This is a genomic window from Haemophilus parainfluenzae (assembly GCF_003252725.1).
Taxonomy (GTDB): Bacteria; Pseudomonadota; Gammaproteobacteria; order Enterobacterales; family Pasteurellaceae; genus Haemophilus_D; species Haemophilus_D parainfluenzae_L.
In genome coordinates, this window is sequence record NZ_QEPO01000007.1 from 57,672 (window position 1) to 101,208 (window position 43,537).

General features: G+C 39.7%; 38 protein-coding genes and 2 pseudogenes (1 of these 40 running past the window's edge). 21 read left to right on the forward strand and 19 right to left on the reverse strand.

The features are described 5' to 3' along the window. From DPV85_RS08280 to tsaD, 6 genes are all read right to left on the reverse strand, one after another. Nucleotides 1-79: the beginning of a hypothetical protein gene (locus tag DPV85_RS08280; RefSeq protein ID WP_054420346.1), read on the reverse strand. 485 nt of this gene lie to the left of the window's left edge; only the first 79 of its 564 coding nucleotides appear in the window; it begins with the start codon at nt 77-79; its stop codon lies beyond the left edge, outside the window. 57 nt (nt 80-136) lie between these two features. Then, nucleotides 137-523, reverse strand: a complete 387-nt coding sequence (locus DPV85_RS08285) for a YgiW/YdeI family stress tolerance OB fold protein (protein WP_111327697.1) — start codon at nt 521-523, stop codon at nt 137-139. A gap of 276 nt (nt 524-799) precedes the next feature. Next, nucleotides 800-2,020, reverse strand: coding sequence for an aromatic amino acid transporter (locus DPV85_RS08290; RefSeq protein ID WP_070582944.1), 1,221 nt, complete (start codon nt 2,018-2,020; stop codon nt 800-802). 36 nt (nt 2,021-2,056) lie between these two features. Beyond that, nucleotides 2,057-2,638: a thymidine kinase gene (locus DPV85_RS08295; RefSeq protein ID WP_111327698.1), complete on the reverse strand. Its 582-nt coding sequence runs from the start codon at nt 2,636-2,638 to the stop codon at nt 2,057-2,059. Continuing rightward, entirely contained in the window at nt 2,638-2,874 is a 237-nt protein-coding gene (locus tag DPV85_RS08300; protein WP_049357145.1) for a hypothetical protein, read from the reverse strand. Before DPV85_RS08300 ends, DPV85_RS08295 begins: the two co-directional genes overlap by 1 nt. Nucleotides 2,875-2,882: 8 nt before the next feature. Beyond that, nucleotides 2,883-3,911: a tRNA (adenosine(37)-N6)-threonylcarbamoyltransferase complex transferase subunit TsaD gene (gene tsaD / locus DPV85_RS08305; protein ID WP_111327699.1), complete on the reverse strand. Its 1,029-nt coding sequence runs from the start codon at nt 3,909-3,911 to the stop codon at nt 2,883-2,885. A 218-nt stretch (nt 3,912-4,129) separates the two neighbouring features. Between tsaD and rpsU the strand changes: the two genes are divergently transcribed. The 4 genes from rpsU (at nt 4,130) to psiE (ending at nt 8,779) form a co-directional block, all read left to right on the forward strand. Next, nucleotides 4,130-4,345, forward strand: coding sequence for a 30S ribosomal protein S21 (gene rpsU / locus DPV85_RS08310; RefSeq protein ID WP_005694732.1), 216 nt, complete (start codon nt 4,130-4,132; stop codon nt 4,343-4,345). A 135-nt stretch (nt 4,346-4,480) separates the two neighbouring features. Next, complete coding sequence (gene dnaG / locus DPV85_RS08315; protein WP_111327700.1) at nt 4,481-6,265, forward strand: DNA primase; 1,785 nt, start codon at nt 4,481-4,483, stop codon at nt 6,263-6,265. Nucleotides 6,266-6,334: 69 nt separating this feature from the next. Continuing rightward, nucleotides 6,335-8,221, forward strand: a complete 1,887-nt coding sequence (rpoD, locus tag DPV85_RS08320; protein ID WP_111327701.1) for an RNA polymerase sigma factor RpoD — start codon at nt 6,335-6,337, stop codon at nt 8,219-8,221. A gap of 141 nt (nt 8,222-8,362) precedes the next feature. Beyond that, entirely contained in the window at nt 8,363-8,779 is a 417-nt protein-coding gene (gene psiE, locus DPV85_RS08325; RefSeq protein WP_049365746.1) for a phosphate-starvation-inducible protein PsiE, read from the forward strand. A 35-nt stretch (nt 8,780-8,814) separates the two neighbouring features. On the opposite strand, the gene DPV85_RS08330 is transcribed toward psiE, so the two are convergent. From DPV85_RS08330 to DPV85_RS08335, 3 genes and pseudogenes are all read right to left on the reverse strand, one after another. After that, nucleotides 8,815-9,660 (reverse strand): 23S rRNA (adenine(2030)-N(6))-methyltransferase RlmJ, encoded by an 846-nt coding sequence (locus DPV85_RS08330; protein ID WP_049373837.1) that lies wholly within the window; start codon nt 9,658-9,660, stop codon nt 8,815-8,817. 66 nt (nt 9,661-9,726) lie between these two features. Continuing rightward, a pseudogene (locus DPV85_RS10040) lies at nt 9,727-10,419 on the reverse strand (penicillin-binding protein 1A); the annotation flags it as partial. A gap of 75 nt (nt 10,420-10,494) precedes the next feature. Further along, nucleotides 10,495-12,345: pseudogene (locus DPV85_RS08335) on the reverse strand (penicillin-binding protein 1A); the annotation flags it as partial. A gap of 99 nt (nt 12,346-12,444) precedes the next feature. Between DPV85_RS08335 and DPV85_RS08340 the strand changes: the two are divergent. The 7 genes from DPV85_RS08340 (at nt 12,445) to nfuA (ending at nt 17,506) form a co-directional block, all read left to right on the forward strand. Continuing rightward, nucleotides 12,445-13,293 (forward strand): pilus assembly protein PilM, encoded by an 849-nt coding sequence (locus DPV85_RS08340; protein WP_111327703.1) that lies wholly within the window; start codon nt 12,445-12,447, stop codon nt 13,291-13,293. Then, nucleotides 13,277-13,792 (forward strand): PilN domain-containing protein, encoded by a 516-nt coding sequence (locus DPV85_RS08345; protein ID WP_243584679.1) that lies wholly within the window; start codon nt 13,277-13,279, stop codon nt 13,790-13,792. The genes DPV85_RS08340 and DPV85_RS08345 overlap by 17 nt, the downstream gene beginning before the upstream one ends. After that, nucleotides 13,789-14,331: a competence protein ComC gene (locus DPV85_RS08350; RefSeq protein ID WP_111327705.1), complete on the forward strand. Its 543-nt coding sequence runs from the start codon at nt 13,789-13,791 to the stop codon at nt 14,329-14,331. The genes DPV85_RS08345 and DPV85_RS08350 overlap by 4 nt, the downstream gene beginning before the upstream one ends. Continuing rightward, on the forward strand, nt 14,331-14,714 hold the full coding sequence (locus DPV85_RS08355; RefSeq protein WP_111327706.1) for a pilus assembly protein PilP: 384 nt from the start codon (nt 14,331-14,333) through the stop codon (nt 14,712-14,714). Before DPV85_RS08350 ends, DPV85_RS08355 begins: the two co-directional genes overlap by 1 nt. A 1-nt stretch (nt 14,715) precedes the next feature. Next, nucleotides 14,716-16,098 (forward strand): type IV pilus secretin PilQ, encoded by a 1,383-nt coding sequence (locus DPV85_RS08360; protein ID WP_111327707.1) that lies wholly within the window; start codon nt 14,716-14,718, stop codon nt 16,096-16,098. Between the two features lie 18 nt (nt 16,099-16,116). Further along, complete coding sequence (locus DPV85_RS08365; protein WP_049371351.1) at nt 16,117-16,806, forward strand: type I phosphoribosyltransferase; 690 nt, start codon at nt 16,117-16,119, stop codon at nt 16,804-16,806. 115 nt (nt 16,807-16,921) lie between these two features. Continuing rightward, entirely contained in the window at nt 16,922-17,506 is a 585-nt protein-coding gene (gene nfuA, locus DPV85_RS08370) for a Fe-S biogenesis protein NfuA (RefSeq protein ID WP_005694707.1), read from the forward strand. A 43-nt stretch (nt 17,507-17,549) separates the two neighbouring features. Here the strand turns inward: nfuA and DPV85_RS08375 are convergent, their stop codons facing one another. Both DPV85_RS08375 and yihA read right to left on the reverse strand, forming a co-directional pair. Further along, nucleotides 17,550-19,079 carry a YifB family Mg chelatase-like AAA ATPase gene (locus DPV85_RS08375; protein ID WP_111327708.1) on the reverse strand — a complete coding sequence of 510 codons (1,530 nt, stop codon included), beginning with the start codon at nt 19,077-19,079 and terminating at the stop codon, nt 17,550-17,552. 129 nt (nt 19,080-19,208) lie between these two features. Next, nucleotides 19,209-19,823 (reverse strand): ribosome biogenesis GTP-binding protein YihA/YsxC, encoded by a 615-nt coding sequence (gene yihA, locus DPV85_RS08380; protein WP_049365765.1) that lies wholly within the window; start codon nt 19,821-19,823, stop codon nt 19,209-19,211. 113 nt (nt 19,824-19,936) lie between these two features. Between yihA and DPV85_RS08385 the strand changes: the two genes are divergently transcribed. Continuing rightward, nucleotides 19,937-20,806, forward strand: coding sequence for a VirK/YbjX family protein (locus DPV85_RS08385; protein WP_111327709.1), 870 nt, complete (start codon nt 19,937-19,939; stop codon nt 20,804-20,806). Between the two features lie 39 nt (nt 20,807-20,845). Here DPV85_RS08385 and oppF read toward each other — a convergent pair whose 3' ends face one another. The 5 genes from oppF to DPV85_RS08410 all read right to left on the reverse strand — a co-directional run bounded on the left by oppF (nt 20,846) and on the right by DPV85_RS08410 (nt 26,392). Next, entirely contained in the window at nt 20,846-21,844 is a 999-nt protein-coding gene (gene oppF / locus DPV85_RS08390; RefSeq protein WP_111327710.1) for a murein tripeptide/oligopeptide ABC transporter ATP binding protein OppF, read from the reverse strand. Continuing rightward, nucleotides 21,841-22,812, reverse strand: a complete 972-nt coding sequence (locus DPV85_RS08395) for an ABC transporter ATP-binding protein (protein ID WP_111327711.1) — start codon at nt 22,810-22,812, stop codon at nt 21,841-21,843. Before DPV85_RS08395 ends, oppF begins: the two co-directional genes overlap by 4 nt. Before the next feature lie 9 nt (nt 22,813-22,821). Further along, a complete protein-coding gene (oppC, locus tag DPV85_RS08400; protein ID WP_111327712.1) occupies nt 22,822-23,757 on the reverse strand; it encodes an oligopeptide ABC transporter permease OppC in 936 nt (311 codons plus the stop codon). Between the two features lie 9 nt (nt 23,758-23,766). Next, the gene (gene oppB / locus DPV85_RS08405; RefSeq protein WP_005700169.1) at nt 23,767-24,687 is read right to left on the reverse strand and encodes an oligopeptide ABC transporter permease OppB; all 921 of its coding nucleotides are present in this window, start codon (nt 24,685-24,687) and stop codon (nt 23,767-23,769) included. A gap of 79 nt (nt 24,688-24,766) precedes the next feature. Further along, nucleotides 24,767-26,392: an ABC transporter substrate-binding protein gene (locus DPV85_RS08410; RefSeq protein ID WP_111327713.1), complete on the reverse strand. Its 1,626-nt coding sequence runs from the start codon at nt 26,390-26,392 to the stop codon at nt 24,767-24,769. A gap of 292 nt (nt 26,393-26,684) precedes the next feature. Between DPV85_RS08410 and tal the strand changes: the two genes are divergently transcribed. The 8 genes from tal to rpoC all read left to right on the forward strand — a co-directional run bounded on the left by tal (nt 26,685) and on the right by rpoC (nt 39,806). Continuing rightward, nucleotides 26,685-27,638, forward strand: coding sequence for a transaldolase (gene tal / locus DPV85_RS08415; RefSeq protein ID WP_005697398.1), 954 nt, complete (start codon nt 26,685-26,687; stop codon nt 27,636-27,638). A gap of 198 nt (nt 27,639-27,836) precedes the next feature. Continuing rightward, nucleotides 27,837-28,460 (forward strand): YagU family protein, encoded by a 624-nt coding sequence (locus DPV85_RS08420; RefSeq protein ID WP_005700166.1) that lies wholly within the window; start codon nt 27,837-27,839, stop codon nt 28,458-28,460. A gap of 200 nt (nt 28,461-28,660) precedes the next feature. Beyond that, nucleotides 28,661-29,407: an MlaA family lipoprotein gene (locus DPV85_RS08425; protein WP_049365772.1), complete on the forward strand. Its 747-nt coding sequence runs from the start codon at nt 28,661-28,663 to the stop codon at nt 29,405-29,407. Nucleotides 29,408-29,487: 80 nt separating this feature from the next. Further along, entirely contained in the window at nt 29,488-29,877 is a 390-nt protein-coding gene (locus tag DPV85_RS08430; RefSeq protein ID WP_005694694.1) for a RidA family protein, read from the forward strand. Nucleotides 29,878-30,189: 312 nt separating this feature from the next. Next, a complete protein-coding gene (gene rplJ, locus DPV85_RS08435) occupies nt 30,190-30,681 on the forward strand; it encodes a 50S ribosomal protein L10 (RefSeq protein WP_005694693.1) in 492 nt (163 codons plus the stop codon). 54 nt (nt 30,682-30,735) lie between these two features. Continuing rightward, nucleotides 30,736-31,107: a 50S ribosomal protein L7/L12 gene (gene rplL, locus DPV85_RS08440; RefSeq protein ID WP_005697375.1), complete on the forward strand. Its 372-nt coding sequence runs from the start codon at nt 30,736-30,738 to the stop codon at nt 31,105-31,107. A 296-nt stretch (nt 31,108-31,403) separates the two neighbouring features. Continuing rightward, nucleotides 31,404-35,432 carry a DNA-directed RNA polymerase subunit beta gene (gene rpoB / locus DPV85_RS08445; protein WP_111327714.1) on the forward strand — a complete coding sequence of 1,343 codons (4,029 nt, stop codon included), beginning with the start codon at nt 31,404-31,406 and terminating at the stop codon, nt 35,430-35,432. 123 nt (nt 35,433-35,555) lie between these two features. Next, nucleotides 35,556-39,806 (forward strand): DNA-directed RNA polymerase subunit beta', encoded by a 4,251-nt coding sequence (rpoC, locus tag DPV85_RS08450; protein WP_111327715.1) that lies wholly within the window; start codon nt 35,556-35,558, stop codon nt 39,804-39,806. A 185-nt stretch (nt 39,807-39,991) separates the two neighbouring features. Here rpoC and DPV85_RS08455 read toward each other — a convergent pair whose 3' ends face one another. Genes DPV85_RS08455 through metN form a run of 3 tightly spaced genes read right to left on the reverse strand, consistent with a single transcriptional unit; the run spans nt 39,992 to nt 42,581 of the window. Beyond that, entirely contained in the window at nt 39,992-40,822 is an 831-nt protein-coding gene (locus tag DPV85_RS08455; protein ID WP_111327716.1) for a MetQ/NlpA family lipoprotein, read from the reverse strand. A gap of 39 nt (nt 40,823-40,861) precedes the next feature. Next, nucleotides 40,862-41,554, reverse strand: coding sequence for a methionine ABC transporter permease (locus DPV85_RS08460; protein WP_005694683.1), 693 nt, complete (start codon nt 41,552-41,554; stop codon nt 40,862-40,864). Beyond that, a complete protein-coding gene (gene metN, locus DPV85_RS08465) occupies nt 41,544-42,581 on the reverse strand; it encodes a methionine ABC transporter ATP-binding protein MetN (protein WP_111327717.1) in 1,038 nt (345 codons plus the stop codon). The genes DPV85_RS08460 and metN overlap by 11 nt, the downstream gene beginning before the upstream one ends. 174 nt (nt 42,582-42,755) lie before the next feature. Between metN and gmhB the strand changes: the two genes are divergently transcribed. After that, on the forward strand, nt 42,756-43,310 hold the full coding sequence (gene gmhB / locus DPV85_RS08470) for a D-glycero-beta-D-manno-heptose 1,7-bisphosphate 7-phosphatase (protein WP_111315780.1): 555 nt from the start codon (nt 42,756-42,758) through the stop codon (nt 43,308-43,310). Nucleotides 43,311-43,537 lie beyond the last annotated feature (227 nt).

Below are 43,537 nucleotides of genomic sequence, written 5' to 3' on the forward strand. Positions count from 1 at the left end.
GCATAGCAGAGGCTTTTAGTGAATCAATTCGTTGTTGAATTTGCTGCATAAGATCTGACATTGTTTGTACGTTTTCCATTCTCTTCTCCTTTGGGATTTTTAACCGCACTTAAGAAAAGTGCGGTCATTTTGTTAGTTATTTTTTGATGATTTGTTTTACATCAACTTCTGTTTTATTCCATTCTTTATCGACTTTACCGATAATTTGAATGTTATCTTGAGGTGCTATCGTTTGACCATTCCATGCTTTTTTGCTGACTTCAATTTGGATTTCTTTTCCACTTGCGTCTTTAAATAAGAAATCCTTTTTACCAATTTGTTTTACAATTTGTCCGTCTAAACGAACTGGAGTGTTATCATTGGCACTTAATGCATCAGCAACGGTTTTTACAATGACGCTTTCATCTACAAAACCTTGTTGAGTGACTTGATTATTGCCATCATTAAATCCTTGCGCTATTGCGGTGTTATATACGGCAACAGAAGATAATGCGATAGCTGCAACAGTAAGTAATTTTTTCATAGTTTGTTCTCCTAAATAAGATAATCATAAAGTAAGTTGAAAGTTTTGCTTTCAGATGTATTAAATCATTCAAATCTTAATCTTTTCTTAAGTGATTAACATTTTTCAGATTTATTTATCGATTGGGTTGTTTGCCTTTCGATGAGTATATTTAAACAAGAGAATCTTAAGGAAAGATTAAGAGAGGTAAAAAAAATGAAAATTTTTTGAAAATAAAAAAATAGGGCGTTTAAGCCCTACTTTTATGAGAAAAATGCCTTGAAAATCTACCGCACTTTAGCCTGCTACTGCAGGTAAATAACCCGATTGAATTAAGAATGGCACGATCATAATGATTACGCCAATTACTAAGGCTATCACTAAGGTTACGTTTCCACCGATTACACGATAAGGCAGATTTGGATTTGCTTGACGTGTTTTCCATGCTAGTCCGATAGGTAAAATTAAGCAATAGAACGCACAGAGTAAGCCCGCATAGCTTAATGCAGCGATAAAGCCTTCAGGATAATACAAGGCAAATGCAAGTGGTGGTGTGAAGGCAGCAACAGTAAGTGTCAAACGGTTGTGTGGCAATTTGTAACGTTTAAATAAATCGCCTAAACCTTCAAATACCCCAAGCATGACACCTAGGAAAGAGGTGATTAATGCAAGTGCAGAGAACACACGCACGATTTCACCCATGATGTGGGAGTTCGTGATTTGACGTGTTGCATTGACTAAGCCGTTAAGGGTTGGATCCGCTTGTAACACTTGCACAAATTCATTCTGGCTTAATACACCGTGAGTCGCTAATTGCCACACTAAATAAGCTACAAGTGGAATCGCTGTACCAATTAAAATCGCTTTACGGAATTGAGTAACACTACCATCTAAATAGCTGTTTACGCTGCCCATGATGATATGGAACCCAAATGAGGTAAAGAAAATTGGCGCTGCAGAGATCACGAAAGCATAATTTAAAGGTAAGGCCATCAGGTTATCGACAGACACTTTTGGTAACATCATGAATAACACAAAAGCAAAGGCAATTAATTTACCGATGAACAGAATGCGAGTGGCACCATCAACACCTCTTGTACCTACAACCACAAAGGCACCGAGTACGACGGTAAATAAAATGATAGAAAGTTCGGAGGAAAGGCTTTCAAAACCAAAAGCGGTTGGTAAACCTGATAATAATGAACCACCACCGGTGATATAGGCTGCAGAAAGGGCATAAAGTAAAATGAGCAAACTAAAGGTGGCTAAGACACGTCCAGTGATGCCAAAGTATTTTTCCGCGAGAGTTGCCACGCCATCATTCAAGCGATCTGCAGTTTGATACACTTCAACAAAAAGCAAACCGCTGTAAACCAAAAGTGCCCATAAGCCGACTAATAAGAAAACGGTGTAACCAAAACCAATACCGGCAGAGGTTAATGGCATCGCGAGCATCCCCGCCCCGATGGTTGTGCCGGCAATGATTAAGGCACTGCCGAATGTTTTGTTTTTTAGCATAAAATTGTCCTCCGAGTATAAAATTGAAAAACGAGGTTAAAGCTGACCGCACTTTTCTTTGTAATGATAGCGGCAAACCGAAAGATAAGAGTCGTTTCCACCAATTTGGATTTGTTCCCCTTCCTTAATGACTTCACCTTGTTCATTTAAACGTAAAACGAAATTGGCTTTACGTCCACAATAACAGATTGTTTTTAATTCTTCTAGTTGATCTGCCCAAGCAAGTAAATACTTACTACCTTCAAATAGCTCTGCTTGGAAATCTGTTCGTAAACCATAGCAAAGCACAGGAATCTTCAGTTTATCCACGACATCACTTAATTGATACACTTGTTGTTTCGTTAAAAACTGGGCTTCATCAACTAAAACACAATGAATTTTTTCTTGTTGTAAACGTTGACTCACTTCAGCAAAAAGGTCACTCGTTGATGTAAATAGATTAGCATCTTCATGAATACCAATACGCGATGTGACTTTGCCTAATCCAAAGCGGTCATCAATGGCTGCCGTATAAACTATGGTGTTCATATTGCGTTCACGATAGTTATAGGAAGACTGCAGCAACGTGGTTGATTTGCCCGCATTCATCGTAGAGTAGTAAAAATAGAGTTTTGCCATTATTTAATCACCCATTTCCAGAAATAATAGGCAATAAATCCTGCAACAGGTGGACAGGCTGCTAGCATAAAGGTGCCGTAAGTTGCACCACCGCCAACCATTTTCCCGGCAGCTGAAAGCGCGCTAACGATATCACCACTTGGTGTGGTAAAAATCCATGCGCCAATAATCGCGAGCACTAAGAAACAAGCGATACCGGCTGCACGCATAGCTCTTACTTTAATCATATTTTCCATATTTTTCCTTAAATTGCAGGGAGTTCAGTCATTGCCCAACGAGGTTTAACATCAATGGCGAGATCGCTATGCTGACCTTGTTTTAAGCGTAAGAAACCCGTATAGGCAATCATGGCACCATTATCGGTACAAAATTGAGGTTGCGGATAAAATACTTCACCACCAAGATTTTTCATCATAGTGCCAAGGGTTTCACGTAATTTTTTGTTTGCACTCACCCCGCCAGCAATCACTAAACGCTTATAACCGGTTTCTTTTAAGGCGCGTTTACATTTGATTGCGAGCGTATCCACAACGGAATCTTGGAAGGCAAAGGCAATATCGGCTTTGGTTTGGTCGGTTAATTCCCCTTCTTGTTTGATCACCTGATTAATGGTGTTAGCCGCTGAGGTTTTTAAACCTGAAAAGCTAAAATCAAGGCCAGGGCGATCCGTCATTGGGCGTGGAAATACAAAACGATCTGGTGATCCTTTTTCGGCTAAACGTGAAAGTGCCGCACCGCCAGGATAATCTAACCCTAATAATTTAGCGGTTTTATCAAAGGCTTCACCTGCAGCATCATCAATAGATTCACCAATAACTTCATATTTACCTACACCATCAACGCGTACTAACTGTGTGTGTCCACCTGACACTAGGAGAGCAATGAATGGAAAGTGCGGTCGATTTTCATCAAGCATTGGCGCAAGTAGATGACCTTCCATGTGGTGTACGCCAATAGCGGGCACATTCCAGGCATAAGCCAGTGAACGCGCGATCGTTGCGCCCACTAATAACGCGCCTACTAAACCCGGGCCACTTGTATAGGCGATACCATCAATTTGATCAGCGGTTAAATTGGCTTCTTCTAATGCGGCCTTAATTAATGGTGCCGTTTTGCGAATGTGATCGCGGGAAGCCAGTTCTGGCACTACACCGCCGTAATCCGCATGCAAGGCAATTTGCGTGTAGAGTTGATTAGCAATTAAACCTTTATCTTCATCATAAATCGCGACACCTGTTTCATCACAGGAGGTTTCGATCCCTAAAATACGCATTTTCTTCTCATTTTATTAAAAAAATTGGCAAAGATTTTACCTTGTTTAGCCCACTTAAACCAGTTCAAACGCCAAATTTTCAGCAAATAGGCGATCTTTCCTTTGCTTTTGCAGGGAAGATCGATTAGAATTGCGTCCTTTATTGAATTTGCCGTTCATTCGGCAGTAATAAAAATTTAAAATTGCAATTAAATTAAACTCATTGAGGTGATTGGCTTATGCCTGTAATTAAAGTACGTGAAAACGAATCATTTGACGTAGCTTTACGTCGTTTCAAACGCTCTTGCGAAAAAGCTGGTATTTTAGCAGAAGTTCGCGCTCGTGAATTCTATGAAAAACCAACTACAATCCGTAAACGTGAAAAAGCAACGCTTGCTAAACGTCACGCTAAACGTAACGCTCGCGAAAACGCGCGCAATACCCGTTTATACTAATTTGTAGTATTTTCTAACTCGAGTTAAGACAAACCGTGAAACCTTTTGGGTATCACGGTTTTGTTGCTTTAAACTCATCGAAAAAAGTCACGCAAAATCAACCGCACTTTCGCACGTATTCAAGGAGGCAAGGCAATGAAAGGCTCAATTCCACGCCAATTTATTGATGATCTGCTCACAAAATCGAATATTGTCGATGTGATTAATGCGCGCGTGAAACTCAAAAAAGCGGGACGAGATTATCAAGCTTGTTGTCCGTTTCATCACGAAAAAACACCCTCCTTCACGGTAAGTGAAAAAAAACAATTCTATTATTGTTTCGGCTGTGGCGCGAAAGGTAATGCCATTTCATTTTTAATGGATTACGACAAGTTAGAATTTGTTGAAGCCGTTGAAGAACTTGCTGCTTCGGCAGGGCTTGAAGTGCCTTATGAAAAACGCCCAAATCAATTCGGCAATAAACCTGATGTGAGCTATCAAACAAAACGTAATTTATACGATTTAATGCAAGAGATTGCGTCGTTTTATCAAGCTCAACTCCCGCTAAATATTCCTGCTCAAAGCTATCTTCAGCAACGTGGTTTATCGCCAGAAATTATTGCTCGTTTTCAAATTGGTTATGTACCCAATGCGATGGATACGGTGTTGCGTCAATTTGGCAAAAATCGAGAAGAACAGAAAAAGCTGTTTGATTTAGGTATGCTTTCTCGTAACGATCGTGGCAATGTGTACGATAAATTCCGTAATCGTATTATGTTTCCGATTCGGGATAAACGTGGTCGTACGGTCGCTTTTGGTGGACGTGTTTTAACGGATGAAAAACCCAAATATTTGAACTCACCCGAAACCATTACATACCATAAAGGTAATGAACTTTATGGTTTGTATGAAGCCTTGCAAATCAATGATGAGCCAGAAAAATTGCTGGTGGTTGAAGGCTACATGGATGTGGTGGCATTAGCACAATTTGGTGTCAATTATGCCGTGGCATCCCTTGGAACATCGACGACCTCGGAACAAATTCAATTATTGTTCCGTTCAACAGAGCAGGTCATTTGCTGCTACGATGGTGATAGAGCGGGGCGTGATGCCGCTTGGCGCGCACTTGAAAACGCCTTACCTTATCTGGAAGACGGGCGACAAATTAAGTTTATTTTCCTGCCTGATGGAGAAGATCCAGATACTTATATTCGTCAATACGGTAAAGAAAAGTTTGAAGAATATATTGAGCAAGCCCAGTCTCTCACAGAATTCTTATTCGCGCATTTAAGTCCGCAGGTAGATTTCTCGACACAAGAAGGGAGAGGAAAATTAGTCGCACTCGCGGCGCCTTTAATTCGTCAAATTCCTGGTGATATGTTGCGCTTGTCATTACGCAATATGTTGGCGCAAAAGCTTGGGATCTTTGATCAATCACAGCTTGAAAGCTTAGTTCCAAATCAAATAGATAAGGCTGAACCAAAACCTAAAACGCCACAAAAAACCATTAAGAAAACGCCAATGCGTGTGGTGATTTCGCTGTTATTACAGAATTCACAATTAGTGAATCGTATTTCGGATGTGGGGTTGCAAGCCTTAAAGCATGAAGCAGGTTACGAATTACTAGCAAAATTGACCGCGCTTTGCCGTGAACGAGAAGGCATTACAACAGGGCAAATCTTAGAATATTTTCGTGATACAGAATTCAGTAAGCCCCTTGAAATATTGGCGTCTTGGGATCATCTATTAGACGACTTAGAAATCATTAATGCATTCTCTCAAAACTACCGTCGATTGAATATTCAAGCAATTGAACGTGATATTGAGATGCTTATCGCCAAAGAAAGGGCGGAAGGCTTAACTGATCAAGAACGAGCAATTTTAGTGAATTTGCTCAAGGGAAAAGAAGAGCAGAAAAAACAGTTAGTTAATCCGTCATAACAATGGTAAAATCTCCTGTTCAAAACAAGGGCTTTTATCTTCCAAAAATAACGCAAAACGGGAATAAAAATGGAACAAAATCAACAATCTACCGCCGAGCAATATTCAGAACAAATTGAACAGCTTATGGAATTAGGTCGTACGCAAGGTTATTTAACTTATGCTGAGATCAATGACTTGCTTCCTGAAGATTTGATCGATCCAGAATATTACGATAAGTTGTTGCAAACTTTACAGCATGATGCTGGTATTCCGGTTCTGGATGAAGCACCGGAAAGTGACGAAATGATGTTGAATGACACGATTCCAGATGAAGATGCTGTGGAAGAAGCAACGCAAATTTTATCAAATGTGGAATCTGAAATCGGTCGTACAACCGACCCTGTGCGTATGTATATGCGTGAAATGGGTACCGTTGATCTCCTTACCCGTGAAGATGAAATCAGCATTGCAAAACGTATTGAAGAAGGGATCGATGAAGTCCAAACTGCGATTGCAGCTTACCCAGAAGCGTTAACTGAATTATTAGATAATTATGACCAAGTTGAAGCGGGCAATTATCGTTTAGCTGATTTAATCACAGGCTTTGTGGATCCAAATGTTCCAGAAGAGGAAACCGCAAACATTGATGAAAATTTTGCTGATGAAGATGAAAGTGCCGAATCTGCTGCGGACGTTGATGAGAGCGATGAGGAAGATGAAAGCGATAACAGCTCAAGTTCTGATGACAGCGATTCAGATAATAGCATCGATCCTGAAGTGGCGCGTGAAAGATTTGCCGCATTAAGAGAGCAACATACTAAAACATTAGCAACTATTGCAAAACACGGTCGCAGTGGTAAACGTGCAAAAGATCAAATTGCTCAACTCGCAGATATTTTTAAACAATTCCGTTTAGTGCCAAAACAATTTGATGTACTTGTTTTATCAATGAAGAATATGATGAAACGTGTACGTTCAGAAGAGCGTCAACTACAAAAAGTATTAGTTGATATCGCGGGTATGCCAAAAGATGAATTTGAGGCGCTTATTGTTGCGAATGGTAGCAGTGATGCATGGGTAGCAAAAGCGTTAAAATCAACAAAAGCTTGGGCAAAACGCTTACCAAAATATGAAGAGCGTATCCGTTTATCTCTAGATAACTTAGCGAATATTGAGCAGCATACGAATCTCACCATTCAACAAATGCGTGAGATTTGCGATGCGGTATCTCGTGGTGAACAAAAAGCTCGACGTGCGAAAAAAGAAATGGTTGAAGCTAACTTGCGTTTGGTGATTTCTATTGCGAAAAAATATACCAACCGAGGTTTACAATTCTTGGATTTAATTCAAGAAGGGAATATTGGTTTGATGAAAGCGGTAGATAAATTTGAATACCGTCGTGGTTATAAATTCTCAACCTATGCAACCTGGTGGATTCGTCAGGCTATTACTCGTTCCATTGCTGACCAAGCGCGTACAATCCGTATTCCTGTTCATATGATTGAAACGATTAACAAATTAAACCGTATTTCTCGTCAAATGTTACAAGAAATGGGACGTGAAGCGACGCCAGAAGAACTTGCTGAGCGCATGGGTATGCCAGAAGATAAAATTCGTAAAGTGCTTAAAATTGCGAAAGAACCTATTTCTATGGAAACCCCAATCGGTGATGACGATGATTCACATTTAGGTGACTTCATCGAGGACTCAACCCTTGAATTGCCATTAGATTCTGCAACCGCACAAAGCTTGAAAGTGGCGACTCATGAAGTGTTAGAAGGTTTAACACCTCGTGAAGCAAAAGTATTACGTATGCGTTTTGGTATTGATATGAATACTGACCATACACTCGAAGAAGTGGGTAAACAATTTGACGTAACTCGTGAGCGTATTCGTCAGATTGAAGCAAAAGCATTACGTAAATTACGTCATCCAAGTCGTTCAGAAACCTTAAGAAGTTTCTTAGATGAGTAATTATTCATTTCATTAATATAAAAAAGAAAAGGCAGAGAGCTCTGCCTTTTTTATTTGATTAAATTTGGCTATTTACCACTAAATCACATTCCTTTAAAATACGCATCTTTCGTCATTTTAAAAAACAAAAAAAGGAACTTTATGGAAGAATCTCAAGAACTAGAAAAGCTACCTAGAGTAGTGACTAGTGTATTAAAAGTGATATTAAGTTTTTCACTTATTGCTTTGGCTTTAGTGTTGATTATTGCTTTAGCTAAAATCACCTATACCTTAGCAATTATGGTGTTCAATACATCAAGCGTAGTGCCTTATGATGTTGCTGAACAAGCCGTGATGTTTTTCTTATATTTCGGTTTTATTGGCCTAATCGTGCAATATTTTAAAAGCGGCTATCACTTTCCTTTGCGTTATTTTATTTACGCGGGGATTACCGCTATGTTGCGCCTGATTATTGTGAATCATGAGAGCTCAGTTGATACTATCTTATTCGCAGGCGCGATTTTAATTATGGTTATTGCACTTTGCTTAGTGTTGTATTCTAATAAAATTAAAATTTAAAAGTGCGGTCATTTTGACCGAGATTTTGGAATGGATTATTCCGGTACAATCCATTCCACTGTCCAACTTCCCGTACCTTCAGGGACGAGCGTTTGGGTCAAATAAGGCAAAATAGATTTCATTTGCTGTTCTAATTGCCAAGGTGGGTTAATCACCACCATTCCACTTGCGGTCATACCACGTTGATCGCTATCAGGGCGAACAGCCAATTCAATTTTCAAAATTTTACGAATTCCCGTTGCTTCTAATCCTTTAAAAATGCGTTTTGTTTGTTGGCGAAGTACCACTGGATACCAAATCGCATAAGTGCCTGTCGCAAAACGTTTATAACCCTCTTCAATCGCTTTCACTACGAGATCATAATCTTCTTTTAATTCATAAGGCGGATCAATAAGCACTAAGCCACGGCGTTCTTTTGGTGGAAGCGTCGCTTTGAGTTGTTGGAAACCATTTTCTGATTTTGTGGTGATATTTTTAAATTCTTTGAAATTATTGCGTAATAATGGAAAATCACTTGGATGTAATTCTGTTAGTAATGCACGATCTTGAGGACGTAATAATTGCGCGGCAATCATTGGTGAGCCAGCATAATAGCGTAATTCTTTACCGCCATAATTGAGCTTTTTAATGAGATCTACGTAGCGAGCTACTTCTTCGGGTAAATCTGTTCTTTCCCAAAGTCTCCCAATTCCCTCTTTGTATTCGCCGGTTTTTTCTGATTCGTTAGAACTTAAACGATAGCGTCCGACCCCAGAATGGGTATCGAGATAGTAAAAACCTTTTTCTTTTAGCGAAAGATTTTCCAATATCAGCATTAATACAATATGCTTTAATACATCAGCATGATTGCCTGCATGGAAACTGTGACGATAACTTAACATGATTTGTCCTTTTGATGTAAAAAAGTGCGGTCAAAATTAACCGCACTTTTAGTATTTAAATCAGGGTTAGAATAATTCTTCTGGTTGCGTTGCAGGAATCGCGTCTTTGGTTTTACCTGTTCCGCCATTCAAGCGTTGTTGCAACTCTGGTGGAACATAATAACCACGCTCTTTCATTTCCGCAATGTAAGTACGTTTAGGCTCGGTACCAACGATAAAGTATTCTTTACGGCCACCACCTTCAGAAAGTAAACCAGAGTTACTATCAATGGTTTTTTCCATGATATTTGGTGGAAGTGTGAGTTGACGTTCTGGTACATCAGAAAGTGCAGCTTTCATATAAGCAACCCAGGCAGGCATTGCTGTTTTCGCACCCGCTTCACCTTTACCTAATACGCGTTTGTTATCATCGAAACCGACATAGGTCGTTGTCACTAAGTTAGCACCAAAACCTGCATACCAAGCAACTTTCGCACTATTGGTGGTACCGGTTTTACCACCTATATCACTACGCTTAATACTTTGAGCAATACGCCAGCTGGTACCTTTCCAACTGAGTCCTTGTTCACCATAAATCGCCGTATTTAATGCGCTACGAATTAAGAAGGCTAACTCACCGCTAATCACGCGAGGTGCATACTCTTGTTTTGCCGCACCGTCTTTCGCATCCGCCATTAAATCAACAGAACCATCATTTAATGCTGATGTTTGAAGCTCTGGCAAGTCTGGTACATTCTCAGGTTGCTGATCACCCTCACCTTCATCTGTATCGGTGTTGCTATTACCTTTAGCAGATTTTAGATTGTCAGGGTTAGCCACTTCTGCGACATCTTTAAAACCATCAATTTTATCTTTGGTTTCACCATAAATCACCGGAATGTCGTTACAGGTAATACAAGCAATTTTCGGGTTCGCAATAAATAAATCTTTACCGGTATTATCTTGAATTTTTTCGATAAGATAAGGATCAATTAAGAAACCACCGTTATCAAATACTGCATAAGCACGAGCCATTTCCAATGGAGTGAAGGATGCCGCCCCTAATGCAAGCGCTTCACTGGCAAAATATTGGTCACGTTTGAACCCAAATCGTTGTAAGAAGTCAGCCGTAAAGCCAACACCTGCAGTTTGTAGTGCTCGGATGGCAATCATATTTTTAGATTGACCTAAACCTACACGTAAACGCATAGGACCGTCATAACGATCAGGTGAGTTTTTAGGTTGCCACAAAGGTTGTCCTGGTTTTTGAATAGAGATAGGACTGTCTTGCAATACGCTTGAAAGCGTTAAACCTTTTTCTAATGCAGCCGCATAGATAAATGGTTTAATCGAAGAACCGACTTGCACTAAAGATTGAGTTGCACGGTTGAATTTACTTTGTTCATAACTAAAACCACCCACCATGGCTTCAATTGCACCATTATCTGAGTTTAATGAAACTAATGCAGAGTTAGCGGCTGGGATTTGACCTAAAATCCATTCACCGTTATCACGTTTACGAATCCAAATTTGTTCGCCCACTTTAACCGGTGATCTACCTGCCCAACGCATTGCATTAGAAGAGAGCGTCATCGTTTCATTATTGGCTAAAAGTAATTCTGCCCCATTCTTACCTAATGCGGTTACTGCTGCTGGAATGAATGGTTCTGAATCAGGTAATTTTTTCAAGAAAGCGACAATGCGTTCATTATCCCATGGGGTTTCACCTTTTTTCCAAAGTGGTGCACCGCCACGCCAGCCATGACGCATGTCATAATCGATTAAGTTATTACGGACGGCTTTTTGAGCTTCTGCTTGATCTTTTGAAAGTACTGTCGTGAAAACTTTATAACCTTTAGTGTAAGCATCTTCTTCACCAAAGCGTTTTACCATTTCTTGACGAACCATTTCAGTTACATAGTCTGCACGGAACTCAAATTTAGCACCGTGATAGCTTGCGACGATTGGCTCTTTAATCGCTGCATCATATTCTGCTTTGGTGATTTTATTCTCATCAAGCATTCGACTTAAAACCACATTTCGACGTTCTTCCGCACGTTTTGGCGAATAGAGTGGATTCATGGTAGAAGGCGCTTTTGGTAAGCCTGCAATGACGGCCATTTCAGAAAGTGTTAATTCATCTAAGTTTTTACCAAAGTAGGTTTGCGCGGCAGCTGCAACGCCATAAGAACGATACCCTAAGAAAATTTTATTTAAGTAGAGTTCTAAAATTTCTTGTTTGCTTAAGGCATTTTCAATTTCAATGGCCAATACTGCTTCGCGAGCTTTACGAATAATGGTTTTTTCTGGCGTTAAGAAGAAGTTACGCGCAAGCTGTTGCGTAATGGTACTAGCCCCTTGAGATGCACCACCATTGTTGACCGCAACAAAAATCGCACGAGCAATACCGACAGGATCTAAGCCGTGATGTTCATAAAAACGGCTATCTTCTGTCGCTAAGAAAGCATCTTGCAGACGCTGAGGCACATTTTCTAATTTCACAGGAATACGGCGTTGTTCACCGACTTCACCGATTAATTTGCCATCAGCCGTATAAATTTGCATCGGTTGTTGCAATTCAACAGTTTTTAGGTTCTCAACCGATGGTAAGGAGGACTTTAAGTGAAAATACAGTACACCACCGGCGACTAACCCCAGTATACATATCGTAAATAGGGTACTTAATATTAATTTTGCGATCCGCATCGTAAAATTCTCTCTGGTTTAATGAATATTCAAAAAATCAAAATTATGATTTTGGCTGCTAAGTATAAAAGATTAATCCCTTAAAGAATAGGAAAGAATATGGGAATTGTTCCTAGAAAGCAGCGAAAACAACAAATTGGTGTGAGTAAACAACAAGATAACCTCTATTTTGTTTGGCTAGATGAATTCCACAAAGTTCAATCTATTTGCTTGAATGGACAACAAAAGGACATTTTTTCCCAATTATTACCTCATTTACCGCAAAAAACGAACCAATGTTGTTTTATTGGCGCCATTTCACCCCATTTGACTTGGTCTAAAACGCTTATTTTACCGCAAACACTCAATGCTCAGGAGTGTGAACAGCAATGTCGTTTTATTTTGCAAAAAGAATTACCGATTCCGTTGGATGAATTATGGTTTGATTATCTGACCACGCCATTAAAACAAGGTTTTCGTTTGGATATCACGGCAATTCGAAAAGAAAGTGCCAATGCAGAATTAGCAAAATATTTGCCGCTAAAATTGACCGCACTTGATTTACTGAATCACAGCATTTTGCGTGCATTTTATGCCATTTTAGGGCAAGAGCCGACTAACACCTTATTTTTATATCAGGATCAACAAGGTTGTCTTGCCGTTTGTGAACGCTTACAACAACGACAAGTCTTGCAATCTCAAAGTGATTTATCTGAGCTTTATCAACAATTTATCCAGCGTTTTCCTGAAACAATAGAACAGATTTATGTGTATCAAACGACCGATATATTAAATTCACGCACAATCGAATTACTGCCTCAGGATTGGCTGCGAATTGAAACAGATTTACCTTTCATCGCTTTAGGCAATGCACTCTGGCAAACCGATTTAAAGCTAGTGGATTTATCCTCAAAAACACCCGCACTTTTACCTCTAATTAATCGGGAGAGTGATGATGTTAAGCCTTAATTTATTGCCTTGGCGTTTAGAACAACATCAAAAGGCTTTTTGGCGCTTTATGTGGCAAGGATTAATTTGGTTAGCTTGCTCTATTTTGATTGTTGTTGGTTTGAGTCACCTTAATGAACAACAAGCACAAACCCTAAATCAGACAAAAGAAAAACTTGTGCAAGTCACCAATCAAGTCCATCAGAAACGCATTCAAGTTCAACAACTACAAAGTAACTTAAAAGAAATGAATGAGTTGACTGAAATGGAGACGGAATATGTGTATCGAATGCTTAATTTATTAACTGAGTTGCCCTTACAACAAGGTGAGTTAGATGAATTTACGCTCAATGCTAAGCAACTTGTCCTTTCCGGCATGACAGAAAGCCAACAAGAGTTTGAAGCAATACATCAATTTCTTAAACATCATTTTACAGAGGTTAACTTAACTAAGTTTCAGCCAGTGCAACAGCAGTTATTCTTTCAATTTGATATTCAGTTATCGGAGCCTGTGCAATGAGGAACCTTATCAATGAGATTGTTCAAAAAACTGCACAAGGTTGGTTGGGTAAATGGCTTCGATTACCTCAAATAGTCCATGCTGCCTTTTGGTTGTGTGCATTAAGTGCGGTTATTTTCTTACCTATTTTTCGTTACGTTGAAAATAGCAGTGAACGACATCGACTTGATGCAGAATTGAGTTTGCAACAACAAGAGTGGGATAAACAGGAAAAGATTTTACAAACGTTAAGACAAAAGTCAGACAGCCGACAACTTTCTCCAGAATTAGCTAATTCTGTGTTGCCGATCAATCAGCATGTTCAGGCATTGTTAAATGGGCGACTTCGAGCGTTGGATTTGCGTTGGGATTTTTCTCAACATACGTTGTTGCATTTGTCATTACAAGGCTATTTTGTCGATTTACAACAATTTTTGACCGCACTTTTAAACGATGTTCCTAAACTTTCCTTAACGCAATTAAACATTGAAAAATTAGATGAAGAGGAAAATGCTTCTATTGCATGTGAGTTAATTTTTCAACTAGATAAGGACAAATAATGAAAAAGCTCTTCTTAATCTTGATAGCGTTTTTTTCTGTATCAGCATTTTCACAAGATCCTTTTGATCGTAAACAAAGAGAACAAACCGAATATCCAAAAGAGGGGCTCACCCTACCGCCAGTGTCGACTTGCGTGTATTCGGAGCCGAGACTGGCAGAGGAACGCCCATTGGCTCAGCTACATATTGTGGGTGTCGTGCAAGCCGGTAAACAGGAAGAAGTGTTATTTAATGATGATGGACATATTCTTTCCGCTCAAGTCGGGCAGAGAATTGGAAAGGAGGGCTATTTAATTGAAAAAGTGAGTAAAAACAGCGTGACGTTTCAAGGTTATAAAGCCGGACAATGTGAACAAACAACCTCAATCATCATGAGATTTTAAAATGATAAAGCAGAAAATAAAAACAAAGTGCGGTCAGTTTTTAATGTGTTTTTTGATCCTATGGACTAGCTATTCATCGGCAGAGAATCACGTATTTTCACTTCGCTTAAAACAGGCGCCAATGGTGGCGATACTCCAACAACTTGCCCTTGAGCAAAATGCTAATTTAATGATTGATGATGAGTTAGAAGGAACGCTTTCATTGCAATTAGATAATGTGGATTTTGATCGTTTATTGCGTTCTGTAGCAAAAATCAAAGGGCTCTCTTTTTATCAAGAAAATGATATTTATTATTTGGGTAAGCCTTCTCAACATGAACAATATGCAGAGAAAATGACAGAACCGATGGCGATTAGCGGAGAAAGTTTGCCTAGTGAAATACCTCTTGTGAGTACAACGATTAAACTGCATTTTGCCAAGGCCTCTGATGTGATGAAGTCCTTAACCACAGGTAGCGGTTCTTTGCTTTCACCTAGTGGCACCATTACCTTTGATGACCGAAGCAATGTATTACTGATTCAGGATGATGCACGTTCACTCAAAAATATTAAAAAATTGATTGCAGAGCTGGATAAACCGATTGAACAAATTGTCATTGAAGCACGTATTGTGACGATTACTGATGAAAGCCTAAAAGAATTAGGTGTGCGTTGGGGTATTTTTAACCCTACTGAGGCAGCACATCGAGTGAGTGGCAGCCTAGATGCGAATGGGTTTAGTCATATCAGTGATAATTTAAATGTAAATTTTGCGACAACGGTCACGCCAGCTGGCTCATTGGCTCTTCAAGTCGCTAAAATTAATGGCCGATTATTAGACTTAGAATTGACCGCACTTGAGCGTGAAAATAACGTAGAAATTATAGCGAGCCCTCGCTTACTCACGACCAATAAGAAAAGTGCAAGCATCAAACAAGGGACAGAAATTCCTTATGTGGTGACAAATGGGAAAAATGACACTCAATCAGTGGAATTTCGAGAAGCGGTGTTGGGATTAGAAGTCACGCCGCATATTTCGAAGGATAATAATATTTTATTGGATTTATTAGTGAGTCAAAATTCTCCAGGGAATCGTGTGGCTTATGGGCAAAATGAAGTCGTATCCATTGATAAACAAGAAATTAATACGCAAGTGTTTGCTAAAGATGGCGAAACGATTGTATTGGGTGGTGTATTTCACGATACGATCACAAAAGGTGTCGATAAAGTACCATTATTAGGTGATATTCCCGGTATTAAGCGCTTATTTAGTAAGGAAAGTGAACGTCATCAAAAACGAGAACTCGTCATTTTTGTGACCCCTCATATTTTGAAACAAGGTGAAAGAATGGAGATGGCTAAAAAAGAAAAGCATTTTAAGCAAGTTGAAAAAGTGAAAAAATAAAGGCGGTCAATTTCTCTTATGTTTTCCCATTTTTTTCAGTTTAGTTGTGTGCATTGCAAGCGATCTATTCATCTAGGTCGAAATGGATTGTGTAGTCGATGTCAGAATCAGATTAAAACTTTCCCTTATTGTGGGCGGTGTGGTTCACCCTTGCAGTATTATGCAATGGGCTGTGGACATTGTTTGAGAAATGAACCCGCTTGGGATCGTATTGTGATTATTGGGCATTATCTCGAACCGCTTTCTTCACTTATTCATCGTTTTAAATTCCAAAAACAGTTTTGGTTAGATCGCAGTTTATCACGTTTGCTTTATCTTGCGGTACGAGAGGCGAGACGAACACATGGGCTCTTGCTGCCACAGGCGATTATTCCCGTACCGTTATATCATTTTCGACAATGGCAACGGGGCTACAACCAAGCTGATTTATTAGCGAACTGGTTAAGTCGCTGGTGTGATGTGCCTAACTGTCATCATGTGGTGAAACGGATTAAACATACCCATACTCAGCGAGGTTTAACCGCGAAAGATCGACGACACAATCTTAAAAATGCTTTTGCAGTGAATACCAAAAAGCCTTTTCCTTATGAACGCGTTGCTTTGGTAGATGATGTGATTACAACTGGTTCAACGTTGGCAGAAATAGCCAAACAACTTCGAAAATTAGGTGTAAAAGAAATTCAAGTATGGGGCTTAGCTCGAGCCTAAAATCTGTTAAGGATAGGATTTACCTATATCTATAAAAATAGGAATAAATGTAGAAAAAATTGCCGTATAGGAGTATCATTCCCGATATATTGCATCAAGTATTAGGACTTTATTTATGGAACAAATTTTTATTTCAGATGCTGCTCAAGCACATTTTCGGAAACTTTTAGATACACAAGAAGAAGGTACAAATATTCGTATTTTTGTCGTGAATCCTGGTACTCCTGGAGCAGAATGTGGCGTGTCCTATTGCCCGCCAAATTCAGTTGAGGCAACTGATACCGAAATGAAATACGATACTTTTTCAGCATTTGTAGATGAAATTAGTTTACCGTTTTTAGAAGATGCTGAAATTGATTATGTAACCGAAGAGCTTGGCGCTCAACTGACTTTAAAAGCACCTAACGCTAAAATGCGTAAAGTTGCAGATGATGCGCCTTTAATTGAGCGCGTAGAGTACGTGATCCAAACGCAAATTAATCCACAATTAGCCAGCCATGGCGGTAAAATCACATTAATTGAAATTACTGATGATGGTTATGCCGTTCTACAATTCGGCGGTGGCTGTAACGGTTGTTCAATGGTTGATGTTACCTTAAAAGACGGGGTAGAGAAACAGCTAGTTTCGCTTTTCCCAAATGAATTAAAAGGTGCAAGAGACGTCACAGAACACCAACGTGGTGAACATTCTTATTATTAAGAATCGAAGACGAAAAAGGGCGAATCATTCGCCCTTTTATTTTTTAAGCAGCAGATAATTTCTGTAACAACCGATCCATCGCTCGATATCCTAGTGCTTCTGCTAAATGAGGTTGTTGTATTTCTTTTTCGCCATTTAAATCGGCAATTGTGCGTGAGACTTTTAAAATCCGATGATAGGCTCTCACTGAAAGTCCTAGCTTATTCAGCGCCTTCTCAAGAAACAGGGCATCTTTATCTTGTAATTTACAATCCCGTTCAATTTCTTTGCTTGAAAGATACGCATTGATTTTACCGGCTCGAGCAAGTTGAATTTCTCTCACTTTTAACACTTTTTCTCGTACTTGTTGGCTTGTCTCACCTCTATCTCCCGCATTTTGTAAGCTACCTTGTGGCAGAAGAGGGACTTCAATAGATAAATCAAAACGATCTAAAAATGGCCCTGAAAGGCGATTTAAATAACGCATCACTTGCTGAGGTGAGGTGCGGTTATGTGTTCCGGTATAATGCCCTGTTGGACTTGGATTCATCGCTGCAACTAATTGAAAGCGAGCGGGAAATTGGATTTTTGCATTGGTACGCGAAATAATGATTTCTCCACTTTCTAAGGGTTGTCGTAGAGCATCCAGTACTTTACGCTCAAATTCAGGTAGTTCATCAAGGAAAAGTACACCATTGTGTGCAAGCGATATTTCGCCTGGTTTTGGAATGGTTCCTCCACCCACTAAGGCTGGTAATGAGGCACTATGATGTGGTGCTCGGAATGGTCGTTGTTTCCAGTTATGAAAATTTAATTCATTTTGTACTAAACTCGTAACCGAAGCGGTTTCAATGGCTTCTAAATCTGTCATTTCAGGGAGCAATGCAGTGAGACGACTTGCCAACATGGTTTTACCTGTACCAGGAGGTCCTAAAAAGAGCAGATTATGCTGACCTGCAGCCGCAATTGTTAGTGCTCGTTTAGCATGTTGCTGACTAATAATATCGGTCAAATCCAAGTGATTTGTAGCTGAAAATCCGACCGCACTTTCTTGTGCAAGTAATGAAGCCAAAGGTAATTTTTCTTGATTATTTAAGAATTGCACGACTTCTAGCAGATTTTTAGCGAAATAAGTCTCTTGCTCTGAGACAAGCGATGCCTCATTAGCATTTTGATAAGCGATAATGGGGGCACGTTTGGCTTTTTGTGCCGCTAAAATGGCAGGAATGACACCGTGTACGCCACGTAATTCCCCCGTCAAGGCGAGCTCACCAACGAATTCAAATTGTTTTAAACGACTACCGTCTAATTGCTCTGATGCAGCCAAGATACCTATCGCAATGGGTAAATCAAATCGTCCCCCTTCTTTGGGTAAATCAGCCGGTGCAAGATTGACGGTGATGCGTTTGGCAGGATATTTGAACTGCGCATTCATTAATGCACTTCTGACACGATCTTGCGCTTCTTTTACGGTTTTTTCGGGGAGGCCTACTAAGGTAAATCCAGGCTTTCCGTTACTTAAGTGTACCTCAATCGTAACAAGAGGGGCTTGTACGCCCATTGAGGCTCGGCTGTAAACAATAGCAAGAGACATTCAGATTCCTTAAAGTGCGGTCGAAAATAATCAGATTTTCGCACTATAAAAAAAGCACAGAATGAAATCATACATCCTATGCTTTTTTTGCGATCTTGATCGCAGAAATTACTTTTTCTTTATCAAAAATTACGAAAAAAGTGGTGCAAACCAACTATCTAGTTTGGCCGCTAATTTATCAATGCCAATTTTATTTTGTGCAGAAAAGGCTTCGACTTGAATATCACCTTGGAAGGGTAAAATCGCTTCACGTACCATTTTGACTTGTTTGCTACGCGCACTTTGGCTGAGTTTATCCGCTTTAGTTAAAAGTAACATAACCGGTAAATTAGCAGAAACTGCCCATTCGATCATTTGTTGATCAAGATCTTTTAAAGGATGACGAATATCCATCAGAACAACAAGCCCGCCTAAACATTCGCGTTTTTGCAAATATTCCCCGAGGGATTTTTGCCATTCAATTTTCATTTTCTCAGGAACAGCAGCATAACCATAGCCAGGTAAATCCACTAGTTTACAATTCGGCTCCACCTCAAAAAGATTGATGAGCTGTGTTCGACCAGGTGTTTTAGAGGTTCGAGCTAAGCTTTTTTGATTGGTTAATGCATTAAGTGCAGTCGACTTTCCTGCATTTGAACGCCCAGCAAAAGCAATTTCAATTCCTGTATCTTCTGGGATGGAACGAATATTTGGGGCACTCGTAAGAAAATGCGTTTTATGATAATTCAGTTTAATTTCAGACATAAGTATTCCTTTCATCAATTGCCCCTAGCATATCACAAATAGAAAAATTGCTGAAATTATGAGAAAATGCGCATTTTGCATGATTTAAAGCCTCTTTAATTATATTAATAACTATGGAATCTCAAGAAAATCAATATCGCTGGCCAAAAGCGGAGGCCATTTATCCAGATAGGCCTGGGCGTTCTTATGCGCTTAAGCGCCTACGTTATCGTCTTCGATCTTTTTTACATCAAGGCTCAATTGTTCACTTTGAGCAATTTATTAATCAGCATCCTTTTCTTGTTACATTATTAAATGAGCATGCAGATTATAGCTATCCATTAGTTTATCGTTTTTTAGATAAACGTTTTAATAGCAAACAGCGTTTCGAAGCTATTTGTGACAATCTACTTTTTTTACCTGAAAAATTGACTGCACTTTCAGCATCTATTTATAAAACGCCATTAAGTTTTGGTGAAGTAATTCCTGATTTTGAAATGACATTGTCAATGACCACGCACCAACCGATGGAAGGCTATTGGGTATTGGAGTTATGGCATAAACCACGTAATGAATTAGTATATTTGCTTACTTTTGCCAAACTTGATGAGGCATTACTTATTTCTGTGGTGCAGGGACCCAATTTTGAAGGTTCTAAAGAGATGGTGAAGCAACTCACAAAAACGTGTCATGGTTTACGCCCTGCTTATTTGATGGTGGAAACAATGAAAGCATTGACGAAAGCATTAGGTTTCAAAACATTATTAGGTATTCTACAAAAATATCAAAATAAATCGCGTTTTATTCAAAGCTCTCATTATGTTGTAGATTATGATGCGATTTTTGCTGAATCAGGCGGACAGTTGAAAGACTATTGGGAATTGCCTTTAGAGAACGATAGAAATCTTGATGAGGTACCGAGTAAGAAACGTTCTATGTATCGCAAACGCTATGCAATGCTAGATGATTTGGCTAAAGTAATTGAAGAAAAATTAGAATTGTAAAAGTAAAAAGTGCGGTGAATGTTGACCGCACTTTTTGTTTTATAAGACTTTCAAACAAGCCACAAAATGGCTGTTGTTTTGGCTGGTAAAAGGTGGTTTCTGTTTTGCACAATTTTCATCGGCTTTCAGGCAGCGAGTACGGAACACGCAACCAGACGGTGGATTAATTGGCGAAGGCAACTCGCCTTCAAGCAATTCAATGGATTTATTGCGTTCCAATTTCGGATCGGGAATCGGAACTGCAGACATTAAGGCTTTGGTATAAGGATGTTTAGTGTTGTTATATACTTCCTCATCGCTGCCTAATTCCATGGCATTGCCTAAATACATCACTAACACACGGTCAGAAATGTGTTTTACCACCGCTAAATCATGGGCGATAAAAATTAAGGAAAGCCCCATTTCTTTTTGTAGGGATTTCAATAAATTTACCACTTGAGCCTGAATCGACACATCTAACGCAGAAACGGGCTCATCACAAATGATCATTTTCGGTTCAATGATTAACGCACGAGCGATACCGATACGCTGACATTGGCCACCAGAAAATTCATGAGGATAGCGGTTAATCAAGTTTGGTAAAAGCCCGACTTTTAACATCATCGCTTGTACTTTTTCTTTCACTTCAGCGGCACTTAAGTGCGGTTGGTAGATCTTTAATGGTTCGGCAATGATTTCGCCAATATTCATTCGCGGATTGAGAGAGGCGAGGGGGTCTTGGAAAATCATTTGGATATCTTTGCGAGTATCTTTCCATTGTTTAGCTGATTGTTTTCGTAAATTTTTACCAAGCCACAAGATCTCTCCTTCACTCGCTTCGACTAAGCCGATGATGGCACGTGCAAGCGTGGATTTACCACAGCCCGATTCACCTACTACACCGAGGGTTTCACCTTCATAAAGCTTAAAGGAAACATCCTTTACCGCTTTTAAGGTTTGAGGTTTGGCGAAGAAAAGGGATTTATCGTTTTTAATTTTAAAACTAACGCCTAAGTGATTGACTTCAAGGAGTAATTCTTTGTTATTTGAAATTGTCATAGGGTAAATTTCTCCACGGGTAACCAACAATTGCGTAATTGACTTTCATTAAATGCGGTCAGTTTAGGCGCAGTTTGGCATTGTTCGGTAGCAAATTGGCAACGAGGTGAGAATGGACAACCTTTTGGCAAATGCAATAAATTTGGTGGATTGCCTGGAATGGTGACCAAGTGTTCTTCATTGCCATCTAAGCGAGGAATCGCATCCATTAAGCCAATAGAATAGGGATGAGTTGGATGATAGAAAATTTGCTCTGCTGTGCCGTATTCCATGGTTCGTCCGGCATACATCACCATCACTTGATCGCAAATACCTGCCACGACACCAAGATCATGGGTAATCATAATAATCGCGGTATTAAACTCACGTTTTAACTCATTTAACAAAGTCATGATTTGCGCTTGAACGGTCACATCCAAAGCGGTGGTGGGCTCATCGGCAATGAGTAGTTTTGGACGGCATAATAAGGCCATCGCAATCATCACCCGTTGACGCATACCGCCTGAAAACTCGTGTGGATACATGCCCATGCGTTTTTTCGCTTCCGGCATTTTGACCGCATCCAGCATTTTCACGGATTCAGCAAAGGCAGTTTGTTTATCATAACCTTTGTGTAACTGTAGAACTTCCATGAGCTGTTCACCGATTTTCATGTAAGGGTTGAGAGAGGTCATCGGGTCTTGGAAAATCATGGAAATTTGCTCGGCACGGATTTTATTCAATTCATCCTTCGGTAAATTAACTAATTCTTTACCTTCAAAGATGGCGGAACCTTCCACTGTACCATTGGCCGCCAATAAGCCCATTAAGGCAAAGGCAGTTTGTGATTTGCCTGAACCACTTTCACCCACGATGCCGAGCGTGCTTCCCGCATTAAGTGTAAAGTTTAAATCATTCACCGCAGTGACGGTACCATCGGGTGTTTTGAAGCGAACGTAGAGATTTTTTACATCTAATAAAGGATTCATGATTCGCTCCTATCTATCTTTTGGATCGAGTGCATCACGCAACCCGTCACCGATAAAGTTAAAACAAAACAGTGTGAGACAAAGGAAAAATGCCGGGAAAATTAATAGCCAAGGCGAGACTTCCATTTGTGCTGCTCCATCACTTAATAGCGCACCCCAGCTACTCATCGGCTCTTGTGTTCCTAAGCCTAAGAAACTTAAGAATGATTCGAAAAGAATAAGTCCTGGCACTTCGAGTGAAGCATACACTGCTACTAAGCCCAATACGTTCGGAATAATGTGTTTGAAAATGATTTGGCGACGTGGCACGCCACAAACGATGGCGGCTTCGACGAATTCTTTATTTTTCAAACTAAGGGTTTGACCACGTACAATACGAGCAAGACCAAGCCAAGCAATGGCACCAATTGCGATGAAAATTAAGAAAATGTTTTGGCCAAAAAGGGTTACTAATAAAATGACGAAGAACATAAATGGAAATGAGCTAAGAATTTCCAAAAAGCGCATCATCAACATATCCGTTTTACCGCCTACATAGCCGGAAATCGCACCATAAATTGTGCCGATAGTCACAGAAATGAAAGCACCAGCAATACCGACCAATAATGAAATACGTCCACCAATAGCGGTACGTACCAGTAAGTCTCGACCAGAAGCATCCGTACCGAAGAAGTGATAGCCTTCCATTGTTGGTGGAGAGCTCATCATATTCCAATCGGTATCTTCATAGGTAAAGGGGAAGAACCAAGGTGCTACGGTAATAAAAACAATAATAAACGCTAGAATAATCAGACTGGCAACGGCCGCTTTGTTGCGGAAAAAACGGCGTTTCGCATCTTGCCATAGACTGCGGCCTTCCAGTTGCATTTCTTCAATACGGTCAGCCACGTGTTCCACAAAATCCGCATTTTTCTGATTAATCGGCTGAGTACGATAATCTGTCATAACTTATCCTTAATAACGAATTTTTGGATCGATGATGGCGTATAAAATATCCACAATCGCATTAAATAAAATGGTTAATGTCCCCACTAAAATGGTGAGGCTCAAAACTAAAGAATAATCGCGGTTCAATGCGCCGTTTACAAATAATAACCCCATGCCAGGTAAACCAAATACGCTTTCGATGACCATTGAGCCAGTAATAATCCCTACGAAAGCAGGACCTAAATAGGTAATCACAGGTAAAAGGGCAGGGCGCAAAGCATGCTTTAAAATGATTCTCGAAGTAGAAAGTCCTTTAGCTTTGGCGGTCCGAATAAAGTTGGAATGCAACACTTCTATCATCGAGCCACGCATGATACGCGCAATCCCTGCAACATAAGCGATAGTTAAGGATGCTACGGGTAAAATAATGTACATTGCTGAACCGCCATTCCAACCGCCAGCGGGTAACCACCCCAAATAAATGGCAAAAATCAGTACTAAGACTGGTGCGAAGACAAAGCTTGGCATAATGACTCCAAGCATTGAGAAACTCATCAAAATATAATCCCAACGGCTATTTTGATTGAGTGCGGCAAGCGTACCCGCTGTGACACCTAATACCACTGCAAAGGCGAAAGCGACCATCCCTAATTTTAAGGAAACAGGGAAGGCTGATGCGATTAAATCATTGACCGATTGATCTTTATATTTGAAAGATGGGCCAAAATCGCCTTTGGAAAGGTTTTCCAAATAAAGGAAATATTGTTTATGTAATGGTTCATTTAAATGATACTTCGCTTCGATATTAGCCATGACTTCTGGTGGATAAGCACGTTCTGATGTGAACGGGCTACCAGGGGCGAGACGCATCAGAAAGAAGGAAAAAGTAATCAAAATAAACAGCGTTGGTAAGGCTTCCAACAGCCGTTTAAAAATAAATTTGAGCATAATAACTCCAACCAAAATGGGCGAAAAGTGCGGTCAAAAACACGATAATTTTTAACCGCACTTAAATACAAGCAACGAATTAATGTTTAATAATATAAAGGTTGCGTAAGTAAATGTGATCTTGTGGATCTTTGCCTGAATAACCTTTTACGTAAGGTTTCACTAAGCGTGGATTCACATAGTTAAAGATTGGCACGATACCGAAATCTTTTGCAAGAATTTCTTCGGCTTTCGCGTAGGCTTTTGCACGTCCTTCCGCATCCGTTGCAACATAAGATTCAGCAATGGCTTTATCATATTCTGGGTTCGCGTATTTCGCGGTATTGTTACTCGAATTAGATAAGAAATAGTTGCCGAATGTTGTTGCTTGGTTGTAATCCGCATTCCAGCCTGCACGTGCCGCATCGTAACGACCTGCACGACGGCTATCAATGTAAGTTTTCCACTCTTGGTTTTCTAATTTCACATCAATCAAACCTTTGGTGTTCGCTTTCCACATAGATGCTGCAGCAATGGCCACTTTTTTGTGGTTTTCATTGGTATTGTAAAGAATGCTGAATTTCAACGGATTCGCTTTGCTGTAACCAGCTTCTTCTAAGAGTTTAATGGCTTCTTCATTACGTTGTGCCATCGGTTCTTTTGAATAAGCAGGTTGTTGAATGAGATGACCTTCTTCGATGTAAGTTGGGGTAAACACATAGGTTGGTGTTTGACCTTGGCCCAATACTTTATCGGTGATCACATTACGATCAAGGGATAAGTTCAAGGCCTTGCGAATATTCACGTTATCAAAAGGTGCTTTCTTATTGTTTAGCTCGTAAGAATAGGTCGCAAGGGTGCGAGTAATGTATACTTCACCTGGCAATTCTTTTTGTAATTTAGCGAATTGTTCTGGCGGTAAACCATAACTGGTCATATCTAAATCGCCTGCACGATAACGCGCCACATCGGTACTAGGGTTTTCAATCGCAAGGAATGTTGCACTGTTAATGACAGTCTCTTTATCGTTCCAGTAGAGTGGGTTGCGTTCAAATTCGATTTTTTCGTTAATGATGTGGTTAGCTAGCTTATACGCACCGTTACCCACGTAGTTTTCTTTTTTTACCCATGCATCACCTAATTTTTCGACTACTTTTTGTGGTAATGGCAATAAGGATTGGTGAGTCGTTAAACTGACCGCATAAGGCACAGGATTGGTTGCATGAACAACAAAGGTGTAATCATCTTTTGCTTCCACGCCTAATTCAGCCGGTTTTTTCTTACCGTCAATAATGTCTTGCGCATTTTCAACTTGTAAATAACTTAAGTAACTTGCGTAAGGTGCGGCAGTTGCAGGATCCACTAAACGACGCCACGCAAATACGAAGTCGTGCGCGGTAACGGGATCGCCATTTGACCATTTAGCATCTTTACGCAAATGGAATGTCCAGGTTTTGAAGTCAGGTGTATTTTCCCAGCTTTCAGCCACACCTGGTTGAAGTTTACCTTCAGAGTCTGAGGTGACTAAGCCTTCAAGTAATTGATAAGCAACGTTAGATTCAGGTACACCTTCAGTTTTTTGTGGGTCAAAACTTTGTGGTTCAGCCCCGTTATTGATCACGATATGTTGTTTTTCATCTAATTGCGTTCCCTCAGGCACTATAACCGCTTGAGCAGAATAGGAAAGAGCAAGAGCAATTGCAGAGAAAAGTAGTTTGTGTTGCATTTGAGCCTCCTTGTCATTAGGCGATATTTTTATAAAGAGTCTTTCTCTTATTAGCTCAAAATGTCATTTTTGTAAAGATTTGTAAGGTAATTATTTAAAGAAAAATAACGTTTTGTGATTTATATCTAATAAATTTTAAAAAAATTGCTAAAAATGATGATGTGAGAGAGGAAATCTAGAATGTATTGGTTTTTCCTATCGTAAATATTTTCCTGGACGAATTACCCTTTTAAAGCTAATTATGCTATCGTAAGACAGTTGAATTCAAACAAATCCATTCAAGGAGAATATAATGACAACTCAGTTAGATTCACTTCGTAGTATGACCGTCGTTGTGGCTGATACTGGCGATATTGATGCCATTAAAAAATACCAACCGCAAGATGCAACAACAAACCCATCTTTAATTTTAAGTGCTTCAGCATTACCACAATATGCACCATTAATTGATGAAGCGATTGCTTATGCCAAAGCACAAAGTGCGGATAAAGCTCAACAATTAATTGATGCTGAAGATAAATTAGCGGTAAACATCGGTTTAGAAATTTTAAAAATTGTCCCTGGACGTATTTCAACTGAAGTAGATGCACGTCTCTCTTACGATACTCAAGCAACTGTTGAAAAAGCACGTAAACTTATCGCACTTTATAATGCTGCAGGCATTTCAAATGATCGTATTTTGATCAAAATTGCTTCAACATGGCAAGGTATTCGTGCAGCAGAAATTCTTGAAAAAGAAGGCATTAACTGTAACTTAACCTTATTATTCTCCGAAGCGCAAGCACGTGCGTGTGCTGAAGCGGGTGTTTATTTAATTTCACCATTCGTAGGTCGTATCTTAGACTGGTACAAAGCAAATACCGATAAAAAAGAATATGCTCCAGCAGAAGACCCTGGTGTTATTTCTGTAACTAAAATTTATAACTATTACAAAGAATACGGTTATAAAACAGTGGTAATGGGCGCAAGTTTCCGTAATGTCGGTGAAATTATTGAATTAGCAGGTTGTGATCGTTTAACTATCGCTCCCGCTTTACTCAAAGAATTACAAGAAAATTCAACCGCACTTGTACGTAAACTAGACTACAAAGGTGAAGTAAAAGCGAAACCTCAACCATTAACTGAAGCAGAATTCTACTGGCAACATAACAGCGACGCGATGGCTGTTGAGAAATTAGCAGAGGGGATTCGCAAATTTGCAGTTGACCAAGAGAAATTAGAAGCAATGCTTTCAGCAAAACTTTAATTTTAAAAACATGAAAGTGCGGTTAGAAATAACCGCATTTTTTATTCTTATCATAAAATGTTCTAACTCTTAATAATTAGTTCTTGACTAACAAGTAAAGGTCATTGAAAATCAAAGACAAGTTTTGCTAAAGCAAAATGGGAATCGTGACTTTTGATACAAAGTACGGTCATTTTTTTCTTTTTTCGGAGCAAATATATGTCAGGTATTTTTGAACAAACTCCTGCTAATCGTCGTCGTTATGGCGTAGCGATTTTTGTTGGTATTATTGCAGGTTTAATTTCTGCATTCGTAAAATGGGGTGCTGAGCATCCATTCCCACCGCGTAGTCCAATTGACTTCTTCGCGGCTGCATGTAAAGTGGACATCACAGGTTTAAGCCAAGATCAAATTCTTCAAGTCTGTTCACGTGCATTCTTAAACCCACCACACGTATTCTTACGTGATTATTTAGGTATTGATCCAACTCAAGCCGCATTCACTTTTGCAGATCATGGTTTTGACTGGATTGGCGTGACTCACATTACTTTCTCATTAGTATTTGCTATCGCTTACTGTTTAGTTGCAGAGCGTTTCCCGAAAATTAAATTCTGGCAAGGTATTGGTGCGGGTTTAATCGCAGATATTTGTGTTCACTACATTACTTTCCCTGCATTAGGTTTAACACCACCTGTGGCAGAATGGCCGTTATATGAACATATTTCTGAATTAGTGGGACACATTTTCTGGTTCTGGACAATTGAGATTATTCGTCGTGATTTACGTAACCGTATTACTCGCGAGCCAGATGCAGAAATTCCATTAAAAAATGCAACTGAATAATTAACGATTATTGCAAAGAATGCCACCTAAGGGTGGCATTTTTGTTTATGCAGAGAACAAAAGTGATTTTTTAAAAACTAAAAAATACGATTTCAATAATGGCTAATAGAAAGAGCAATCTCAAGGCTTAAATAAATTCTTTTGTAGTTATCTTTCAAGTTGGTTAGAATAAAGACAATTTTTTGTGATAGGAAAGTGGAATGAAAAAAACACCTTTACTTGCGGTCGGCTTAATAACAACAGTTTTATTAACGGGTTGTGCAACTAAAGCAGATGGTGAACGCAATGATAAATTAGAAAGTTTTAACCGCACGATGTTTGATTTTAACTATAAAGTCATGGACCGTTATGTGTTAGAACCTGCAGCGAAAGGCTGGCGTGATTACGTGCCGACACCGGTCACAAAAGGTTTATCTAATGTGGCAAATAACTTAGATGAGCCAGTGAGCTTTGTGAACCGTTTATTAGAAGGTGAACCTAAAAAAGCCTTTGTTCACTTTAACCGTTTCTGGATTAACTCCACCTTTGGTATTGGTGGTTTATTTGATTTTGCCAGTGCAAGTAAAGATCTGCAGGTTTATGATCAACGTAGCTTTGGGGAAACATTGGGCACCTATGGTGTAGATGCGGGCACTTATATTGTATTGCCAATTTATAATGCGACGACACCTCGTCAATTAACGGGTGCAGTGGTCGATGCTGCTTATACTTATCCGTTCTGGAATTGGGTGGGCGGTCCGTGGTCACTGGTGAAATATGGTGTGCAAGCCGTAGATAAGCGCTCAAAAACATTGGACCAAACCGAGTTGCTAAATCAAGCACAAGATCCTTATGTTACTTTCCGCGAAGCTTATTATCAGAATTTAGAATTTAAAGTCAATGATGGCAAAGTAAAAGAAAGCTCACAGAAAGAATTGTCTGATGATGTATTAAAAGAGATTGATTAAGAATACTCATATAAGCGATAAAGTCACTTATATGTTAGGATAGCAAGCGTATTCATACGTCAATATTAAAGGAGAATATCATGACTAAAATCATTCATACAGAAAAAGCCCCTGCCGCAATCGGCCCTTATGTTCAAGCGGTAGATTTAGGAAATTTAGTTTTAACATCAGGCCAAATTCCTGTTAACCCAGCAACGGGTGAAGTGCCAAAAGATATTGTGGCTCAAGCACGTCAATCGTTAGAAAACGTGAAAGCGATTATTGAACAGGCTGGTTTGAAAGTGGGTGATATTGTGAAAACCACTGTGTTTGTGAAAGATCTTAATGATTTTGCCGCAGTAAATGCAGAGTATGAGAAATTCTTTAAAGAAAATAATCATCCGAATTTCCCAGCTCGTTCTTGCGTAGAAGTTGCTCGCTTACCAAAAGATGTTGGCTTAGAAATCGAAGCTATTGCTGTAAGAAAATGATAGGAAAGTGCGGTTAAAATCTGCAGATTTTTTCTACAATAGACTTTACAAGAGCGAGATTAATCACTATAATCTCGCTCCTAAATTACGCTTAGCGTAAAATTTCTGGTTGGTGCTTGACCTATTCAAGCCCCGTCCAAGACCGTAGGGAATGGTTAGCAATAATTATCTTAATAATCCTACGTAGATGGTGAACAGAATAAGAATATTTCTTGCTTCTGGGCACCGAAGTCGTCCTAGTCTGAAAGATAACTCTTTCGATGAGGTAAATTAATTCCGAGAAATCGGAGTGTATTCAGGAGCTAAAAGCCAATGGCATTAAATCTTCAAGACAAACAAGCAATTGTTGCTGAAGTAAATGAAGCAGCCAAAGGTGCACTTTCAGCAGTAATCGCGGATTCTCGCGGTGTAACTGTTGATAAAATGACTGAATTACGTAAAGCAGCTCGTGAAGCTGGTGTAACAATGCGCGTTGTTCGTAATACTTTATTACGTCGTGCGGTTGAAGGCACTGATTTCGAATGCTTACAAGATACGTTTGTAGGTCCAACACTTATCGCATTCTCTAATGAACACCCAGGTGCTGCAGCACGTTTGTTCAAAGATTTTGCTAAAGCAAACGATAAGTTTGAAATTAAAGGTGCAGCCTTTGAAGGTAAGATCCAAGATGTTGAATTCTTAGCAACATTACCAACTTACGAAGAAGCAATTGCACGTTTAATGGGCACAATGAAAGAAGCTGCGGCAGGCAAACTTGTTCGCACTTTTGCGGCATTACGCGACAAATTACAAGAAGCAGCTTAATCATTAAGCGTTTCTTACTTCATTTAACTTTATTAATTTTAGGAATTGATTGTTATGTCATTAACTAACGAACAAATCATTGAAGCGATCGCTTCTAAATCTGTAACTGAAATCGTTGAATTAATCGCAGCGATGGAAGAAAAATTCGGCGTTTCTGCAGCAGCAGTAGCAGCAGCTCCAGCAGCTGGCGGTGCAGCAGCAGCGGCAGAAGAAAAAACTGAATTCGACGTGGTTCTTGCTGAAGCTGGTGCTAACAAAGTAGCAGTTATCAAAGCAGTACGTGGTGCAACTGGTTTAGGCTTAAAAGAAGCTAAAGACTTAGTTGAATCTGCTCCAGCTAACTTAAAAGAAGGCGTTTCTAAAGAAGAAGCTGAAGCACTTAAGAAAGAATTAGAAGAAGCTGGTGCAAAAGTAGAAATCAAATAATTTTTGATTTGCTTATGTCCTGTTTCTCAGGCTTAATGGCTGGTGGTTTACCATCAGCCATTTTGTGCTATCAAAAACAGCACAAAAAACAGATAGGCATTTTCCGTTTAATGGTATCTGTTTCCACTTAAATTAATCAGACGTTTTAATTTAAGTAGCCCACTACAGAAGTAAGGTTCAGAGTGCGGTATCCGAAACGGCGTCAATCTCCGATATAAATAAAAACGTCAATCAATTTGACCGCACTTTTTTTATATCAACTCGGTCTCACTAAAATTTACAGAGGAAAACCAATAATGGGTTACTCCTATACTGAGAAAAAACGAATTCGTAAAGACTTCGGCAAACGTCCGCAAGTTTTAAATGTACCTTATTTATTAACTATCCAATTAGATTCTTTTGATAAATTCATTCAAAAAGATCCTGAAGGTCAACAAGGCTTAGAAGCTGCATTCCGTTCTGTTTTCCCAATCGTAAGCAATAACGGTTATACAGAATTACAATATGTTGATTACCGTTTAGAAGAGCCAGAATTTGATGTGCGTGAATGCCAAATTCGTGGTTCAACTTATGCAGCAGGTTTACGCGTAAAATTACGTTTGGTTAGCTACGATAAAGAATCTTCATCACGCGCAGTCAAAGACATTAAAGAAAGCGAAGTATATATGGGTGAAATCCCATTAATGACTGACAACGGTACTTTTGTTATCAATGGTACTGAGCGTGTTATCGTTTCACAATTACACCGTAGCCCAGGTGTATTCTTTGATTCTGACAAAGGTAAAACACACTCTTCAGGTAAAGTGCTTTATAACGCACGTATTATCCCTTACCGTGGTTCTTGGTTAGATTTCGAATTTGATCCAAAAGATAACTTATATGCGCGTATTGACCGCCGTCGTAAATTACCGGCAACCATTATTTTACGTGCGTTAGGTTACACGGTTGAAGAAATCTTAAACTTATTCTTCGATAAAGTAACTTTCGAAATCGCTGGCAATAAATTACTGATGACATTAGTGCCAGAACGTCTACGTGGTGAAACAGCAACATTTGATATCGAAGCAAATGGCAAAGTCTATGTAGAACGCGGTCGTCGTATTACAGCTCGTCACATCAAAGCATTAGAAAAAGATAATGTGACACAAGTTGAAGTACCAACTGAATATATCGCAGGTAAAGTTGCAGCGAAGGATTACGTTGATCTTGAATCAGGTGAAATCATTTGCCCAGCAAATGGCGAGATTTCTTTAGAAGTGTTAGCGAAATTATCGCAAGCAGGCTATAAAGTGATCGAGACATTATTCACTAATGACTTAGATTACGGTCCGTATATTTCTGAAACATTACGTGTTGATCCAACTTATGATCGTGTAAGTGCGTTATATGAAATTTATCGTATGATGCGCCCAGGTGAACCACCTACACCAGAATCTTCAGAAGCATTATTCAACAACTTATTCTTCTCTGCAGAACGCTATGATTTATCTGCAGTAGGTCGTATGAAGTTTAATCGCTCGTTAGGTATTCCTGAAGGCGAAGGTACGGGTATTTTAAGTAACGACGATATCATTCGTGTGATGAAAAAACTCATCGATATCCGTAATGGTCGTGGTGAAGTGGATGATATCGACCACTTGGGTAACCGTCGTATTCGTTCTGTGGGTGAAATGGCAGAAAACCAATTCCGTATTGGTTTAGTTCGTGTAGAAAGAGCGGTTAAAGAGCGTTTATCTTTAGGCGATTTAGATGCGATCACGCCACAAGACTTAATTAATCCAAAACCAATTTCTGCGGCAGTGAAAGAATTCTTTGGTTCTTCACAACTTTCGCAATTCATGGACCAAAACAACCCATTATCAGAAGTGACACACAAACGTCGTATTTCTGCATTAGGCCCAGGCGGTTTAACGCGTGAACGCGCAGGCTTTGAGGTGCGTGACGTACATAACACCCACTATGGTCGTTTATGTCCAATCGAAACCCCTGAAGGTCCAAACATCGGTTTGATCAACTCACTTTCTGCGTTTGCTCGTACGAACGATTACGGTTTCTTAGAAACCCCATATCGTAAAGTAGTGAATGGTCAAGTAACCGAAGAAATCGAATACTTATCTGCAATTGATGAAGCAAACTACATCATTGCACAGGCGAACTCAAACCTTGATGAGAACAATCGCTTTACAGATGCATTCGTTACTGCTCGTGGTGAGCGTGGTGAATCTGGTCTTTATAAACCAGAAGAAATTCATTATATGGACGTTTCAACCCAACAAGTGGTATCTGTGGCTGCAGCGTTAATTCCATTCTTAGAGCATGACGATGCGAACCGTGCCTTAATGGGTGCGAACATGCAACGTCAGGCGGTCCCTACTTTACGTGCTGATAAGCCGTTAGTTGGTACAGGTATGGAAAAACCAATCGCACTAGACTCTGGTGTGGCGGTTGTAGCAAAACGTGGTGGTACAGTTCAATACGTTGATGCATCTCGTATCGTTATCAAAGTAAATGAAGATGAAACTGTAGCTGGCGAAGCGGGTATCGATATTTATAACTTAATTAAATACACTCGTTCTAACCAAAATACCTGTATCAACCAAATTCCTTGTGTGAATTTAGGCGATCCAATTAACCGTGGTGAAGTATTAGCAGATGGTCCTTCAACAGACTTAGGTGAATTAGCATTAGGTCAAAATATCCGTGTGGCGTTCATGCCTTGGAACGGTTATAATTTCGAAGACTCAATGTTAGTTTCTGAGCGTGTTGTACAACAAGACCGCTTCACGACAATCCATATTCAAGAATTATCTTGTGTGGCGCGTGATACTAAATTAGGTTCTGAAGAAATCACTGCAGATATTCCAAACGTTGGTGAATCTGCATTAAGCAAATTGGATGAATCAGGTATCGTTTATGTGGGTGCTGAAGTGAAAGGTGGTGACATCTTAGTCGGTAAAGTAACCCCTAAAGGCGAAACTCAATTAACACCAGAAGAAAAATTGTTACGTGCAATCTTCGGTGAAAAAGCGTCTGATGTGAAAGACTCTTCATTACGCGTACCAAACAGCGTAAGCGGTACTGTAATCGACGTTCAAGTCTTCACCCGTGATGGCGTAGAAAAAGACAAACGTGCATTAGAAATTGAAGAAATGCAGTTAAAACAAGCTAAGAAAGACCTTTCTGATGAATTAGAAATCTTAGAAGCTGGCTTGTTTGCTCGTGTACGTAATGTACTTATCGCTGGCGGTATTGATGCGGCTCAATTAGATAAAATGGATCGCACCAAATGGTTAGAACAAACCATTTCAGATGAAGAAAAACAAAACCAATTAGAACAGCTTGCTGAGCAATATGAAGAATTACGTAAAGAGTTTGAACACAAACTTGAAGTAAAACGTAAGAAAATCATTAAAGGCGATGACCTTGCACCAGGCGTGTTAAAAGTGGTTAAAGTTTACCTTGCGGTGAAACGTCACATCCAACCGGGTGATAAAATGGCGGGTCGTCACGGTAACAAAGGCGTTATCTCAAAAATCAACCCTGTGGAAGATATGCCATACGATGAAAACGGTCAACCGGTTGAAATCGTATTGAACCCACTTGGCGTACCGTCTCGTATGAATATCGGTCAGATCTTAGAAACCCACTTAGGCTTAGCGGCGAAAGGTATCGGTGATCAAATCAATGCGATGATCAAACAAAAACAAGATGTTGAGAAACTTCGTGGCTATATGCAAAAAGCATACGATTTAGGTCATGGCGCACAAAAAGTTGATTTAAGCACCTTTAGCGATGACGAAATCATGCGTTTAGCAGAAAACCTACGTAAAGGTTTGCCGGTAGCAACACCAGTGTTTGATGGTGCTGATGAGCAAGAAATCAAAGAAATGTTGAAACTTGGTGGCTTACCAACTTCAGGTCAGATCACGTTATACGATGGCCGTACTGGTGAGAAATTCGAGCGTCCAGTAACCGTAGGTTATATGTACATGCTCAAATTGAACCACTTAGTTGATGACAAAATGCATGCTCGTTCAACTGGTTCTTATAGTCTTGTTACTCAACAACCACTTGGTGGTAAAGCACAATTCGGTGGTCAACGTTTCGGTGAGATGGAGGTATGGGCACTTGAAGCATACGGTGCGGCTTACACTTTACAAGAAATGTTAACTGTGAAATCCGATGACGTGAATGGCCGTACGAAGATGTATAAAAACATCGTTGGCGGCAACCAGCAAATGGATCCGGGTACACCGGAATCTTTCAATGTAATTATGAAAGAAATCCGTTCACTTGGTTTGAATATCGAGTTAGACGAAGAGTAATCGACAAACCGGTCTTCCCCTGTACGCAGGGGAAGCAAAAGGAAGAAATCGCCGAAGTGCGGTTAAAAAACAAAATATTTTTGACCGCACTTTGAAACCCTTAACTCCGACAGGAGACTATTTGTGAAAGACTTAGTTAAGTTTTTAAAAGCACAATCAAAAACGAGTGAAGATTTTGATGTGATTAAAATTGGGTTAGCTTCTCCAGACATGATCCGTTCGTGGTCATTTGGTGAAGTTAAAAAACCTGAAACAATCAACTATCGTACGTTCAAACCTGAGCGTGATGGTCTTTTCTGTGCACGTATTTTCGGGCCAGTAAAAGATTACGAATGTTTATGCGGTAAATATAAACGCTTAAAACACCGTGGTGTGATTTGTGAAAAATGTGGTGTTGAAGTAACACAAACTAAAGTGCGTCGTGAACGTATGGGCCACATTGAATTGGCTTGTCCTGTGGCGCACATTTGGTTCTTGAAATCACTTCCGTCCCGTATCGGTTTATTACTTGACATGCCGTTACGTGATATTGAGCGTGTGCTTTACTTTGAAATGTACATCGTAACCGAACCGGGTATGACCGATTTGGAACGTGGACAGTTATTAACTGAAGAACAATTCCTTAATGCAGAAGACCGTTGGCAAGATGAATTCGAAGCGAAAATGGGTGCTGAAGCAATTCAAGATTTACTTAAAGGTATTGATCTTGAAGTGGAATGTGAAAAATTACGTGAAGAGTTACAAGAAACTAACTCTGAAACAAAACGTAAGAAAATCACTAAACGCTTAAAATTATTAGAAGCTTTCCAACAGTCTGGTAATAAACCAGAGTGGATGGTGATGACTGTATTACCGGTACTTCCACCAGATTTACGTCCGTTAGTACCATTAGATGGTGGTCGTTTTGCAACGTCTGACTTGAACGATTTATATCGTCGCGTGATCAACCGTAACAACCGTTTAAAACGTTTATTAGATTTAATCGCACCAGATATTATCGTGCGTAACGAAAAACGTATGTTACAAGAATCTGTTGATGCGTTATTAGATAATGGTCGTCGTGGTCGTGCGATTACGGGTTCTAACCGTCGTCCATTAAAATCACTTGCGGATATGATCAAAGGTAAACAAGGTCGTTTCCGTCAAAACTTATTAGGTAAACGTGTTGACTATTCAGGCCGTTCTGTAATCACCGTAGGTCCATACTTGCACTTACACCAATGTGGTTTACCGAAGAAAATGGCATTGGAATTATTCCGTCCGTTTATCTATGCAAAATTAGAAAGCCGTGGTTATGCAACCACAATTAAAGCGGCTAAGAAAATGGTTGAGCGTGAAGATGCGATCGTTTGGGATATCTTGGCAGAAGTTATTCGTGAGCACCCAATCCTATTGAACCGTGCGCCAACACTTCACCGTTTAGGTATCCAAGCGTTTGAACCACTTCTAATCGAAGGTAAAGCAATCCAGTTACACCCACTTGTTTGTGCAGCGTTCAACGCGGACTTCGATGGTGACCAAATGGCGGTTCACGTCCCATTAACACTTGAAGCTCAGTTAGAAGCTCGTGCGTTAATGATGTCAACCAACAACGTACTTTCACCAGCAAACGGTGATCCGATTATCGTTCCATCACAAGACGTGGTGTTGGGTCTTTACTATATGACCCGTGAAAAAGTAAACGGTAAAGGCGAAGGCATGTTATTGCAAGATCCGCGCGAAGCTGAAAAAGCATATCGCACAGGTGAAGCAGAGTTACATTCTCGCGTTAAAGTACGTATTACTGAATATGTGAAAAATGAAGCTGGCGAATTAGAAGAGAAAACCACATTAACCGATACTACTATCGGTCGTGCAATCTTATGGATGATCGCGCCGAAAGGCATGCCTTATTCATTGTTCAACCAAACATTAGGTAAAAAAGCAATTTCTAAACTCATCAACGAAGCGTATCGTCGTTTAGGTTTGAAAGAAGCGGTAATGTTTGCTGACCATATTATGTATACCGGTTTTGCTTATGCTGCACGTTCTGGTTCTTCTGTGGGTATCGACGATATGGTTATCCCAGAGAAAAAATACGAAATTATTTCTGCAGCGGAAGAAGAAGTGGCAGAAATTCAAGAACAGTTCCAATCTGGTCTTGTAACAGCTGGCGAACGTTATAACAAGGTAATCGATATTTGGGCTGCGGCGAATGAGCGCGTAGCGAAAGCGATGATGGAAAACTTATCTCAGGAAGAAGTAATCAACCGTGAAGGTAACCCTGAGAAACAAGCTTCTTTCAACAGTATCTTTATGATGGCTGATTCTGGTGCGCGTGGTTCTGCAGCTCAGATTCGTCAGTTAGCTGGTATGCGTGGTTTGATGGCGCGTCCAGATGGTTCAATTATTGAAACCCCAATTACAGCGAACTTCCGTGAAGGTTTAAACGTACTTCAGTACTTTATTTCAACCCACGGTGCGCGTAAAGGTTTGGCGGATACCGCATTAAAAACAGCAAACTCTGGTTACTTAACTCGTCGTTTAGTTGACGTGGCACAAGACTTAGTGATCGTTGAAGATGACTGTGGTACACACGAAGGCTTAGTCATGACTCCATTAATCGAAGGTGGCGATGAGAAAGTTCCACTTCGCGAATTAGTGTTAGGTCGTGTTGTAGCTGAAGATGTGTATAAACCAGGTACAGAAGAAGTCTTAATTGCACGTAACACTTTATTAGATGAAAAACTTTGTGATGTGTTAGATGCAAACTCAGTGGACAGCGTAAAAGTACGTTCTGTTGTAACTTGTGATACTGACTTTGGTGTATGTGCGAAATGTTACGGTCGTGACTTAGCGCGTGGTCACCTCATCAACCAAGGTGAAGCAGTTGGTGTTATCGCTGCTCAATCTATCGGTGAGCCAGGTACACAGTTAACCATGCGTACGTTCCACATCGGTGGTGCAGCTTCTGCAGCAGCGAAAGAATCTAGCGTACAAATCAAAAACAACGGTACTTTACACCTTGCTAACGCGAAATTCGTTGTTAATGACGAAGGTAAATTAGTTTTAACTTCTCGTAATACTGAATTAACGGTGACTGATGAATTTGGTCGTACGAAAGAACACTATAAAGTGCCTTACGGTACAGTATTGAATAAAGCAGACGGTCAAGAAGTATCAGCGGGTGAAACAGTGGCAAACTGGGATCCACATACCATGCCAGTTGTATCTGAAGTATCAGGTTTTGTGAAATTCATCGATATCGTGGACGGTTTAACTGTAACTCGTCAAACGGATGAATTAACTGGTCTTTCTTCTATCGTGGTACAAGACGTGGGTGAACGTGCAACTGCAGGTAAAGATTTACGTCCAACCATCAAATTAGTTGATGCAAAAGGTAACGATATCTTCTTACCTGAAACTGACGTTATTGCACAATACTTCTTACCAGGTAAAGCAATCGTAAGTTTAGATGACGGTGCGGAAGTGAAAGTGGGTGAACCACTTGCACGTATTCCACAAGAATCTGTAGGTACTAAAGATATTACCGGTGGTCTTCCACGCGTTGCTGATCTATTCGAAGCTCGTAAACCGAAAGAGCCTGCTATCTTGGCAGAAATTTCAGGTATCGTGTCCTTCGGTAAAGAAACCAAAGGTAAACGTCGCTTGCTAATCACCCCAACTGAAGGTGAAATCTACGAAGAAATGATTCCAAAATGGCGTCAGCTCAACGTATTTGAAGGTGAGATGGTAGAACGTGGTGACGTGATTTCTGATGGCGCAGAGACTCCACACGATATCTTACGTTTACGCGGTGTTCGTGCTGTAACTGAATATATCGTAAACGAAGTGCAAGAAGTTTACCGCTTACAAGGGGTAAAAATTAACGATAAGCACATCGAAGTTATCGTACGTCAAATGTTACGTAAAGCAGTTATCACGAAAGCTTATGACAGCGAATTCCTCGAAGGAGAACAAGTTGAAGTAGCTCGCGTGAAAATTGTGAACCGTAAACGTGAAGCGGAAGGTAAACCACCAGTTGAATTCGAACGTGAATTACTAGGTATTACCAAAGCATCATTGGCGACAGAATCCTTCATTTCTGCGGCATCGTTCCAAGAAACCACTCGTGTGCTTACTGAAGCAGCGGTGGCGGGTAAACGTGATGAATTACGCGGCTTGAAAGAGAACGTAATCGTCGGTCGTTTAATCCCTGCTGGTACTGGTTTTGCGTATCACCAAGGTCGTCACAAAAAACGTATTGTAGACGATGTTGTGATTAAATTGTCTGAAGACGATGAAGCAGCAATTGCTGATGAATTCGTGATGACAGCAGATGATGCAACAACTAACTTGGCAGAAATGCTTAATATGGCAGATGATGCAGAGTAATCGCTAATCGATAAAAGAAAACCCGAGTTTAGGCTCGGGTTTTTTATTATCTTAATACAGGAAGTGCGGTATGTTTTTGATGCATTTTTCTTTTGGAAAAGTATTGTAAAAAATGACCGCACTTTCTTTTCATCAATAAAAAGCCACCTTGTTGGTGGCCTTAAAATATTGAGTTTAAGCTAAAATTACCAGCCTTTTACAACACCATCTTTAAAGTGTTTTTTCGCTTCTTGGTAAACTTCTTCAGTTTGGTACGCTTTGACGAAATCTTGGATCGCTTTGCTGTCTTTGTTGTCAGTACGTGCAACGATGATGTTTACGTATGGAGAATCTTTATCTTCTACGAATACACCGTTATCTTGTGCATTTAAGCCAACTTGACCCGCATAAGTGTTATTTACAACCGCAAGATCAACATCATCTAATGCACGAGCTGCAACAGAGGTATCCACTTCAGAAATTTTTAAGTTTTTCGGATTTTCAACGATATCTGCGACAGTTGAAAGAAGATCGTTAGAATTTTTAAGTTTGATTAAACCTTGTTTCTCAAGGAGGATTAATGCACGACCACGGTTTGATGGGTCATTTGGCACAACAACTTTCGCGCCATCTTTTAATTCATTTACATTTTTGATGGTTTTAGAATATCCAGCAAGTGGGTAAACAAAGGTATTACCAACGATCACTAAGTTGTTTAAGTTTTTCGCTTTTACATCTTCATCTAAGTAAGGTTTGTGTTGCATTGCGTTACCATCTAAATCACCTTTAGATACAGCAGTATTTGGCAATGCGTAGTCATTGAATAAAACAAATTCAACATTTAAGTTGTATTTGTCTTTTGCCACTTTTGCAGCGGTTTCGGCTACTTGGTGCTCAGGACCCGCCATTACACCAACTTTGATTGATGTTGCTGCAGGCGCAGTTGACGCTGCATCTGCTTTTTTCTCTTCTTTACAACCTGTTAATACTAATGCTGACGCGATAGCGGTGATAGCAAATAAGTTTTTTAATTTCATGTTTTTTCCTTGTTGTGAATAAAATGGTATAGAAAATAATTAACGGTGATCTACTCGTTTTGCGAGCGTGTCGCCTAATTTTTGACTGAGCATGACGATTATCACAATAACAATCGTAGCCGCCCAAGTTACCGATGGCATATTGCGATAGACACCATAGTTAATGGCAAGACTTCCTAAACCGCCACCGCCTTGCGTTCCCGCCATTGCGGTATAGCCAATTAATGTCACGAAGGTGAGTGTAATCGCATTAATAAGCGTTGGTAAAGATTCAGGCAAATAGAATTTACGAATAATTTGCCAATTGGTTGCGCCCATGGCTTTTGCTGTTTCAGTCAAACCGGTTGGGATCTCAAAAAGTGCATTGCTCGTAAGACGTGCAAAAAATGGTGTTGCTGCAGCACTTAATGACACAATTGCCGCATTAGAACCAATACTACCGCCAGGAAGTAACCAACTGGTAAGCGGAATTAAAGCAAGTAACAAAATAATATAAGGGATTGAACGTCCGATATTAATAATGACGTTTAAGAACGCATTGAGTTTTTTGTTTTCTAAAATTGCCCCTTTATTGGTTAAAAAGGTTAAAAAACCAAGTGGTAAGCCTAATAAAGCCGCAATTAATGTCGACAATACCGACATATAAACCGTTTCAACGGTTGATACCGTTAATAAACTCGCAAAATTATCGGGGAATTGTTGGCTAAATGTTGCCCATAAATCATTGAACATAGCCTAGCACCTCTACTCGAACGTTATTTTCCATTAAATAAACTTTGGCTTGCGTAATAGCATCTTCATCACCTTCAACCTCCGCAATGGTAAAGCCAAATTTTACCCCACCGGCATAATCAATTTGTGATGTTAAGATACTGAGTTCAACACCAAATTTTTTTGATGCTTGAGAAAGTAATGGGGCATCTACTGAACGACCTGTAAATTCAAATTTGATGATCGGATACGATTTGGCATGTTTTGGCGTATCAGATAGATTTTCTAAATATTCTTCCGGCAAGGTAATGTGGAAGGTAGAACTGATAAACTCTTGAGCTAATTCTGTTTTCGGATTAGAGAAAATTTCGCTAACCGTGCCTTGTTCAATCAGACGGCCTTTATCAATTACCGCAACTTGATCGCAGATACGTTTTACTACTTCCATTTCATGGGTAATGAGAAGGATAGTAATACCTAAAGAGCGGTTAATTTCTTTTAATAATTTTAGAATGGATTGAGTTGTGGCTGGATCCAATGCGCTAGTGGCTTCATCACAAAGTAAGACTTTCGGGTCGCTCGCAAGCGCACGTGCAATGGCCACTCGTTGTTTTTGACCACCAGAGAGATTAGCAGGATATACATTATGTTTATCACTTAATCCTACAAGTGCTAAAAGTGCGGTCGTTTTTTCTTGAATTTCTGCTTTCGATTTATTTTCTAATTCAAGTGGCAATGCCACGTTTTCAAAAACGGTTCGAGAGGTTAACAAATTAAAATGTTGGAAAATCATACCGATTTGACGGCGTGTTTTCACTAATTCTGCTTCAGAAAGTTGAGTCAGATCCACATCATCGATGAGCACAGCACCGTGAGTCGGTCTTTCTAATAAGTTTACACAACGGATAAGTGTACTTTTACCTGCGCCAGAAGCACCAATGACACCGCAAATCTGTCCCTTCGGCACATGTAATGAAACATTATCAAGTGCGGTCAGTTTTTTATCTGGAAGTGTAAAAATCTTCGTAATGTTATTTAGCTTAATCATATAAGCCCTTGTTCTCAGTTAATATTTGAATTTCATTTGTATTCTAGACGTCTAGAATGCTGTGTCAATATCTTCGGGGATCTTTTTTAGATAGATCAGTTATGACTTATTATTGCTTATATTAAGGATAAAAGGGATAATTTTGTCTTAAGAAAAAGATAAATGAGAAAATATATGAAGAAAGCTGTTTTTTTAGATCGTGATGGCACTTTAAACATTGACCATGGTTATGTCCATAAAATTGATGATTTCCAATTTATAGAAGGCAGTATTGATGCATTAAAAGAATTGAAGGAAATGGGATACCTTTTAGTTTTAGTGACCAATCAATCGGGCATTGCTCGTGGATATTTTTCAGAAGATCAGTTTTTGCAACTTACAGAATGGATGGATTGGTCATTAGCTGATCGTGGAGTAGATTTAGATGGTATCTATTATTGTCCTCATCATCCAGAAGGGAAAGGCGAATATAAAGAAGACTGTGCATGTAGAAAACCAAAATCAGGCATGTTATTAGAGGCAATTCAAGCGCTGAAAATCGATCCTGCACAATCTATTATGGTTGGTGATAAGATTGAAGATCTTAAAGCGGGCATTGGCGCAAAAGTGAAAACAAATATTTTAGTGAGAACAGGCAAACCTATTACAGAAGAGGGAGAGAACCTCGCTGATTATGTTTTGGATTCTATTGCAGATTTGCCAAGAATAGCAAAACGATTAATTAAGTAACAAAAATGATCTATTTTTTGTGCGAATAGGCGAAAAGATCTTCAACTAATAAAAAATTTACATTTTTTTACAAAAAGATCTTGCAAAGGCGTCTGAAATGCCTATAATACGCCCCACACAACGACGCGCTGTTGTGAAGCTTTATGAAACCCAGTGCGTCGTTATTTTTTGCTCTTTAACAATATATCAGACAATCTGTGTGGGCACTTGTTGATTGACTTGTTTTA

Excerpts from the sequence above, each read along its gene's own strand:
- DPV85_RS08285 (WP_111327697.1), bottom strand. The coding sequence starts at position 523 with ATGAAAAAATTACTTACTGTTGCAGCTATCGCATTATCTTCTGTTGCC.
- DPV85_RS08290 (WP_070582944.1), bottom strand. The coding sequence starts at position 2,020 with ATGCTAAAAAACAAAACATTCGGCAGTGCCTTAATCATTGCCGGCACA.
- DPV85_RS08295 (WP_111327698.1), bottom strand. The coding sequence starts at position 2,638 with ATGGCAAAACTCTATTTTTACTACTCTACGATGAATGCGGGCAAATCA.
- DPV85_RS08300 (WP_049357145.1), bottom strand. The coding sequence starts at position 2,874 with ATGGAAAATATGATTAAAGTAAGAGCTATGCGTGCAGCCGGTATCGCT.
- tsaD (WP_111327699.1), bottom strand. The coding sequence starts at position 3,911 with ATGCGTATTTTAGGGATCGAAACCTCCTGTGATGAAACAGGTGTCGCG.
- rpsU (WP_005694732.1), top strand. The coding sequence starts at position 4,130 with ATGCCTGTAATTAAAGTACGTGAAAACGAATCATTTGACGTAGCTTTA.
- dnaG (WP_111327700.1), top strand. The coding sequence starts at position 4,481 with ATGAAAGGCTCAATTCCACGCCAATTTATTGATGATCTGCTCACAAAA.
- rpoD (WP_111327701.1), top strand. The coding sequence starts at position 6,335 with ATGGAACAAAATCAACAATCTACCGCCGAGCAATATTCAGAACAAATT.
- psiE (WP_049365746.1), top strand. The coding sequence starts at position 8,363 with ATGGAAGAATCTCAAGAACTAGAAAAGCTACCTAGAGTAGTGACTAGT.
- DPV85_RS08330 (WP_049373837.1), bottom strand. The coding sequence starts at position 9,660 with ATGTTAAGTTATCGTCACAGTTTCCATGCAGGCAATCATGCTGATGTA.
- DPV85_RS08340 (WP_111327703.1), top strand. The coding sequence starts at position 12,445 with ATGGGAATTGTTCCTAGAAAGCAGCGAAAACAACAAATTGGTGTGAGT.
- DPV85_RS08345 (WP_243584679.1), top strand. The coding sequence starts at position 13,277 with ATGATGTTAAGCCTTAATTTATTGCCTTGGCGTTTAGAACAACATCAA.
- DPV85_RS08350 (WP_111327705.1), top strand. The coding sequence starts at position 13,789 with ATGAGGAACCTTATCAATGAGATTGTTCAAAAAACTGCACAAGGTTGG.
- DPV85_RS08355 (WP_111327706.1), top strand. The coding sequence starts at position 14,331 with ATGAAAAAGCTCTTCTTAATCTTGATAGCGTTTTTTTCTGTATCAGCA.
- DPV85_RS08360 (WP_111327707.1), top strand. The coding sequence starts at position 14,716 with ATGATAAAGCAGAAAATAAAAACAAAGTGCGGTCAGTTTTTAATGTGT.
- DPV85_RS08365 (WP_049371351.1), top strand. The coding sequence starts at position 16,117 with ATGTTTTCCCATTTTTTTCAGTTTAGTTGTGTGCATTGCAAGCGATCT.
- nfuA (WP_005694707.1), top strand. The coding sequence starts at position 16,922 with ATGGAACAAATTTTTATTTCAGATGCTGCTCAAGCACATTTTCGGAAA.
- DPV85_RS08375 (WP_111327708.1), bottom strand. The coding sequence starts at position 19,079 with ATGTCTCTTGCTATTGTTTACAGCCGAGCCTCAATGGGCGTACAAGCC.
- yihA (WP_049365765.1), bottom strand. The coding sequence starts at position 19,823 with ATGTCTGAAATTAAACTGAATTATCATAAAACGCATTTTCTTACGAGT.
- DPV85_RS08385 (WP_111327709.1), top strand. The coding sequence starts at position 19,937 with ATGGAATCTCAAGAAAATCAATATCGCTGGCCAAAAGCGGAGGCCATT.
- oppF (WP_111327710.1), bottom strand. The coding sequence starts at position 21,844 with ATGACAATTTCAAATAACAAAGAATTACTCCTTGAAGTCAATCACTTA.
- DPV85_RS08395 (WP_111327711.1), bottom strand. The coding sequence starts at position 22,812 with ATGAATCCTTTATTAGATGTAAAAAATCTCTACGTTCGCTTCAAAACA.
- oppC (WP_111327712.1), bottom strand. The coding sequence starts at position 23,757 with ATGACAGATTATCGTACTCAGCCGATTAATCAGAAAAATGCGGATTTT.
- oppB (WP_005700169.1), bottom strand. The coding sequence starts at position 24,687 with ATGCTCAAATTTATTTTTAAACGGCTGTTGGAAGCCTTACCAACGCTG.
- DPV85_RS08410 (WP_111327713.1), bottom strand. The coding sequence starts at position 26,392 with ATGCAACACAAACTACTTTTCTCTGCAATTGCTCTTGCTCTTTCCTAT.
- tal (WP_005697398.1), top strand. The coding sequence starts at position 26,685 with ATGACAACTCAGTTAGATTCACTTCGTAGTATGACCGTCGTTGTGGCT.
- DPV85_RS08420 (WP_005700166.1), top strand. The coding sequence starts at position 27,837 with ATGTCAGGTATTTTTGAACAAACTCCTGCTAATCGTCGTCGTTATGGC.
- DPV85_RS08425 (WP_049365772.1), top strand. The coding sequence starts at position 28,661 with ATGAAAAAAACACCTTTACTTGCGGTCGGCTTAATAACAACAGTTTTA.
- DPV85_RS08430 (WP_005694694.1), top strand. The coding sequence starts at position 29,488 with ATGACTAAAATCATTCATACAGAAAAAGCCCCTGCCGCAATCGGCCCT.
- rplJ (WP_005694693.1), top strand. The coding sequence starts at position 30,190 with ATGGCATTAAATCTTCAAGACAAACAAGCAATTGTTGCTGAAGTAAAT.
- rplL (WP_005697375.1), top strand. The coding sequence starts at position 30,736 with ATGTCATTAACTAACGAACAAATCATTGAAGCGATCGCTTCTAAATCT.
- rpoB (WP_111327714.1), top strand. The coding sequence starts at position 31,404 with ATGGGTTACTCCTATACTGAGAAAAAACGAATTCGTAAAGACTTCGGC.
- DPV85_RS08455 (WP_111327716.1), bottom strand. The coding sequence starts at position 40,822 with ATGAAATTAAAAAACTTATTTGCTATCACCGCTATCGCGTCAGCATTA.
- DPV85_RS08460 (WP_005694683.1), bottom strand. The coding sequence starts at position 41,554 with ATGTTCAATGATTTATGGGCAACATTTAGCCAACAATTCCCCGATAAT.
- metN (WP_111327717.1), bottom strand. The coding sequence starts at position 42,581 with ATGATTAAGCTAAATAACATTACGAAGATTTTTACACTTCCAGATAAA.
- gmhB (WP_111315780.1), top strand. The coding sequence starts at position 42,756 with ATGAAGAAAGCTGTTTTTTTAGATCGTGATGGCACTTTAAACATTGAC.